Annotated in this window: 45 protein-coding genes (1 of these 45 cut by a window edge); 33 read left to right on the forward strand and 12 right to left on the reverse strand. The window is 37.5% G+C overall.

Annotated elements, in window-relative coordinates:
• Nucleotides 1–82, forward strand: partial view of an RpnC/YadD family protein gene (locus I5776_RS03380; RefSeq protein ID WP_202778971.1) — the 3' portion only. It extends 899 nt beyond the left edge of the window; the window shows 82 of its 981 coding nt (coding positions 900–981); its start codon lies beyond the left edge, outside the window; its stop codon occupies nucleotides 80–82.
• Nucleotides 83–338: 256 nt separating this feature from the next.
• On the opposite strand, the gene I5776_RS03385 is transcribed toward I5776_RS03380, so the two are convergent.
• The 3 genes from I5776_RS03385 to I5776_RS03395 all read right to left on the reverse strand — a co-directional run bounded on the left by I5776_RS03385 (nucleotide 339) and on the right by I5776_RS03395 (nucleotide 1624).
• Nucleotides 339–746: a DUF4183 domain-containing protein gene (locus tag I5776_RS03385; RefSeq protein ID WP_246483900.1), complete on the reverse strand. Its 408-nt coding sequence runs from the start codon at nucleotides 744–746 to the stop codon at nucleotides 339–341.
• Nucleotides 747–862: 116 nt separating this feature from the next.
• Nucleotides 863–1276 (reverse strand): DUF4183 domain-containing protein, encoded by a 414-nt coding sequence (locus tag I5776_RS03390; RefSeq protein WP_202778972.1) that lies wholly within the window; start codon nucleotides 1274–1276, stop codon nucleotides 863–865.
• A gap of 12 nt (nucleotides 1277–1288) precedes the next feature.
• The gene (locus I5776_RS03395; RefSeq protein ID WP_202778973.1) at nucleotides 1289–1624 is read right to left on the reverse strand and encodes a DUF4183 domain-containing protein; all 336 of its coding nucleotides are present in this window, start codon (nucleotides 1622–1624) and stop codon (nucleotides 1289–1291) included.
• A 253-nt stretch (nucleotides 1625–1877) separates the two neighbouring features.
• On the opposite strand from I5776_RS03395, the gene I5776_RS03400 reads away from it, so the two are divergent.
• The 6 genes from I5776_RS03400 (at nucleotide 1878) to I5776_RS03425 (ending at nucleotide 12336) form a co-directional block, all read left to right on the forward strand.
• Nucleotides 1878–3131 carry a WG repeat-containing protein gene (locus tag I5776_RS03400; protein ID WP_202778974.1) on the forward strand — a complete coding sequence of 418 codons (1254 nt, stop codon included), beginning with the start codon at nucleotides 1878–1880 and terminating at the stop codon, nucleotides 3129–3131.
• A 470-nt stretch (nucleotides 3132–3601) separates the two neighbouring features.
• Complete coding sequence (locus I5776_RS03405; protein ID WP_202778975.1) at nucleotides 3602–3937, forward strand: hypothetical protein; 336 nt, start codon at nucleotides 3602–3604, stop codon at nucleotides 3935–3937.
• Nucleotides 3938–4281: 344 nt separating this feature from the next.
• Nucleotides 4282–5607, forward strand: a complete 1326-nt coding sequence (locus tag I5776_RS03410; protein WP_202778976.1) for a glycoside hydrolase family 19 protein — start codon at nucleotides 4282–4284, stop codon at nucleotides 5605–5607.
• A gap of 206 nt (nucleotides 5608–5813) precedes the next feature.
• Nucleotides 5814–6326, forward strand: a complete 513-nt coding sequence (locus I5776_RS03415; RefSeq protein WP_202778977.1) for a DUF4352 domain-containing protein — start codon at nucleotides 5814–5816, stop codon at nucleotides 6324–6326.
• A 180-nt stretch (nucleotides 6327–6506) separates the two neighbouring features.
• Nucleotides 6507–7532 (forward strand): hypothetical protein, encoded by a 1026-nt coding sequence (locus I5776_RS03420; RefSeq protein ID WP_202778978.1) that lies wholly within the window; start codon nucleotides 6507–6509, stop codon nucleotides 7530–7532.
• Nucleotides 7533–8160: 628 nt separating this feature from the next.
• Nucleotides 8161–12336: a S8 family serine peptidase gene (locus I5776_RS03425; protein ID WP_202778979.1), complete on the forward strand. Its 4176-nt coding sequence runs from the start codon at nucleotides 8161–8163 to the stop codon at nucleotides 12334–12336.
• 492 nt (nucleotides 12337–12828) lie between these two features.
• On the opposite strand, the gene I5776_RS03430 is transcribed toward I5776_RS03425, so the two are convergent.
• The 4 genes from I5776_RS03430 to I5776_RS03445 form a co-directional block, all read right to left on the reverse strand.
• Complete coding sequence (locus I5776_RS03430) at nucleotides 12829–14586, reverse strand: methyl-accepting chemotaxis protein (protein WP_202778980.1); 1758 nt, start codon at nucleotides 14584–14586, stop codon at nucleotides 12829–12831.
• A 28-nt stretch (nucleotides 14587–14614) separates the two neighbouring features.
• The gene (locus tag I5776_RS03435) at nucleotides 14615–14923 is read right to left on the reverse strand and encodes a hypothetical protein (protein ID WP_202778981.1); all 309 of its coding nucleotides are present in this window, start codon (nucleotides 14921–14923) and stop codon (nucleotides 14615–14617) included.
• A 373-nt stretch (nucleotides 14924–15296) separates the two neighbouring features.
• Nucleotides 15297–17045 carry a methyl-accepting chemotaxis protein gene (locus I5776_RS03440; RefSeq protein WP_202778982.1) on the reverse strand — a complete coding sequence of 583 codons (1749 nt, stop codon included), beginning with the start codon at nucleotides 17043–17045 and terminating at the stop codon, nucleotides 15297–15299.
• Nucleotides 17046–17920: 875 nt separating this feature from the next.
• The gene (locus tag I5776_RS03445; protein ID WP_202778983.1) at nucleotides 17921–18514 is read right to left on the reverse strand and encodes a TetR/AcrR family transcriptional regulator; all 594 of its coding nucleotides are present in this window, start codon (nucleotides 18512–18514) and stop codon (nucleotides 17921–17923) included.
• Between the two features lie 264 nt (nucleotides 18515–18778).
• On the opposite strand from I5776_RS03445, the gene I5776_RS03450 reads away from it, so the two are divergent.
• Both I5776_RS03450 and I5776_RS03455 read left to right on the forward strand, forming a co-directional pair.
• Entirely contained in the window at nucleotides 18779–21748 is a 2970-nt protein-coding gene (locus tag I5776_RS03450; RefSeq protein WP_202780659.1) for a S8 family peptidase, read from the forward strand.
• Nucleotides 21749–22916: 1168 nt separating this feature from the next.
• Entirely contained in the window at nucleotides 22917–23084 is a 168-nt protein-coding gene (locus tag I5776_RS03455) for a hypothetical protein (protein ID WP_202778984.1), read from the forward strand.
• A gap of 39 nt (nucleotides 23085–23123) precedes the next feature.
• On the opposite strand, the gene I5776_RS03460 is transcribed toward I5776_RS03455, so the two are convergent.
• The 4 genes from I5776_RS03460 to I5776_RS03475 form a co-directional block, all read right to left on the reverse strand.
• Nucleotides 23124–23327, reverse strand: coding sequence for a hypothetical protein (locus tag I5776_RS03460; protein WP_202778985.1), 204 nt, complete (start codon nucleotides 23325–23327; stop codon nucleotides 23124–23126).
• A 126-nt stretch (nucleotides 23328–23453) separates the two neighbouring features.
• Nucleotides 23454–24743 (reverse strand): replicative DNA helicase, encoded by a 1290-nt coding sequence (locus tag I5776_RS03465; RefSeq protein ID WP_202778986.1) that lies wholly within the window; start codon nucleotides 24741–24743, stop codon nucleotides 23454–23456.
• A complete protein-coding gene (locus I5776_RS03470) occupies nucleotides 24736–25551 on the reverse strand; it encodes a hypothetical protein (RefSeq protein WP_202778987.1) in 816 nt (271 codons plus the stop codon). The genes I5776_RS03465 and I5776_RS03470 overlap by 8 nt, the downstream gene beginning before the upstream one ends.
• 160 nt (nucleotides 25552–25711) lie before the next feature.
• Entirely contained in the window at nucleotides 25712–26176 is a 465-nt protein-coding gene (locus I5776_RS03475) for a sigma-70 family RNA polymerase sigma factor (RefSeq protein ID WP_202778988.1), read from the reverse strand.
• 300 nt (nucleotides 26177–26476) lie between these two features.
• Between I5776_RS03475 and I5776_RS03480 the strand changes: the two genes are divergently transcribed.
• The 19 genes from I5776_RS03480 (at nucleotide 26477) to I5776_RS03565 (ending at nucleotide 50900) form a co-directional block, all read left to right on the forward strand.
• Nucleotides 26477–26977: a competence protein ComK gene (locus I5776_RS03480; protein ID WP_202778989.1), complete on the forward strand. Its 501-nt coding sequence runs from the start codon at nucleotides 26477–26479 to the stop codon at nucleotides 26975–26977.
• A 320-nt stretch (nucleotides 26978–27297) separates the two neighbouring features.
• On the forward strand, nucleotides 27298–28293 hold the full coding sequence (galE, locus tag I5776_RS03485; RefSeq protein ID WP_202778990.1) for a UDP-glucose 4-epimerase GalE: 996 nt from the start codon (nucleotides 27298–27300) through the stop codon (nucleotides 28291–28293).
• 607 nt (nucleotides 28294–28900) lie between these two features.
• On the forward strand, nucleotides 28901–29482 hold the full coding sequence (locus tag I5776_RS03490; protein WP_246483902.1) for a DUF488 domain-containing protein: 582 nt from the start codon (nucleotides 28901–28903) through the stop codon (nucleotides 29480–29482).
• 537 nt (nucleotides 29483–30019) lie between these two features.
• Nucleotides 30020–31177: a pyridoxal-phosphate-dependent aminotransferase family protein gene (locus I5776_RS03495; protein WP_202778991.1), complete on the forward strand. Its 1158-nt coding sequence runs from the start codon at nucleotides 30020–30022 to the stop codon at nucleotides 31175–31177.
• 370 nt (nucleotides 31178–31547) lie between these two features.
• Nucleotides 31548–33110 carry a glutathione ABC transporter substrate-binding protein gene (locus I5776_RS03500; protein ID WP_202778992.1) on the forward strand — a complete coding sequence of 521 codons (1563 nt, stop codon included), beginning with the start codon at nucleotides 31548–31550 and terminating at the stop codon, nucleotides 33108–33110.
• Nucleotides 33111–33192: 82 nt separating this feature from the next.
• Entirely contained in the window at nucleotides 33193–34116 is a 924-nt protein-coding gene (gene nikB / locus I5776_RS03505) for a nickel ABC transporter permease (RefSeq protein WP_202778993.1), read from the forward strand.
• Nucleotides 34117–34134: 18 nt separating this feature from the next.
• Entirely contained in the window at nucleotides 34135–35025 is an 891-nt protein-coding gene (locus tag I5776_RS03510) for an ABC transporter permease (protein ID WP_202780661.1), read from the forward strand.
• Nucleotides 35026–35040: 15 nt separating this feature from the next.
• The gene (locus I5776_RS03515) at nucleotides 35041–36033 is read left to right on the forward strand and encodes an ABC transporter ATP-binding protein (RefSeq protein WP_202778994.1); all 993 of its coding nucleotides are present in this window, start codon (nucleotides 35041–35043) and stop codon (nucleotides 36031–36033) included.
• A complete protein-coding gene (locus tag I5776_RS03520; RefSeq protein ID WP_202778995.1) occupies nucleotides 36026–36994 on the forward strand; it encodes an ABC transporter ATP-binding protein in 969 nt (322 codons plus the stop codon). The genes I5776_RS03515 and I5776_RS03520 overlap by 8 nt, the downstream gene beginning before the upstream one ends.
• Nucleotides 36995–37030: 36 nt before the next feature.
• A complete protein-coding gene (locus tag I5776_RS03525) occupies nucleotides 37031–37903 on the forward strand; it encodes a sugar phosphate isomerase/epimerase family protein (protein WP_202778996.1) in 873 nt (290 codons plus the stop codon).
• A gap of 32 nt (nucleotides 37904–37935) precedes the next feature.
• A complete protein-coding gene (locus tag I5776_RS03530) occupies nucleotides 37936–38997 on the forward strand; it encodes a Gfo/Idh/MocA family protein (RefSeq protein WP_202778997.1) in 1062 nt (353 codons plus the stop codon).
• Entirely contained in the window at nucleotides 38997–39893 is an 897-nt protein-coding gene (locus tag I5776_RS03535; RefSeq protein ID WP_202778998.1) for a sugar phosphate isomerase/epimerase family protein, read from the forward strand. Before I5776_RS03530 ends, I5776_RS03535 begins: the two co-directional genes overlap by 1 nt.
• Before the next feature lie 106 nt (nucleotides 39894–39999).
• Nucleotides 40000–41154: an ROK family transcriptional regulator gene (locus I5776_RS03540; RefSeq protein ID WP_202778999.1), complete on the forward strand. Its 1155-nt coding sequence runs from the start codon at nucleotides 40000–40002 to the stop codon at nucleotides 41152–41154.
• A 24-nt stretch (nucleotides 41155–41178) separates the two neighbouring features.
• Nucleotides 41179–42177 (forward strand): asparaginase, encoded by a 999-nt coding sequence (locus I5776_RS03545; protein ID WP_202779000.1) that lies wholly within the window; start codon nucleotides 41179–41181, stop codon nucleotides 42175–42177.
• 505 nt (nucleotides 42178–42682) lie between these two features.
• Complete coding sequence (locus I5776_RS03550; protein WP_202779001.1) at nucleotides 42683–43924, forward strand: hypothetical protein; 1242 nt, start codon at nucleotides 42683–42685, stop codon at nucleotides 43922–43924.
• 112 nt (nucleotides 43925–44036) lie between these two features.
• Entirely contained in the window at nucleotides 44037–44201 is a 165-nt protein-coding gene (locus I5776_RS03555; RefSeq protein WP_202779002.1) for a multidrug transporter, read from the forward strand.
• A gap of 62 nt (nucleotides 44202–44263) precedes the next feature.
• Nucleotides 44264–44374, forward strand: coding sequence for a DUF6980 family protein (locus I5776_RS21775; RefSeq protein ID WP_425490327.1), 111 nt, complete (start codon nucleotides 44264–44266; stop codon nucleotides 44372–44374).
• A gap of 590 nt (nucleotides 44375–44964) precedes the next feature.
• Entirely contained in the window at nucleotides 44965–46698 is a 1734-nt protein-coding gene (locus I5776_RS03560) for a phospho-sugar mutase (protein ID WP_202779003.1), read from the forward strand.
• A gap of 392 nt (nucleotides 46699–47090) precedes the next feature.
• A complete protein-coding gene (locus tag I5776_RS03565) occupies nucleotides 47091–50900 on the forward strand; it encodes an endo-alpha-N-acetylgalactosaminidase family protein (RefSeq protein ID WP_246483903.1) in 3810 nt (1269 codons plus the stop codon).
• An 82-nt stretch (nucleotides 50901–50982) separates the two neighbouring features.
• Here the strand turns inward: I5776_RS03565 and I5776_RS03570 are convergent, their stop codons facing one another.
• Nucleotides 50983–51858 (reverse strand): AraC family transcriptional regulator, encoded by an 876-nt coding sequence (locus I5776_RS03570; protein ID WP_202779004.1) that lies wholly within the window; start codon nucleotides 51856–51858, stop codon nucleotides 50983–50985.
• A gap of 222 nt (nucleotides 51859–52080) precedes the next feature.
• Here I5776_RS03570 and I5776_RS03575 point away from each other — a divergent pair, with 222 nt between their 5' ends.
• The 5 genes from I5776_RS03575 (at nucleotide 52081) to I5776_RS03595 (ending at nucleotide 57606) form a co-directional block, all read left to right on the forward strand.
• Complete coding sequence (locus tag I5776_RS03575) at nucleotides 52081–53412, forward strand: carbohydrate ABC transporter substrate-binding protein (protein ID WP_202779005.1); 1332 nt, start codon at nucleotides 52081–52083, stop codon at nucleotides 53410–53412.
• A gap of 68 nt (nucleotides 53413–53480) precedes the next feature.
• Nucleotides 53481–54371, forward strand: a complete 891-nt coding sequence (locus I5776_RS03580) for a carbohydrate ABC transporter permease (protein WP_202780663.1) — start codon at nucleotides 53481–53483, stop codon at nucleotides 54369–54371.
• Between the two features lie 14 nt (nucleotides 54372–54385).
• Nucleotides 54386–55267, forward strand: a complete 882-nt coding sequence (locus I5776_RS03585; protein WP_202779006.1) for a carbohydrate ABC transporter permease — start codon at nucleotides 54386–54388, stop codon at nucleotides 55265–55267.
• A gap of 10 nt (nucleotides 55268–55277) precedes the next feature.
• Nucleotides 55278–57449: a 1,3-beta-galactosyl-N-acetylhexosamine phosphorylase gene (gene gnpA, locus I5776_RS03590; protein WP_202779007.1), complete on the forward strand. Its 2172-nt coding sequence runs from the start codon at nucleotides 55278–55280 to the stop codon at nucleotides 57447–57449.
• On the forward strand, nucleotides 57439–57606 hold the full coding sequence (locus I5776_RS03595) for a DUF6903 family protein (RefSeq protein ID WP_202779008.1): 168 nt from the start codon (nucleotides 57439–57441) through the stop codon (nucleotides 57604–57606). The genes gnpA and I5776_RS03595 overlap by 11 nt, the downstream gene beginning before the upstream one ends.
• Nucleotides 57607–57671 lie beyond the last annotated feature (65 nt).

Genomic DNA, 57671 nt, shown 5'->3' on the forward strand with positions numbered 1-57671 from the left:
GGAAAACTTTTCAAATGAAAAAATAGCAAGGATGACAAAGCTAAGTATAGAAGATGTGACGGAACTTAGGGGAAAACTATAGTTCTTATAGTATCCACACTTCCAGAGTCAGTCCCAAGCATTTTAAATGTTTGGGACTGGCTTTTTTTTGTTTTTTAGAGTCATAACCGAAATTGATGGGAATTCCATACGTCACAATACGAAAATCGGCTTAAAAAGCCCGCCGCTATGATCCACAAACCTGCGGGGATGAGTCACAAACCGAATTCGATGCGCCACAAACCAAAAATCAGCAAAAAAATAAACCTCAACTATTGTGGAGGTAAGAAAATAACAGGTTATGACTGAATCGTTGTATTCACTGAGAGACCCGTTGTATTTGTAGTGGATGAAGCAGTAATATTTACTACCTCAATATTGACGGAAACACCAATGGTAAGAGCCGTACGAATCGTGAGGTTGTTTGCTGTAAGGGTTACGAGTCCACCTTGTTGCAAAATGCCATTCACAAATACGTTGTAAAATGTATCTGCGCCGGGAACTGGTAATCCACCAGGGGGCAAGTTAACGCCTTGGTCATTTTTAAAAGAAGTAGCTGGTACCGTTGTCACTCCACCTAAAATATTTCCAATGACAACACTAGCGAAATAACGTGAAACAATTGGTGTTACAGCTGTTTGTGTAGTGGTAGTTCCTGAAAGGGTACTTGTTGCTGATTGGTACGGCTTTATCAACCGCAATGACATTGCAAATCCCTCCCTTTGTTATGACTTCTTTTACTATATGTCCTGGCAATGAAAAAACCTGTATGTTTGTCCAAAAATGTCAAAAACGCTGCTCTTTTCGAACAGCGTGCATATCGCTAAGTGTTAACGGTTGTAGAAACAGTTAGTCCAGTTACATCCGTTGTTGACGTTGATGCTGCGGTTGTATCAACAATTTCAAGAACAACTGGCACTCCGACAAGAACGGCCGCATTAATTGTAAGGTTAGTCGTTGTAAGAGTTGAGAGTCCCTCCTGTTGAAGCACTCCATTTATAAATACATTAAAATATTCATTTGCTGAAACCGTAGGCAGGGAGGTAAGGACGGTTCCTGAATCATCGGAGAAACTAGCAGCAGGAATGGTTGTTGTACTTCCAGTTACGTTACCTGCAGCTACATTGGCTACATATCGATTTGATGTAGGAGTAACATCAGTATCGGTTGTCGTAGTAGCAGTTCCTCCAATTTCACCATTCACTTGGATAAATAACTTCACAAGATCCAATGCCAAGTTTTCACCCCCTCAATAAATAGTAATGAACTGCAAAATGATTGGAACCCCTTTTATAGGCAATTCAGATGTAAGAATCTGAAATTCCCCTTGTGAAATTTTGAAGTTTTGGATGGGCTGCAGTACAGCATTAATAAACACATTCACGAACGAAACTGTATTAGGATCAAGAATTTGACTGCCTTCCTCGGCTCCATCACGATCATAATAAACCCTCTTCTTCCCATCGGAATAAGTGTAGAAGGTTTTTATATCAGTGCTTTGAGGCAATTTCACCCGTATCGTTTCTTGATAAATAATAGGAAATTGCAAACTTGGTCCGGGTATTTTATTGTTCTTGGGTGCCATCATCCTCCCCCCATAATCGTTTCAAAATACAAATAGACACTATAGGATATTCATCTTTATTTGTATGGTTACTGGTTTGTAGATGGTATTCCTCTTCGATGTTCTCAAACCGGTACATAACCTCCCTGTGAAAAAAGATTTACAACTTTTTCACTATAAATTACTATAAATATTGTAAATTATACTAATTAAAAAGAAGCAACTATGCGTGGGAGTCGGTTTTATAATGATAGAAAAGGGAGCGTCAATTGTAATGAGTACAACTTTGAGAAATAGCTTTTTTATTTTGGCATTGCTTGGGTGTTTATTTTTTACACCGCAATTACCAACGTTGGCAGTAAATAATCAGGAAACAATCAATCTCGACTTTAGTGAGGGATTTACACCGTATGAAAAAAACGGGAAGTGGGGGTTTATGAATAATCAAGGGAAAATCGTCATAAAGCCTCAATATGATTATGTTGAAAACTTTTCAAATGGCCAAGCAGCCGTTGAGACGAATAAGAAATGGGGAACCATTAACAAAAAAGGCAAAGTAATCATTAAACCCCAATATGAAAATCTAGTAACCCTCGATGAAAAAGGTCTTTTGGCATTTAAAAAGGCGAGCAAATGGGGATTTATGAATTCTCAAGGGAAAGTTATTGTGAAACCTCAGTATGATAGTTTTCAAGGTTTCGTGGAAGGTCTTGCAGCTGTTGAAAAACATGAAAAATGGGGATACATCAACAAACAGGGGAAGGAAGTCATTAAGCCTCAATATGATAGCGTAGAGTTTTTCTCTAATGGGTTGGCCAGTGTTCAAATGAACGGGAAATATGGCTTTATTAATAAACAAGGGAAGGTAGTCATTAAGATCCAATATGGATACGCCAAGAGTTTCGTAGAGGATCTAGCGTATGTAGTAATGGGAGATAGTAATGGACTTATCAATACAAAGGGAAAAATGGTATTTACATTCCCTTACGAAAATAATTTTGATTTTTTCTCAGAAGGCATGACGACGATTGAAAAGAATGGGAAATGGGGGTTCATTAATAAGACCGGAAAAGAAGTTATCAAACCTATTTATGATGAGGCATTCAATTTTTATGAAGGGTTGGCACTTGTTAATTTGAACGGGAAATATGGCATGATCAACAAACTAGGGAAAATCATTATTAGCCCTCAGTATGACAATTATTTTTATTATAATGAAGGACGTGCGGCAGTACAAAAAAACGGCAGATGGGGTTTCATTAATAAACAAGGCAAAGTTGTAATCAATCCACAATTCGGTCAAGCGGACAATTTCGTAGAAGGTTTAGCAGCTGTTGAAAAAAATGGGAAATGGGGATTCATCAATAAACAAGGAAAAGTTATTGTCAAGCCTCAATATGACAGTGTCAGAAATTTCACCGGTGGTCTAGCCGCTGTGAATAGAAACGGCAAATGGGGATTTATTAATAGGCAAGGCAAAGTAATCATTCAAATCAAATACCGTGGAAATCTTCCATGGGTTGGATAAAAAAGGAATTTAAGTGCCAGGCACCAATGATCTCGGTCACTTCGTATAAGGGGAAATAGTCCATTAATAACGAAGTGTCCAGTGGTAGTCGGAGAAAATGCTTGCAGGTCAAAAAGGAGTAACGGCTTTATCCGCTTATTCAAAAGGGTGGGTTGTTGCTTCTTTTTTTTATTCTAAAATAACAATATATTATTTGTTGAAAAATAAAAATCGGAGCAATCACCTTCTATTAATAGGTGAAAATATGTGAAATGAAAGTTCCTTATTATGGTTGTGTTGGTAATAATTTAGACAGTGTGCGAGATTTTAAACAAGATGATATATTGATATAATTTACAAGGTTCATTTTTCACAAATTGCAGCTATTTGTTTTTTCGATTAACGAAATCGTATTCTAATAGATTATTTCGCAAGGCTATGAAAAATGACCCAATACATAAATTGATTCAAAAAAAGGGGTGAGTTTAAAAATGAAAATTTGGGTAGCGATTTTAAGTATTATTGGTGGTATTTCTGGTATTATTTCTGGTTTTCTTGTAACTGCAGGTGGAACGGTTTTCGGAGAAAGTGAGATGGCGAGTGACGGAGCATCAGTATTTTGGTTAAGTATTCTTGCTATATTTGTTGGGTTCCTTTCTTGGATTCCTAAGGCCGCTGTTAGAAAAATCTGTGGAGTCCTTCTTATTATCTTTTCTATTTACGGATTTTTTGTAAATGGCTTATTTTTTACCTTTGCATTTATCTTTTTAATCATTGCTGGTTTTATGGCATTATTTATGAAACCTAAAGAAAAAAAGTCAAAATGAAAGTAATTGAACTCATACAATTTTAACGAAATATATAAATTAGCGTGTATGAAAGCTCTATGGAGAATGAATCTCTGTAGGGCTTTTTTTCACTTGCTGCCTTCTATTCTTAGCGGGCATTGTCCACCATGATTTTCGCTCTATCTTTAAAATAGGGGGAAAAAGGAACTATATACAATATATAGATAATGTTCTATATTATTCTAGTGAAAAAGGTCTGCTCGTTCATCTCCTCGACTTTCACAGCTTTGTCCCTACTTGAATCGTAATCTATAAATCTATATTTCTTTCGGAGATAGAGTGGAGAGGACTGTACTTAGAATAGGGAGGAGAAGGTTGAAGCCATGTGGAAAAGATTAATGGCAATAGTAGTGACTGCATTTTTAATTTTTGTAAGTATGGGATCATGGGATTCCCAAGCGGCGCCGCTCGCTAAAAGCGAAACAAAACAAGTAAAACAAACCAAATTAAAGCTAACTTCTATTACGAACCTCTATGATGCTGCTGATTTTTCCAAGAAAAGAAAGGAAAGTTTAGCGCCACAAACTGTAACAGTCATCACTTCAACAGGGACTGGATGGTATAAAATTAAAACCTGGTTAGGGGAAAAGTGGATTACTCCAAAAGGAGTGAAGCTAAAACTTACCAAAACAGCTCCTTTATATAATGAAGCTGATTTTTCCAAAAAAAGAAAAGAAAGTGTCTCTCCCCAAACCGTAACGGTCATTGATGCAACAGGAACCGGCTGGTACAAAATCAAAACGTGGTTAGGAGAAAAGTGGGTTGCTCCGAACGGGGCGAAATTAAAGTTAAGTAAGACGACTACATTATACAATCAACCCGATTTTTCCAAAAAAAGAAACGAGAAACTTTCCCCGCAAACAGTTACTGTCACAGGTGCGACAGGAACAGGCTGGTATAAAATCAAGACATGGTTAGGGGAAAAATGGGTTTCACCAGATGGTGTGTCTATGAAACTAGTTTCCACTACAAATTTATACGATAAACCAGACGTAACAAAAAGGCGGAAGGAAAAGCTATCACCACAAAGTGTAACGGTCATCGATACAGCAAGTAACGGCTGGTATAAGATCAAAACATGGATAGGCGAAAAATGGATTCTTCCAAATAAACCGGCAGAAAATATTGGGAAGGCATATATAACTAGTGATCAATTAAAAAAATTAGGCTGGGTAAATATTACGACTTCCATGTTAAAAGACTTGAATAACTGCCTAAAAAGATATAATATTACCACCCCGCAAAGAATTCGGCACTTCATGAGTCAGGCAAGTCATGAATCAAGCGCGGGACGATATACAAAAGAAATCGCAAGTGGAAAAGCATACGAGGGACGAAAAGATCTAGGCAATATCTATAAAGGCGATGGGCCAAAATTCAAAGGGGCTGGTTATATCCAATTAACCGGCAGATACAACTATCAACGTTTTTCAACGGCAATCAAAGATACAAAGGTTATGAGTGGAGTAAACTACGTTTCGGTCACTTATCCGTGGACGAGTGCCGGTTTTTGGTGGAATTCCAACAATATGAACGCACTGTGTGATCGTGGTGCAACAGTAAAGGAAATCACGAGAAGAGTAAACGGTGGTTACAACGGATTAACCGATAGGGAAAGATATTATAATCTTGCTATTAAAATATTTTAATCAGATTTGGTGTTTTTTCAGAAATTTAATGCTTTTGAAAGAACACCTTTTTCTACTTATTAAAAATTATTTTTACATAATAATTATAAATAACAAAACCCCTAAAATCGGCTGGAAAACAATACCTCTTTACTTGATAAGTTATACTGGCATATTATTGAAAATGGTGATTTTATAAATACTACAACTTTTTTGGGGGTATACAAATGAAAAAAAGACTATTAGCTTCCTTAAGCATATTTGTTCTTGCTGGAAGTATTTTGGCTGGTTGCGGTGAAACACAAGTAGAAAAGGTTGATAAAAAATCAAGCGAAAAGACGGAGCAAAAAGCAAAAAATCAAATTTTTAAAGTAGGAGATACCGTGAAGGTGAACGGACTTGAAGTTACTATTACAAAGGCGTCTTTTACAAAGCCTGAACAATACTCAAAGGCTAAAAAAGGAAATGTTCTTACATTAGAACTTTCTACGAAAAATTCAGGGGATGATTCAGCATTCATCGATAATACTGAGTTTAATCTTTATGATAAAGATGGCAATCAGTTAGAAGAATATTATGGATATGATGATATCGCGATCTCTGGAGATGTCAACAAAGGGAAAAAACTAACTGGTAAGCTTTATTATGATGTACCGAAAGCAGATAGTTATGAATTAATATATAAACCAAGTTTCACCTTAGATAGCAAGGAAATTAAGTTTAAGATTGACGTAAAATAATATGATTGATTAGAAAAGTGCTAGCGTTTGTAGCACTTTTTTGCATTTTTAAATCTAGTCATACAGAACATTTCTCCTATTCTATTTACTTTTCCAAGATTATCTATTAATTTAAAAGTAAGACGAAAGTACCTAGGGAAATTGTCACGTTAAAAGAAAACAGCGGGAGAAGGTTCAAAAATGAGGAAATTTAAATCGGTAGTAATTTGTGCTCTGATCACCTTAAGTTTCATTCTGGTTCTTTCAGTAAGCGCACAAAAGTCCTATGCGACAAGTGTAACTGCAGCTCCAGAAATTCGTGTCATTAATGATACGACGGTCATGTTTCATGCACCAAAAGAGAAATATAAGGGCTATGTCTATTACCATTTTTATTATGAAAAGGATGGAGAGTACGAAACATCTAACGCCATTGGAATTTACGGTGGGGACTACGTTAACTTCGTCAATATTGAAAGAAACGGGAAGTATGCAATATCAGCAGAAGTAGAAAATGGATTGAAAAAAGAAAGCAAGAAAATCTATTTTGAAATTAAACACTCAAAAAAGAATGTAAGCCTAGAAAACGCGTTTAACACGGATCCGAATTATAAGGATGAATTGGGCGTTTCAATTGAATTTAAGAATTACTTTGAACTTGGACCGGCAACGGGAAAGAAGAGTACGATTTATCGCATGTATACGATCAATAAAGATGGCAGTCTTAAACTAAAGACAACAAAAAAAGTATCACCGGATGATTATGCCTATCTTCCTAGATATAAAGGTGTTAGAGATTATGCATTTAGTAAAGTCGTAGATGGGAAGGAAAGTAAACTTACACTTTTCATGTATGATAAAAATTTCAAGTATATAGACCGTTTTGTTTCTCCAAATCAAAATACTAATAAAATAGCTTATCCAAAGGAAAAAGTGATCAAAACAACAAGCGAGCTCAAAAAGTTTATCACTTCAACGGTATCAGGCAAAAAAAACCAATTTGTTACGATTAATAACAAAAAAATAGAAAAAGAATTATTAAAACGAAATTTCTCAGATAAATTATATGCCCAAATGTTCACCAACAAAAAAGATAGAGACAAATACAAAAAACTGATTAAGGAGGTTTATTATCGCTACAGAGTTTCCGAATCCAATAAATATAAAGGACTAAAGGAAATTCATCTATATAAAGTTGAACCGCTTTATATAGATAGAAGTTATTAGATTAACGAAGTTCTGCTGGGGGAAACCTCCGCAGAACTTTTTTATATTAAAATTTGTAATTTGGAATGGGCTATGATGCGCAAACCCAAAATATGAATTACAAACTCGCAAGTACGATCCCCAAAACCATCTCCTAACTCCATAACAAAAAAACACTGAGCCCCTTCAAAGCTCAGTGTTTCACAAGACGGAAAAGTTAGAAATAAGGTACCAACCAAAACCTTACCGTGCTTTCATTATATCGAATTATGTCGATATTTGTCGATGAGGAAAACTGCTTAAATTTCAAATCAGGACTTCTCACTTATCTATTTTTAGAAGATTGTAATAGGACACTAAATTTTAATAATAAACTGCCAGGTCTTTCCTACTGAGCCAAAGGAATTAGTACTAGATTATACCATTATAGAACATTAGTAATATTTATATAATTCATTATATTTCTATTTACTAAATAGACTAAAAGTGGTAAATTTTTATCGTATAGCATATTTCGACAGAACTATGCGAATATTTGTAGTCTATTGAAAGGAGGCTATAAGAATAGTCTTTTTAAGTAGAGAAATTGTTGATTGTTTTCTATTAAATAATCAGCAACCGACAGAAAAAATAGAACGGGGGGAAGTATGTGTATAAATTTAAGACACTAAAAAAAGTTGCACTCTTTATGATGATTTTCCTACTAGCATTCTCCAGCGCTTTTATGGGCATAAAGTCGAATGCACAAACGACTTCGAATGCTAAGTCGGATTGGAAACAATCATTAAAACAGAGTAATCGCGTTAGCCAGTTAAAAGGTGAGAAAAAATACAAAAATAGCGATAAAGTTCGCGTCATCGTTGAACTAAAAGGTCAACCCGCGATTGAATATGCAACAAAGCTAGGGGTTCGCTATAAGGATTTATCTAAATCAAAGCGAACTACTTTACAAGCAAATGTTAAAAAAGAACAAACAGATTTTACTACGCAATTAAAATCAAAGAAAATCGGTCTTAAAGTAGAGAATTCCTTCACAACTGTTGTTAACGGTGTGAGTGGACAAGTGGAATACGGCAAGATTAATGATTTGAAGAAGCTTCCAAACGTAACAAATGTTTATATTGCCAAAAAATATGATCGTCCGAAAGAAAAACCACAAATGATCTCCAGCAAAGATTTAATTGGGGCGAAAGAAACATGGAATCTTAACTATAAAGGCGACGGGATGGTTGTCGGTGTCATTGATACAGGAATCGATTCCAGCCATAAAGATATGATTCTATCAAAAGATACAAAAGCAAAATTAACTGAATCCTCAGTTAAAGGAATTATTTCAAAAGACAAGCTTCCAGGAAAATACTTCACAGTAAAAGTTCCTTACGGATACAACTACGCAGACAAAAATAATGAAATCAGAGATTTAGGTCCAGATGCATCGATGCACGGGATGCACGTTTCAGGTACAGTTGCCGCAAATGGTGACGAAAAGAATGGCGGAATTCAAGGGGTTGCACCTGAAGCACAACTACTAGCTCTTAAAGTATTCGGTAATGACCCAGCAATGCCATCCACTTTCGGAGATATTTATATTAAAGCGATTGATGATGGAATTAAGCTAGGAGCGGATGTATTGAATATGAGTTTAGGATCAACAGCATCTTTTGTTGACAAAAATGATCCTGAACAACAAGCGATTAAGCGTGCAGTTGACAATGGCGTGTTAATGTCCATTTCAGCTGGTAACTCTACAAATATTGGCGGCGGTACCGTTAGTCCGTTAGCTTCAAACCCTGATATTGGTGTAGTTGGTGCACCGAGTTTATCTAGTGAATCCATCTCAGTAGCTTCATTTGAAAATACAAAAATGCAAGTAGATGGCCTAAACTTTGATATCAGCGGTGAAAAAGGTACAGCAGCATTTTTATCAGCAAGCAGTGTACATCCAAATGATGTCGATCAAAAAACATTCGAAGTAAAAGCTGCAGGAATTGGCAAACCAGAAGAATTTGTTGGTGATTACAAAGGGAAGTATGCACTCGTTCGCCGTGGGGAACTTGACTTTGTAACAAAGGCAAAGAATGCACAAGCAGCAGGAGCAGCTGGTGTCATTGTTTACAATAACCAAACAGGTATCGTAAACATGCAATCGGATGCTGCAATTAAGATTCCTCAATTATTCATGCTTCAAGAAGATGGGGATAAATTCAAAGCTCAATTAGATGCTGGAAAAACGGTAACCATTACATTCTCAGGTGTAAAAACAGAGATCAATAATCCAAGTGCAGGTCAAATGAGTGACTTTACTTCTTGGGGAGTAACACCAAACTTAGATTTCAAACCTGAAATAACAGCACCGGGCGGGCAAATCTATTCTACTTTAAATAATAACCAATATGGTTTAATGAGTGGAACATCGATGGCAGCACCACATGTATCTGGTGGCGCAGCACTCGTATTAGAATATATGAAACAAAGCAATCTATTCAAATCTTTAACAGGTGCCCAGAAAGTAGAACAAGCAAAAACATTATTAATGAACACAGCCGTGCCGCTTGTAGATCCTAATGTTGACACATTCTATTCACCTCGTCGTGAAGGCGCTGGCTTAATGAAACTTGATGCAGCAGTGGAAACACCTGTCTATGTAACAACGAAAGATACAAAAGAACCAAAAGTAAACCTAAAAGAAATTACAAGCAACCAAATCAAATTTACATTAACATTAACAAACTTCGGCAAAGAAGATGTTACATATAATGTAGATACAAAACCATTAACAGACTTAATTATTGATGGTCAAAATGCTGAAGCAGCCCAAGTAATTAAGGATGCAAAAGTAACGGTTCCTTCTCAAGTTACCGTTCCTAAAGGGAAAACAAAAGACGTAACAGTAGCAATCGATCTTTCAGCTGCAGACAAATCCTTACTTGCATTGATGAAAAATGGCTACTTTGTAGAAGGATTTGTAACATTCACAAGTGCGAAAGACAATGTTCCTAGCTTATCCGTTCCATACATGGGCTTTAAAGGCGATTGGAATAAGCCACCAGTTCTAGACGCGATGGTTTATGATAATGCAGAATCATTCTATGGCGTATCAAGCATGATCGATAATAATGAAAATGACCTTGGAGCAGATCCATTCCAAGAGAATGTTTTCTATAAAAACAAAATTGCTATTTCACCGAATGGCGATGGAAGTACTGATACAGTTACACCTGTTTTATCATTCTTACGAAACAGTAAAATCGTAGAATACTCAATTTTAGACAAAAATAAAAAGCAAATTCGTACATTGCACAAAGAAGAGGATCAATATAAAAACTACTATGATTCAGCAGATCCAGAATCCTATTTCTCATATGATCCGGCTTACACAACATGGGATGGAAAAGCAAATAATCAACTTGTTCCGGATGGACAATATTATTACCAAATTAAAACACAAATCGATTATACTGGTAAAAAACCGCAAGTAGTACAAGTACCAGTTCTAGTTGATACAAAGGCTCCAGAAGTACATGCAGAATACAAAAATGGCGTGTTATCTTTCGGTGCGAAAGATGCTGGAAGCGGCATTAAAGCATATGAAGTCATTGTTGATGGTGAACGAGTAGGATTCTTACCTGCGAAAGATCAGTATAATGAAGAAATGCCTGGATTAGAAAAATCAGTTATTCTTGTTAAAGCATATGATTATGCAGGAAACCTAAGCATTGCTGCAACGGGCGATGACACGATTCCATATCTAGATGCAAAAACAACAAAACCAGAACCACTTGGAACATATAATTCCTATAAAGTTCCATTTGAAGGTCAGATCGAAGAGAAATCGGGTATCGATCATTTAGTGGTAACAGGCAAGGCACTAGCTGGTTCCAAACAAACAGTAAAAGTTACGTTCAATAAAGCTACAAACAAATATGAATTTAAATCAACACTTACATTTACGAAAGATGGTGCACATGAATTTAAAGTAACCGGTGTAGATTATGCAGGAAATGTAATGGAATTTTCCCGCAAAATTTTTGTCGATACAACTGCACCAACAATCAGTGTCAAAGGATTACCAGCAAACGGTAAAGTAGACGTTAACACAAAGAACGTAGTCGTAACAGCAACAATTGCCGACAATTTTGACCAACTACGCTTCCTTGTGAATGGAAATGAAGAGTACAATCATGTCTTGAAAGAACCATATGAAATGAGAAAACTCTCTAAAAATGTAAAACTTACGCTTCCATTAACGAAAAACGGTGTGAATACATTCGTACTAAAACTTACCGATTTAGCGGGTAATGTCACAACGAAAACAATAACAATTGATAAATCATTACCACTTGCACCAAAGGTAAATGCCGTCTCTGACAAAAGCACGAAAGTTACCGGCAAAGCTGCAGCTAATACATTAATCGAAGTATATAAAGGGAAAACAAAAATAGGTTCCAATACTTCTACTGCTAATGGAACATATAGTGTTTCCATTAAAAAGCAAAAAGCCGGCACGAAATTAACAGTCGTTGCAAAAGTAGGCAAAAATGCAAGTAAAGCGGCAACAGTCGTTGTTTCAGACAAAACCGCTCCAAAAGCACCAACTGTAAATAAAGTAACAAGCAGAACAACAAAAGTAACAGGTAAAGCAGAAGCGGGTTCAACCGTTACTGTCAAAGCTGGGAAAGCAAAACTAGGCTCAGCCAAAGCAGATAAAAAAGGCAAATTCAGCGTAAAAATCAAAGCACAAAAAGCAGGAAAAGTCTTATCCGTAACAGCCACTGACAAAGCTAAAAATGTTAGTCCAGCAAGAAAAGTTACTGTGAAAAAATAAGACCAAAATGGCCAGTTCTCCTATCTTAGGATAGAGGAACTGGCCATTAATTTTGGTAAAAGGACTAAGTATTTGCTGTCCTTTTGAGGCAACCAAAGAAAATCAAAATAAGCGTAAATATTCCGGTTAGACAACGGAATATAGCTCGGTTGTGGGCATATAAGCGGAGGTTTTCCGATTAAGCAAAGAAAAATTTAACATTTTCACTGTTTTGGAGTTAATAGTCGGAATTTCTCCGTCTATATAAGGTATTTTCATTGCTATTTCTTAATTAAGAGAAATTTTTCCGCTTATTTATCAAACCCGATTTAGCATCTAATGAACTTGGTTAACTTCTTCTTAAATTAACCAAGAAAAAATATATAAAATACAGAAAATCGGAAGGAGACCCAAGCGTTTGTCTGCTAATTATTTTAAACTATTGACTAAAAAAGACAGAGAGTGAAATGACTCTCTGTCTTGAGAAGGGGGACCTTCCCGCCTTCCTTGCACCTACAATTTATAATGATGGATGGTTTGGTTTAAATCTTCGCTTAGTTTGTTCAGGTTTTCCGCTAGTGTAGTTGTGGTTTGAAGGGCGTTCATTTGCTCATCTACAGATGCGGTAATTTCTTCAGCGGATGCTGCTGCCTCCTGAGAAATGGCTGATATATTTTGAATGGCAGCATTGATTTGCTCACATTGTGTAGTAATGTTTTCAATTTCTGTACTCAAATATTCAATCGCTTGAGCAGATTTTGTCACAGTTGAATTGATATTGTTAAATTCAGTTTCTGTTTTTCCAACTACTTCATTTAACTGTTGGGAATGTTGGATTGTATTAGCCATCGCCATTACCGTTGCTTCGGTATCTTTTTCAATTTCAGTGATCATATTTTGAATATGTGCAGTTGCTTGTTGCGAACCTTCAGCGAGTTTCCTTACTTCTTGTGCGACGACAGCGAAGCCTTTGCCATGTTCACCTGCACGAGCCGCTTCGATACTTGCGTTGAGTGCAAGTAAATTCGTTTGGTCAGAAATATCATTGATGGTTTTCGTAATGCCAGAGATATTTTGGATCTTATTAAATAGATTTGTAATCCCTATACTAATTTCATCAGAAGATTTTAACGAGTCATCATTTGATTTTTTTAACTGTTCGACCATTTTCATTCCGTTTGTCGCTGCTTTTTCGGACGAAACGGTAATTTCTTTTATCACATCATGGTGTTCATTTACTTTCTCAATGGAAGAAGTCAATAATTCAATGCTTCTGCTTGTTTCTTCTGTGTCGGAAGCTTGGGCAACCATCCCTTGTGTAATTTCAGTAAGGGCACGGCTTATTTCCTCACCACTGGCAGTTGTTTCCTCCGATACAGCTGATAAATTTGTAGCTGAGTCTACCAAATTCGTGCTCATATCTTGAAAATGATAAAGCATCGCTTTCAATTCACTAACCATTTTATTAAATGAAGTACTAAGTTGTCCGAGTTCATCTGATGATTCAGGAAGGGTCGCTACATTCAGGTTTCCATTCGCGATTTCTAATGAAACATTCGCAAGTGTTCCGAGCACCTTAAATTTCCTTTTCACTACGAAGTAGAAAACAAGTAGACAGATGATTGTAATCGATGCACAAATAATGATGGTCATCCATTTTAACGCATCCAAGTTGTGATAAAATTCATCGGTATACGCTCCGATTCCGATATTCCAATCCCATGGCTCGAAATAGGTCATATACGATATTTTTTCACGTGATTTCATCTCGCCTTTATTTTTCCAGTTATAGATGTAAAAATGATCTGAACTATTTTGGGCTTTAGCCGCTTTAATTAAGTTGTTTCGAACATTAACAGCTGATGGTGAAGTGTCGTTTGTTCCAATTGGTGTAATTGGATTCATCGTTACTTCACGATTCGACGTTATGGCAAAAACATATCCATTCTTTTTGTACAAAAATGGTGATTTCGTATAATCATAGATAGCATTTCCATTATCAACCTTTTGACCGTTTATAATTTCACGTGCCTTTTCTTGCGCCTCATCTAATGAAAGTTTTCCGTTTTCTACTTCTTGATTTAATGTTTCAAGGGTGGACACGGCAGTATGGACAAGATGTTGCAAATCCAATTTTCCACTTTCTATTAATTCCTTTTTCGCAAATTGATAATTTACAACCCCGATTGTAGTACTAATGACAATTGTCATCACTAATATACCTAATATTAGTTTGGTAGACATTTTATTAAATCTATTCAGGCCGTTCATTTTCATCTGTCCTCCAAAATATGTAGAATTATTCGTTTTCTGCAAAAATACCCATTAAAATATATTGTAGATAGTCGCTTACATTTGAATGTCTATTTTTGATTAAAGAAATCATATGAATCAGTTCAATTACTTCTCTTCTATGCACTTTTGTCAAAATAATTTCTATGATTTCTTCTTTTGTTAAAAATTGCTTAGTTTCATCACTAGTTTGTAAAGTTATTTGTTGAATGCATTGAAGATTTTGATAAAGCATCTTTTTTATTTGGTTTCGACTTAGTCGTATGTTGCCATAATCGATTGCATATTCTTTACTTATTTCAAAATCATACATCATCGCCTCGGTTTAGCTCCTTTCTAATTTTTTTTGACAATAAAAAAGGACTTTCCAATCTAGTCCCTTTGATTAGTAAATATCCGACCTTCGTGTTGCTAGTAGAACTTTTGGTCTATAAACATTCTATTCATCAAGTTGTCCGCAGATATTAGTAGAATATGCTTTATTGCTAGGTTTTAGCAATAATAGCAATTAACGAAATTCATTTTAACATACTATTTTTGTTAATTTAATAGTAAAATTGTCATTCGGAATAATGGGAATTTTTGATTGATACAGGGAACATTCAATATTTTGATTTATAGGAAAGGAGGGAGTATTTCGACTACTTCCTTTGGAACGCGGACCTAGTCCAACGCTTACTATATCTAATTTATAATTTATACCGGTGAATGGTTTGATTCAGTTCTTCACTTAGTTTGTTTAGATTTTCCGCAAGTGTGGTTGTCGTTTGAAGTGCGTTCATTTGTTCATCCACGGATGCGGTGATTTCTTCTGCCGATGCTGCGGCTTCTTCCGACACAGCTGATATATTTTGAATGGCAGCATTGATTTGTTCACTTTGTGAAGTAATGTTTTCAATTTCTTTGCTTACATATTCCATCGCTTTGACAGATTTTGAGACTGTTGCGTGTATATTCATGAATTCTGTTTCAGTTTTTCCTACAACCTCGCTCAACTGTTGGCTATACTGAATGGTATTGGCCATCGCCATAACCGTTGTTTCTGTATCTTTTTCAATTTCTGCAATCATGTTTTGGATATGGGCGGTTGCTTGATGCGATCCTTCAGCGAGTTTTCTCACTTCTTGGGCGACAACGGCAAAACCTTTACCATGTTCACCTGCACGCGCCGCTTCAATACTAGCATTCAATGCGAGTAAATTCGTTTGTTCAGAAATGTCATTGATTGTTTTTGTGATGCTGGATATATTTTGAATTCTATTAAATAAATTCGTAATTCCTATACTAATTTCGTCGGATGATTGTAAGGAATCCTCATTTGACTTTTTCAACAACTCGACCATCTTCATGCCGTTTGTTGCTGCATTTTCAGAGGAAAGAGTAATTTCATTCATCGCATGTTGGTGTTCATTTACCTTTTCAATTGACTTCGTTAGCATTTCAATATTGTTACTGGTATCCTCTGTATCTGATGCTTGTGCCACCATGCCTTGAGTGATTTCCGATAAAGCATTGCCGACTTCTTCGCCACTCGCGGTTGTTTCTTCGGCTATTGCCGATAAATTAGTAGCGGAATCGACTAAATTCGTACTCATCGTTTGTAAATGTTGCATCATTGTTTTTAATTCAAGGACCATTTTATTAAACGATTTACTTAATTGTCCGAGCTCGTCTGATGATTCCGGAAGTTTGGCTACATTTAGGTTTCCATTCGCGATTTCCATTGAAACATCAGATAGTGTTTTTAATAGCTTGAATTTCCTTCTTGTTGCAAAATAAAAAATAACTAAACAAATAAGAGTAATCGATACACAAATAATGATAGTCATCCATTTTAAAGAATCGAGCCCTGCATAAAAATCGTCAGCAAATGCACCGATTCCGACATTCCAATCCCATGGTTCGAAATAGGTCGCATAGGATATTTTTTCTGAAGAATGCTTTTTGCCTGCTTCTTTCCATTTGTACGTGTAAAAATGATCCTGCGTGTTTTCTGCTTTTGCTGCCTTAAGCAATCGCTTTTGCACTTTAATCGCTGCAGGGTCGGTTACTACGGAGCCAATATTCCCGCTAGGTTCTAATGTAGTTGCTATGTTTGAATCGATGGCAAATAGATATCCATTTTTTTTATAGACAAATGGCGATTTTGAATAATCATATGTATTTCCACTTTTAGGTCCATTTAGAATTTCGCGGGCTTTATCTTGAGCTTCCGCTAAGGTGAGATCCCCATTTTGTACGTCTTGATTTAAAGTTTCAAGTGTAGCCACGGCGGTGTTAACAAGATGCTGCAAGTCCAATTCACCGCTTTTGATTAATTCCTTTTTGGCAAAATTGTAATTCACGACCCCAATCGTCGTGCTGATGATAATTGTCATAACTAACAAAGCGAATAAAAGTTTTAATGATAGCTTATTAAAAACATTCTGTCTTTTCATTTCCGTTCTTCCTTCCTGAATAACTAACTTTCTTCTTTTTGTATATCGTTTTTTTATATAAAAAATGATTATCAAATGTAGCCGTCCAGACCACCTGATAACCGGTTGTTACAGTATTCTAAAACTTGATTTTCGTCCACCTTGATAGTGAGTTGTGACATTTAACCTGATTTATTGTAACACATAATAGTTGAAAAAAAATAGATAATATGTTATTGGAGAAATTAGTAATTTGTTCCATTACTATCTACAATAATTGAATTTTTGAAGAAAAGAGCGCTAGAAATCTCCCATAAGAAAGACAATCTGAAAGTATGGTAGAAAAGAACACCGAAAATCTCCCATAAAAAAGACAATCCGAAAGTATGGTAGAAAAGAGCCCCGATAATCTCCCATAAGAAAGAAAATCTGAAATTATAGTAGAAAAGAACGCCGAAAATCTCCCATAAGAAAAGAAATCTGAAATTATGGTAGAAAAGAGCGCCGATAATCTCCCATAAGAAAGAAAATCTGAAAGTATGGTAGAAAAGAGCGCCGGAAATCTCCCATAAAAAAGAAAATCCGAAAGTATGGTAGAAAAGAGCACCGAAAATCTCCCATAAGAAAAGAAATCTGAAATTATGGTAGAAAAGAGCGCCGATAATCTCCCATAAGAAAGAAAATTTGAAATTATGGTAGACAAGAGCGCCGAAAATCTCCCATAAGAAAGAAAATCCGAAAGTATGGTAGACAAGAGCGCCGAAAATCTCCCATAAGAAAGAAAATCCGAAAGTATGGTAGACAAGAGCGCCGAAAATCTCCCATAAGAAAGAAAATCCGAAAGTATGGTAGATTAATTCAAAATTCGCCCCTTCACCATCAACACAATAGTTCGTTTACTTTCGGCTAACTCCATACAAAAATAATCGAACCATTTTCGCAGCAAGGTTTTCCGGGGTTTCTTTGCCTTGGAATAATTGGTTCAGGGTAAGACGTTCAATCGCCCCTACAAGCATTTCTGCAAATAGGCTTGTATCCAAATTTGAAAGGAAGTAGCCATTTTGCACTTCTGAGTCAAGATTCATCTTAATTTGCGAAGCCAATTGGCGTTTAATATCTTCGGATTCCACTGCGAGGAAGAAGCCGATTCTTGTTAAATCCGGGTTATTTTTAAAGAATGTAAAGATGGATGCTAAGTGATCGGTAATTTGCGCCGGTACATTTTCGCTCACGATGCCGGGTTCGAGTTTGCTAACCTTTGTAAGAGAAAATAATTGATCACGGAAAGAATCGATTAACTCTTGAAAAATGGCTTCCTTGCTTTGAAAGTATAGATAAAAGGTTGGCTGGGTGACATTGGCCTGTTTGACGATGCTGCTCACCTTTGTTTCGTAAAAACCTTTATTCGCAAACTCTTCTGCAGCAATGGTCAGTAATAGTGCGCGACTTTCTTCCCCGCTTGCCCCTTTTTTTCGTCCACGTTGTCCCATTTTACATCCTCCTAATCACCACTAACTTCTTTATATAGTACTAATGGAGTTTTATCTACGTCAATACGAAATGTAGAAAAATGTCGAAATATAAAAAGGATAAATGTAATGTGACAAAATACCCCAGTACAGAAAATTTTTACAAAAATGCTCATTTTTAGATTGATATTTAAGTCAATCAGAAATATGATAGTTTTGGAGATAGTTTTACACCTGAAAATTAACTAATAGGGGGCAATTACAAACGTGAAAAAGTTTAGTAGAATGACGGCTTGGGTACTTATCATTGCGTTAATTGCGGGATTTATTATGCCGCAAAACCTTCATGCCGAAACAATTCCAGCAACATCCATTGATGATGCAGCGACGCTTGCTAGTGGACAAAGTATCGATGGGACATTGGAGCAACCGGGTGTCCAATGGTACAAAATCACTCCAACACAAAAAGACATCACAGAATTCTCCCATATAAAATTACAATTAACGAGTGATCAAATGGTAAATGTTTCTGTGTACTCTAGTAAAGAAAATGCAGAACAAAATTACACATTTGAACAGTATAACGCAAGCACGGATATGTCTCCGGATGCTGCAACAATCAACTTTCCAATCGCTTGGAAAGGTCCATATTATGTGAAAGTTGAGTATTTTGGAAACATAGACGAGGATGGCGAAATGGCATTAGCCGACAATCAAGATGAGGAACAGCCGCCTGTTGAAGGTGGGTTTGGACCTGCTAAGTTTACTTTATCTGCGAAAGATGTGAAACTACCACCATCTAAAGACCTGTCTTCGGGTATGGATTGCCCCGTTGAATTCAGTACAAGTGGAAAACTAAGCGGCGCAGATATGTTAAAAAGTATTCGCCTTTTCCGTGATGGAATCTTAGCAAAAACACAAGAAGGAAGAAACCTCTCTTCTCTATACTATAAATCTGCACCATTCATCGTTTTAAAATTAGCAATGAATAAAAGTGCGAGGGAAGAAGTATACAAAAATCTAGTAAGCTTACAAACTCTTATTTATGACTTAAATGCAGGAAACAGTTCTCACGTAATTAGTGAGAAGGAAGAAGCTGCGATTAACGCATTGTACAATCTTTCTACAGCTGCCGTTCCAGCTAAATTAAAAGCGGAAATGGAAAGCATTTCAAAGAAAGTAGATCTTTCAAATCTTAAAGGAAAAGAAGTAGCCGACGTTGCAAAAAAAGCGGGTATTCAACTTCCTACACAAGTGAAAGACAAATATATCGTTAAATTAAAGCCAGGGAAAAAATTAAGCTCTCTACAATCAAAATCACGTTCTCTATCATCTCTTGATGTAAAGAATAATAACCAATTATTCGATAACATGTATGTTATGGAACTAAATGATGATCAATTTTCTGGCATGAGCGCTCAATCGAAAACGAAAGCAATGAAAGCAACGGTTTCACAAATCGAGAAGCTTCCGGAAGTGGAGTTCGTTGAAAAAGTTCAAACATATAAAGCATTATCAGCCGATGTTCAATCACCATACCAATGGTCTCTTGCCAACACCGGAGCAAATGACGATAAGAACGATGGCAAAAAGGGTGCAGATATTGCCAATAATAAACTGCAAAATTTAGTGAAGAATCGTAGTTTAAAAGATACACTAATCGCAGTTGTGGATACAGGCGTTGACTATACACTTGCTGACCTACAAGGCCGCGTTCGCACGGATATCGGTAAGAACTTTGTTGATACAAGTGCTACACCTTTAGATGATAATGGCCATGGTACACATGTATCGGGAATTATCGCTGCATCTGCAGGGAACGGCTATTCAATCGAAGGAATTAATCAAAAGGCAAAAATTTTACCAGTAAAAGTTCTTGATGCATCTGGATCAGGCGATACGGAATCCATTGCATACGGGATTAAATACGCAGTGGATAAAGGAGCGAAGGTAATCAACCTGAGCTTAGGCGGAAAATATAGCCGTACACTCGAATACGCGTTAAAATATGCAGCAGATCACAATGTAGCAGTCGTAGCAGCTAGTGGTAATGACGGTCAATACGGGATTTCTTATCCTGCATCATCACAATATGCAATTTCTGTTGGTGCAACAAATAGCTGGGACCTTGTTTCCGACTATTCGAACTACGGCATCGGTTTAGACTTAGTAGCACCTGGAACCAATATTCCAAGTCTCTATCCTGACGGAAATGTTACGTATATGAGCGGGACATCTATGGCAGCACCACATGTAGCAGCAGTTGCGGGATTACTTTTATCAAACAATGCTAAGCTAAAGGTTAGCGATATTCGCACGATTCTTCATGACACAGCAAAAAATGTAGCATTCGAAGAAAAGGATAACCAAGGTGAAGACGGTTCGATGATTGACCTTATCGGCGGCGGTGGAATGATTGACCCGGATGATGAGATTACGCTTCCGCAAGGTGCCGATCTTGTTTCAGGATTTGGCCGCTTAAATGCATACAGTGCAGTAAGTAAAGTAGATTTACATGTGAAGCTTTCATCTATCTATGACAACCAAAACAAGGTAACAGGCACAACCGTTAAAGGGGCAAAAGTTGAAGTTAAAAAAGGTTCCGCAGTCATTGGGAAAGCAACAGCTGCATCGAATGGAACATTCAGTGTGAAAATTCCAGTTCAAAAGAGCAACCAAAAACTTGATGTCATCGTAACGGATTCAAAAAATGTTGCGCAAACGACATTCAAAGTATTTGTGAAAAAAGGAAAAGCTCCTGCCGCACCAAAGGTTAGCGCAATCAGCAATACGTCAACCTATGTAACAGGTACAGCACAACCGGAAGCCAAAATTGTTGTCAAAAATGCTGCGAAAAAGATTGTCGCTCAAGGCAAAGCAGACAGCAAAGGAAAATTCAAACTGAAAATAAAGAAACAAAAAGCAGGCATTAAACTTTATGTGACAAGCGAAGACTTAGCAAAACGCGTAAGTAAAGCAACGACACTTGTTGTAAAAGATAAAATTGCACCTGCTGCACCAAAAGTCAATAAAGTAACAACAAAATCAACAGCTGTAAAAGGAAAAGCCGAAGTCGGCTCAATCGTCACACTTAAATACAAAGGCAAAACCATAGGCACAGCCAAAACAAGCAAAAAAGGAAACTTCACCATCAAAATGAAAAAGAAACCTGCCGGCGCAACACTTTATCTCAACGCCAAAGACAAAGCCGGCAACACAAGCAAATCCGTAAAAATTAAGGTGAAAAAAGCATAAACAAATGGGGCAGTGGATTAGATCCACTGCCCTGTTTTCTTAAGGGATAAAAAAGTATCGGTGGGGACAGTGTATGCAACCCTGTCCCTTTAAAATTGGATTGTCAAGTGCGACAGTAGAACGATTCTTTTAGTCAAGATGCGTTTTGGAGCCCAAAATTGTAAAGTGGTAGAAAGGAAGGCAAGTAAACTCCGAAAAGTAAGCAGATTGAGAAAAATGGTAGAAAAGACAGTTGGTAAACTCCGAAAAGCAAGCAAATCGTGAAAAATGGTAGAAAAGAGAGTTAGTTAACTCCGAAAAGTAAGCAAATCGTGAAAAATGGTAGAAAAGAGAGCTAGTTAACTCCGAAAAGTAAGCAGATTGAGAAAAATGGTAGAAAAGAGAGCTAGTTAACTCCGAAAAGTAAGCAAATCGTGAAAAATGGTAGAAAACAGCGCAGATAAACTACCAAAATTAAGGGAATTTAACATAATGGTAGAAAAGAAAAGGATTAGAATCGTTTCCAATCCTTTTTTAAAAGGTAAGAAAGTATAAATTTTATAGAGTTAATATTCCTAATAAATAACTGCTTTGTCCAGCTCCAGCGCCTATCGACTAGAAAACTTCAGGACTTTTCCCTACGATAAGTCAACATCGATTCGCCCTGCAGGCTTATCGTGTTTCCTTTATCTCAGTCAAAGTCCTTCCAGTTTTTACGTCGATGAGCAAGGCGCTTGCGCTTTTCTTATTTGTCTAGCTCCAGCGCCTATCGACTAGAAAACTTCAGGACTTCTCCCTACGATAAGTCAACATCGATTCGCCTTACAGGCTTATCGTGTTTCCTTTATCTCAGTCAAAGTCCTTCCAGTTTTTACGTCGATGAGCAAGGCGCTTGCGCTTTTCTTATTTGTCTAGCTCCAGCGCCTATCGACTAGAAAACTTCAGGACTTCTCCCTACGATAAGTCAACATCGATTCGCCTTACAGGCTTATCGTGTTTCCTTTATCTCAGTCAAAGTCCCTCCAGTTTTTACGTCGATGAGCAAGGCGCTTGCGCTTTTCTTAATAGGATAGCAGTGCCCGTCTTTAAAAAAACAATTGCAAATCCCACAAATGGAGATTATAATCTTAGTATGTTCTTTATCGAGAACAAAACTTACATAACTATTGCAAAGGAGTTAGTTGTGAAAATGAATAAAGTTAGCACATACTATGAAACTGTTTTGCCAATCAAAGAAAAAGTAATGAGCGAAAATGTTCTTAATAAGGAAATTGAATTGAAGACGCTCGAACAATCACTGCACCGAATTGAAACGAAATTAGATGTTCTATTTAGTCTGATTAGTAAAATCAAGTAGAATACACTAGTATGTTAACTCCACTTAGTATTTGCATCCTTAGTTAATGACACGTTTGTCCGCATACTCAGATAATTGCTCAACAAAGCTTTTATCAAAACGATCCTTTAAAAAATCTTTGATTTTATTTAAGTCATCATCCCAAGATAAGATACCTTTCTCAGTAATCGATAATTCAAGAAACAAAATTAACATTTTATAGCGATATTTTAAAGCCATTTTATAAGCTTCCTCGAGGTTCATATTCATCATCCTCCAATAGAATAGTAGTTATAATAGAAACGGATGGTTTTCCCACCCACTGGCACAAGTGAAATGAACAGACCTATTGTCCCGCCGGCGATTGGTTCAAGAAATCCGACCGACAATTTAGCTTACGATTTCGCGAAAGATATTTGTTTCTTTTGCAAAGTTTAACGTAACGGTTCCTGTTGGTCCGTTTCGATTTTTTACGATGAGAAGTTCGGTCACGCCATTCTTGTTTGATTTTGGACGGTAATATTCCTCACGGTAGAGGAAGAGAATAAAATCGGCGATTTGCTCGATACTTCCCGATTCACGAATATCACTCATCGTTGGGCGTTTGTCCTGACGTTGCTCAACACCGCGATTTAGTTGTGCAATCACAACGACTGGAATATTTAAATCCTTCGCCATTTGCTTTAAATCCTGAATGATGTCGGTCACGTCTTTATGTGAATTTCCTGATGGATTCGGATGCTTCAACAATGTAAGAAAATCAATGGCCACGACATGCTTTTTCTCAGGGTTTTCCCTTATGTTACGCTTTGTGGCTGACCGAATCGTCTGAACGGTGTATTCTTCGCGAATATCAATCGATAGCGAAGTGAGTGTTCCAATTGCCTTCGTATAACGCGACCACTCCTCACGGGTAAACGTTTTGGTTGGATTCCTCAGCTTATGGAGATTCACGTTCGCTTCCATTGCAAGAAATCGGTCAATCACTTGGCCTTTACTCATTTCAACGGAGAAAAATGTAGCAAACAGCTCGTCTTTCTTGCAGCCATTAAGAAAACTATTCAAAACAAAGGCGGTTTTTCCCATGGAAGGTCGTGCGGCAACAATAATCAAATCCCCATTTTGCCATCCATCAGTCCGTTCATTCAAACAAAGAAATCCGGTATGAACCCCACTTAATCCGTGCATTGGAGTGTCTCGATGATATTTATACCGTTCATGCAAAAGCTCTTGAAATGTAGCGGATGTTTGCGTAGTTGCTGACTCTAAATTCGTTGTTGCATTGAGAAAGGTATACAAATCTTTCAGTAAATGGCGTTCCTTCGTTTTGTCTAAAAAATCATTCGCAACTTGATTCGCATACTGGATCGTATGGAAATCAAGAATATACTGCTGGTAGGAATCGAAACCGGATAAACTTGGTACACCATTCATAATTTCCGAAATATGATTCAAACCGCCAAACCGCGCCAACTCACTTACGCCAAGCTTCGCAAACGATATCACGCTAATTCTTTCACCATCAGCATGCATTTGTTTCATCAGCTGAAAAATTCGTTGATTATGTGAATCAAGAAAATGTTTCGGTTGCAATAAGCATTCTTCCATGAGACTTGGATCATGTAACAGACAGGCGAGGACGAAGCATTCATTCTCATATTGAAACGTATATTTATCCATTTACAATCAGCTCCTTTTGAGGCAAAGCACTATCCCGATTATGAAATTCTACTAACAATCTTTCTGCATACGACCATGGTTGTTGCTGAGAAACAGCTTGTTCCATCGCGTCCAAGACGAATCTCTCGCCGAGTGCATCTACCCATTTCATTAATTCTTCCATTCGATTGGGCTGCAGCCAATCGAAATGAGCTTCGTAATAAGTAATGACATTAACATATATTTGATAAACGATCTGTTTGGTTTTTATATGTTTAGGAATGGTCACGTTTTGTGCCGTGTTTTCGGCCAATTTCGACGTGTTTTGTGACAAGTCATGTTTGTCGGATGGCTTGTTTTGTGACAAACTCGGCTTATTAAGGGACGAGCTTGGCTTCATCTGTGATGACCTATTATGTGACGAGTTGGATATACTATCGGATCCTATGCCTGGTTTAAGGGTTACATGGCCGACCACGAATTTTTTCAAGTTTTTTGATGAAGATTTGTTATTGCCCACTTTTGTATCCTCCCGAATCCCATACTCCGAGCAACAAAAAGGAATGATTGTAAACATAGTTGCTTGTGTTCCGCGTTCCTTATATGTAATTAACCCCTTTTCCAGCAATAACTCCCGAGCTGAATAATACGCTGTTCTCCCTAAACCACTAAATGCTTGAATTTCTGACCTCGCAGCCGCAAACGTATTCCTCCAACCCGTTCGATTATTTATATGCATCAACGCGTGCCAAAGCGTATTCGCTGCCGAAGTCAACGGATTCGACCGCACCCAATCATAAAACGCATTCATTTCCCGAATATAATTCATCTTTCCTCAATCCCCCTATACATTCCTACATCCTCAAATTCTATATACAAACAAACATTGAAAAACGGTACTTGTGTTGCACAAAAATGTAACTAAATGTAACTTTGGTGTCAGGCACCGCCTGTGGACATTTGTCCACAAGCGGTGCCTGACACTCTTTTTACTTTATCTTCCTTTTTAGTTCTTTCATTGCTTTGTTCCGCCATTTTTTGACGGCGGAGTAGGAGACGTTTTCTTTGATGGCGATTTCGTTCATGGTGAGTCCGTAGTAGAAGGTCAGGATGACCCATTTCTTTTGTGTTGCTGTGAGTCCGTCACAGTAAGTAAGCAAGGTGGCGAACTCAAGTGGATCTTCGGGATCATCGATTTGTAATTCCCAAAACTCCTCTTTCGGGTAGGAATTCCGTTCGTCTCGTTTCCTCGCCTTTGCTAATTCGATGAGAATGCGCCCCTTAATATTCGTGTAAGCAAAACTGAGGAAAGAAGAACCTTTCTCAGAATCGAATTTCTTCCATGCCTCCCACAAGGCGATAAGTCCAATTTGATAATACTCATCGCGATCCTTATAAATACTCAATGAATTCATAATGTGATAAATCGTAGGTTCATATTGTTCAATAATCATGTGAAACTTCTCCACTTCAAAACCCTTCCGGATCAGCGCGCCTTCCAATAAATTCCCGGGTTGGTTACATCATAAGGACAATTCAATTTTCAATCGAGGAACAAAAATCTCCGTTTCACAAGCAAAATCCATCGAAAATCACCATATCTAAACAGAAAACGCCAATTCACTAGCACGAAACAATAAATATTTACATATTTACGATAAATTTAAAAATTATGAAATTATTAATAAAAATATGGAATATTTTGAAGTTATATAGTATGATAGACCTATACTAAGAATAGGAGGAATAAATGGATGAAAGTTGTAGAAAATTATATGATTTCTCACACCACGATGGCGCTTGAAACAGCTAATCACTTCGAGCTGAATACCAAAATTTATGATGTGGAAGGCATTTTTTACACAAAACAAACGATCAATCAGTTGCTTGAACAAGCATGTGGATTGTATTGCACGGACTATAGAGGCAGAATCGCTGCCGTTCGTAATGCATTTCAATACGATCGAAAAACTCCATTAGTCATCAGCCCAGATGAAATGCTTTATGCAATCCCTACTCATTCTCCTAAGACCTACCACTGCAAATGGATATTTCCAGATCACGTTAAAGATGCCAAAAAAGTATTACGTCACTTACATATATACTTTTATAACGGGCTAACACTAGAAATAGATATTTCAAAAAAAACTTTCGATACTCAAGTGGAACGCGCACGCAATAGCCTTGTCCACTTTGCTAATATAAAAAAAAACCAACTCATTTATGAAAAAAGAGGAAAATACATGAAAGAGTGAATAAATACGGAAGCAAAAAAACAGAGAGTCCACACGACTCTCTGTTTCACTTAGAAACAAACGGTTACCCTTTTTCTTTTCGGATTACTCCTTAACCTCATCTGACCAAGCACTATGGATACACCCAATGCTATTGTTCTTCTAATAATGTAAATTGATTTAAATAACAATAAATTGGTAAGATAAATAGGATTGGTGAAATCATGTTCTAGTTTCTTTTACTACATATAAGTTTATGATGTCTATCAAATAATTGATAAAAAGTATATGTAAACTAGAAGTTCACTCAACATAAAATATAAAAGGGGGAACCCATTCAAATGAACATACTAGTAACCGGCGGAGCAGGATATATAGGTTCACATACTTGTGTTGCTTTATTGGAAGCAGGACATTCAGTAATCATTGCCGATAATCTTAGCAATAGTAAGCGTGAAACGGTTGAGAAAATAAGTAGTATTGCAAATAAAGAAGTTACCTTTTGTGAAATTGATGTAACAGATGCAGAGGCAGTTGATATCATTTTTAAAAATTACAGTATCGATGGTGTGATTCATTTTGCTGGTCTTAAAGCAGTAGGGGAATCTGCAGAAAAGCCATTGGTTTATTATTATAACAATATTGTGAGTACACTTGTCCTTGCAAAAGCGTGTCAGAAATATGGTGTGCATAAATTTATTTTTAGTTCCTCTGCAACGGTATATGGGGATAACAAAGCCCCATTTGTAGAAACGATGGACTTGCTTTCGACAACGAATCCTTATGGCGAGACAAAAGCTATGAGTGAAAGAATTCTAATTGATGCGACAAAGGCAAATCCCACATTCTCTGTATCCATTCTTCGATATTTCAATCCGGTAGGAGCTCATGAGAGTGGATTAATTGGTGAAGCGCCAAATGGAATCCCTAATAACCTTATGCCCTACGTAACACAAGTTGCTAAGGGAAAATTAGAGAAACTTAGGGTATTTGGAAATGATTATCCAACGGTAGATGGTACTGGGGTCCGTGATTATATCCATGTGGCAGATCTAGCTGAAGGCCATGTAGCCGCACTTAATAATCTTAAAGACGGTGTTCATATCTATAACTTAGGGACTGGCCGAGGCACTAGTGTACTAGAGTTAGTCAAAGCTTTTGAAAAAGCCAATGATATCGAAGTACCTTTTGAAATTGTAGAACGCAGACCTGGAGACATAGCCACTTGCTACGCCGATGCCTCAAAAGCAAAGCGAGAACTAGGTTGGACAGCCAAACATGATATTGTTGATATGTGCAGAGATGCTTGGCGGTTTGAGAAAAATTATAATGAATAAAGGGAAATAGATAAGATCAATGATTGTTGTATTATTATGGAGAAAAGAAGAAGATTTACTGGGCCAACAAATCTTCTTCTTTTTTCGGTTTTGTTTTAATAACTTCATAAAGATATGCAACAGAATGATCAAAAAAAATCACAATGAAGAAAGGAGTAAGGAAGTTTTATGATGCACTTTGAGAAAGAAGAAAAAGTTCGATTAAAAGAATCATGAAATCTAACAATATCTGCAGATACTATTGTTCCCTCGTCACCCCCCCATTTATCCTTTTCCTCCTATGATTTTAAAAAGTATTTCCGTTTACATGATAAGAAATAATAAATAAAAAATGCTATTCCCGTTCCATCAGCGGGAAATCAAAAACTTTTTAAGTAAGAACATGACTCCTTACGAATAAACTTGTTTATTTTATTGCTTTAAAGGGTATTTAGGATTTTATATTAAACTTGAATAACTTTGTGAGGAAGAGATTAAAAATGTTTATTTGGAATACAGATCTTTTAATTGTAAAGCCCATTATCCTCTTCATACTAGTAATCGCGCTTAGACAATTATTTGTGACCATCACTATATTGTTGAAACAGTTATCAGGGTGGAAAACTAAATGATTTGTAGAGACGAAAACGAGAATTTTATGAAGATATTTACAATTGGACATAGCACTCATTCGAAAGAAGATTTTATAAAAATGCTGGACATTGCCAATATAGCGTTTGTGGCAGATGTTCGCTCATTACCCGGTAGCAGGAAATTCCCTCAATTTAAAAAAGAAGAAATGGAAAAATGGCTGAAAGAGGAAGAGTTCAGTTATCGACACTTCCCATTGCTTGGTGGAAGACGGGGTATTTCTTCGATGGTGGGAGAAAGTCTGAACGAGGGATGGAAGAATCGATCTTTCCATAATTATGCGGATTATACACTAACGGAAGACTTTTCAAAGGGAATGGAGAAATTGCAGACCAAAGCTACTTCTATGAATGTTGCTTATATGTGTTCAGAACGGCATCCGGCACGCTGTCACCGTCTATTAATTAGTAATTGGCTTGTGGCAAATCATTGGGAGGTTTATCATATTATCGATAACTCCAAAGGAGAAGTGGAGCTTGTCAAACACCAACTTGGAAAATGGGGGGCGATGCCAATTATTGAAAATGACGGAACCGTTGTTTATCCAGTTGTAAAATAATGGTATTTTACGATTGGTATGCAGAAGTTTGATAAGCGGAGAAATTTCCCTTAAGTAAGAAATAGCAACGAAATTACCTTATATAGACGGAGAAAATCCGCCTATTAGCTCGAGAACTGTGAAAATGAGTAAGTTTACTTTGCTTAATCGGAAAACTTCCGCCTATTTACCCCGAACTGGGCGCTATTCTGCTGCTTAACCGGAAATTATCCGCTTACTTCATTATTATCTTTGTCTGCTCAAAAAGGACATCGATTAATTATCTTCTCTACACCACCTCCACTTCTTGTGTATATCGAGTGTAAGTTGAAAAATAGGTAACGAGTTGTTCCATCGAAAATTTTTAATTAACACCTCTAATGAACTACTTCCCTTTTACCAAATTTTTATATCTGAATAGGTTACACTATGTTAGACTGATGAGGAAAATCAACCTTCGCCAAAAGAGTAAGTATGAAGTTTTCAAAATATACTGTAGCTTTGTTATTTGATATACTTGAAGGAAAATGTAAGCTCAGACCATTGGAGGGAAAATTTATGTATCCTAATATATTAAGACATCCCGGACCTACTCCTATTCCGAAAAAGGTTCAGCTAGCGATGAACCAGGATATCATAAGTCATCGGAGTGAGGAGTTTGTACAGTTATATCGTGAAACAACGAATCGTGTGAAACCTATTTTTGGAACGGAGCAACCTATTTTGTTGCTGCCGTCTGGCGGTACGGCTGCATTAGAAGCTGCTGTAGTAAACACCGTTTCTCCGGGAGAAGAGGTAGTTGTCATTACCGTTGGCGCCTTTGGTGATTATTTTGTCTCCATTTGTGAGAAATATGGCTTTCAGACTCATAAGCTTGAAAAGAATTGGGGAGAGGCATGTACTGAGGAAGACCTTATTGAGTTTCTTAAACCTTTATCGAACATTAAGGCCGTCTTTGTTACCTATAACGAAACATCAACAGGAATTTTAAATCCAATCGAAAAATTAGCGCATGTTGTTCGTACTCATACAGATGCTCTATTTATTGTTGATGGCGTTAGCTGTATTGGCGGAGCTCCTGCTGAAATGGATAAATGGGGTATTGATATTTTAGTCACAGGATCACAAAAAGCATTGATGCTCCCTCCAGGACTTGCCCTTTTAAGTGTGAGTGAAAGAGCATGGAAAGTAATAGAAAATAATAAAACACCGTCCTTCTACTTAAATTTATTAAGTTATCGCGAGTGGGCTAAAAAAGGAATGACACCTAACACTCCAGCTATAACGCTGATTTACGGACTTTCTGCCGTATGTGATTTGATTGAAGAGGAAGGCGGATTCTCGCAAACGGTAGCCAGGCATGAATTAATGAAAAACATGGTTCGTGAAGCAATGAAGGCACTTTCTATTAAGCTGTTGACAAGCGATGAATATGCTTCACCAACGATTACAGCCATCTGTAGTCCTGAAGGATTGGATCTTCCCGCATTTATTGGACACTTAAAGAAAAAGTACCACCTAGATTTTGCTGGCGGACTTGGTCATCTGCAAGGAAAGATTTTCAGATTTGGACATATGGGCTATTGTTTCCCGAGCGATATTCTTGAAGCCGTTTCTCTTATGGAAGCAGGATTACAAGATTTCAACTATACTTTCGAACCGGGGGCAGGAGTAAAAGCAGCACAAAACGTTTTTCTGTCTGATCATCGGAAGTAGAGGACCTCGAACAAGTGTGTAAACATTTCGTATTATAAAAGATAATTCTAATAGCATATACAGGCCACCCTGAATACAGGTGTGGCCTATTTGTGTGTCAATTTCGTTTAGACCTACGCTTACAGAAAAGAAATAATTTTTAGAAAATGATATTGTAAACGCTATCTTTATACGTTATAATTCTCTTAAATTAATTTCACCAGTGGATAAATTAATTTAAATATACGACAAATTTATAGTATTTTCCGTAAAAATCACCATAGTTTTTAACATGGTGTTAGAAATTAGTTACTGATTTCCTGCTTATCACGATTTATAACTGATAGGATTTGGAAATTTTTAATAAAAAAATAACAAGGGGTGGGGGTAAATGAAAAAGGCAAAGATTTGGCAAGCAGTGTTTCTGGCTTTGGTTTGTTCAATCCTGATTGTTGGTTGTTCAAGTAAAGAAAGTGGTGGAAACACAGGTAAATCTTCGAAAAGCAAGGATATGGTCATTGCGGTAAATGAAAACTTTATTTCGATGGATCCGCATAATACGGGGGATACCAATTCAAACTCTGTTCAATCAGCGATGTTGGAAGGTCTATTAGGGTTTGATAGGGATGGAAAAATTATTAATGTATTAGCGACTGATTATAGTGTTAGTGATGATGCCTTAGAGTATACGTTTAAACTTAGACAAGATGTGAAGTTCCATGACGGTACACCATTTAATGCTGAGGCGGTAAAAGTAAATATCGAAAGAATTATGAATGATGAAGGTCTTCGTTTGAATAGCCGTGGATTTAATCAAATAGCGAAGGTTGAAATCTTGGATGATTTTCAAATCAAGGTAGTATTAAAAGCACCATACAGTTCGATGTTAACTCGTTTTGTATCGGCAAAAATGATTAGTCCGAAGATGATTAAGGAAAACAGTGCCGAAATTGCAAAAAAGCCGGTTGGAACAGGTCCATTTAAGTTTGTGGAATGGGTTCAGGGAGATCACTTAACGGTTGAACGTAATGATGAGTATTGGGAAAAGGGAGACCGTGTAAAGAAAATTACGTATAAGCCTGTGCCTGAAAATGGTTCACGTGTAGCAATGCTTAAAACAGGTGAGGCTAGTGTAATTTATCCACTCCCACAACAAAATATTAATGAACTAAAAAACAATAAAGATGTTGTAATTGATAAGGTTCCGTCAACAATTGCTAGATATGTTTCTATTAATACGATGAAAAAGCCGTTTAATGATCTTCGCGTACGTCAGGCATTAAATTATGCAGTGAGTAAGGATGCTTTCATTAAGGTCGTGAATTCCGGCTTCGGTTTACCACTGGATTCCGCTATTCCAAGTAAAACGCTTTATTATTCAAAACAAGAGCTTTATAAGCAAGATATTGATAAAGCGAAGGAATTACTAAAAGAAGCGGGGTATCCGGATGGATTTAAAGCAGAGATTTGGGGAAATACCAACTCCGATACGATGAAAGGGATGCAGTTTATTCAACAACAATTAAAAGAAATTGGTGTTGATGTGGAAATTAAATCAATGGAGGAAGGAACTTTGTCGGATGAAATCTACGGTGCACAAACACCTAAAGATGCGAAAGTCCAAATGTGGTACGTGAGTTGGTCATCTTACGCATCAGATGTGACGAATGCGACAAGACCATTATTCCATAGTGATTCATTCCCTCCAGATGGAGCAAATACTGCCTATTACAAAAATGCAGATGTCGATAAATGGATGAATACGGCAGATGCGACTGGTGATGAAAATGAAAAAGCGGAGTTATATAAAAACGTTCAATCAACGATCTATAAAGATGCTCCTTGGATTTTCCTTGGTGTAGATGAAATCCTTGCCGGAAAGCGAACAAATGTTGAAGGCGTAAACATTGATCCAACTGGTGGAATCGTTGTAAAGGATGCTCACTTCAAATAAGTTGAAGATGTTTAAAAGAGGTGAAGGGGCTTAAGTGGGAGAAACTTAAGCTTCTTACCTTCTAGAAGGGGATGATTCATTCGTGCTTCGTTATATTGGAAAGAGAATTATCGAAATGATTCCAATTCTATTTATAGTGACTGTGTTAGTTTTCCTTTTTACCCATTTGATTCCAGGTGACCCAGCCCGTCTAGTAGCAGGAAAGGATGCAACATTAGAAGAGGTAAACAATGTGAGGGCACAAATGGGACTGGATCAACCAATTTGGAAGCAATATTTTACATACATGGGCAGCCTATTTCAAGGTGATTTAGGTACTTCTTTAAAAACAGGATTACCTGTGTCAGCCATGTTTATTGATCGGTTTATGCCCTCAATCTATTTAACTTTATTCAGTATGGGGTGGGCGCTTGTTATTGGCTTACTTATCGGTACCATTTCAGCTGTATTTAAAAATAAATGGCCGGATTATTTGGGCATGGTAACGGCTGTATCCGGAATTTCCTTACCCGGGTTTTGGCTAGGATTGATTCTAATTCAAATTTTTTCGGTCCAACTGGGTTGGCTGCCAACCGGCGGTTCAGAAGGCTGGAAAAGCTATGTTCTTCCATCCATTACATTAGGTGCTGGGATTATGTCCATGCTTGCCCGCTTCACACGCTCGTCCTTACTCGATACGTTAAAGGCAGATTTTATTCGTACAGGGCGTGCGAAAGGGTTAAAGGAATCAGTTATCATCCCTAAGCATGCGTTAAGAAATTCTTTAATCTCCGTTGTAACGATTGCGGGATTACAGTTTGGCTTTCTATTAGGTGGTTCAGTCGTTGTAGAAACGGTCTTTAGTTTTCCGGGAATGGGGCGTTTACTCATCGATTCCATTTCATTTAGAGATTATCCGGTAATCCAGGCAGAATTGTTATTGTTTTCCGTTGAATTTATATTAGTCAATTTAGTTGTGGATATTTTATACAGCTTACTTAATCCAAAAATCCGTTATGTATCTTAAGGGGGTGACGTCTTGGAAATTTCAAGAGTAGAAACTGAACAGCAGACCATCATTCAGAAAAATAAGTATTCAGTGGTTCGTGAATTTTGGAAGAATTTTAAGAGACAAAAGGCAGCTGTCGTAGCTAGTATCTTTATTCTCCTTTTAATCCTAATTGCGATAATTGGCCCGTCTATCGCCCCTTATGATCCTTATAAACCAGATTATAATTCTACATTATTAGGACCAAGCAAGGCCCATTTAGCTGGGACAGATGAATATGGAAGAGATATTTTTAGCCGCTTATTGATAGGTACAAGGATTTCTTTAAGTGTAAGTATTGTATCCGTGTTACTCGGGGCAGTTGGAGGGACCATACTTGGGATATTAAGCGGTTACTTCGGTGGCTGGTTAGACCGCATTATTATGAGGGGCAGTGATGTTATGTTTGCCTTTCCTGATTTATTGCTTGCCATTGCGATTGTGGCTATTTTAGGTCCCGGATTAAATAATGTGATTATTGCTGTTTCGGTTTTCAGTATTCCTTCATTTTCCAGACTGGTAAGGGGTGCCACATTAGAAGCGAAGGAAAGTGTCTTTGTTGAGGCAGCTAAATCGATGGGTGCTTCACATCGAAGAATCATGTTTAAGCATATTTTTCCTGAAACACTTAGTAGTTTAATTGTTTTCTTCACTATGCGGATTGGTACCGCCATTTTAGCAGCAGCTAGCTTAAGCTTTCTCGGTTTAGGAGCGAGCCCGGAAACACCTGATTGGGGAGCTATGTTGAGTATGGGACGTGATTACTTAGGGACATCTTCCCATGTTGTCATCATGCCTGGTATTGCCATCTTTTTAACCGTCCTTGCATTCAATATCATTGGAGATGGATTAAGAGATGTATTGGATCCTAAAACAAAGAATGAGTAAGGGAGGTTGACGAGGATGAAGGAAAAATTACTACATGTTACTGGGCTTCAAACGGAATTCACGAAAGATAAACAAAAGGTGAGAATTCTACACGGTGTGAACTTCCATATTTATAAGGGAGAGGTTCTAGGTCTTGTTGGAGAATCCGGATGCGGAAAGAGTTTAACCTCCCTATCCATTATGAGGTTATTTAAAGGGACGAGTGGTGAAATCACGGACGGCCATATTGAATTTGATGGCAAGGATATTACTAGTTTGTCAGAAAGTGAGATGCGTAAAATTCGAGGGAAACAAATGGCGATGATTTTCCAAGAGCCGATGACCTCGTTAAACCCGGTTATGAGAATAGGAGAACAATTACTGGAATCTGTTCGCCTGCATTTAGGGTTAAAAGATAAACAAGCGAAAGAACATGTAATCGCCATTTTAAATAAGGTAGGAATCCCACGTGCGGCTGAAATCATGAACGAATTTCCTCATCAATTGTCAGGTGGAATGAGGCAAAGAATCATGATTGCAATCGCCATGGCTTGTCATCCGAAATTATTGATTGCCGATGAACCGACAACTGCACTTGATGTGACCATTCAAGCGCAAATATTAAATCTCATGCAACAACTTCAACAGCAGGAGGATATGTCCATCTTATTAATCACCCATGATTTAGGTGTTGTAGCTGAGATGTGTGATCGTGTAGTAGTTATGTACGCAGGACGAGTGGTGGAAGAAGCAGATGTATTTGATTTATTTGAAAGTCCAAAACACCCATATACCCAAGGATTAATTGGATCGGTGCCAAAAATTGGGGCACGGCGCGATAAACTTGATTCCATTAAAGGAAATGTGCCGGATCCAAGTAATATGCCGAAAGGATGCAAGTTTGCACCAAGATGTAAAAATGTCATGCCTATTTGTTTAGAAAAAGAGCCAACCATAACCCAACTGGAAAATAACAGAATGTGCAGTTGTTGGCTTTATGAGCAGGAAAGGGGCGAGGTTCATGCCTAGTACTCTTTTAAAAGTGGAGAAATTGAAAAAATCCTTTGATATTCCAGGTAACATGTTTGAAAAAAAGAAAACCTTGAAGGCGGTCAATGATGTTTCTTTTGCCATCACCGAAGGGAAAACGTTTAGCCTTGTCGGGGAGAGTGGATGTGGAAAATCAACAACAGGTCGACTCATTTCGCGATTATTACAACCCAATCAAGGTGAAATTTGGATTGACGGGGAAGAGATTTCGAAAAAGAAAGAATCCCAGTTAAAAACAATGAGGCAGAAGGTCCAAATGATCTTTCAAGACCCATATGCTTCGTTAAACCCTCGCATGAAGGTTCGGGATATTATTGCAGAACCTCTTGTCATTCATACGAAGTTATCTAAGAAAGAGCAACAAAAACTAGTTTCCGAGATGTTAGAAGTGGTGGGGTTGAATGAATATCATGCCGACCGTTATGCCCATGAGTTCAGCGGCGGTCAACGTCAGCGTATTGGAATTGCCCGTGCCCTGATTATGAAACCACGACTCATTATTGCCGATGAGCCAGTTTCGGCATTGGATGTCTCCATCCAATCACAAATATTAAATCTATTAAAAGATTTACAAAGTGAATATAATCTCACCTATTTATTTATATCCCATGACCTAAGTGTAGTTGAACATATAAGCGACTATATCGGTGTGATGTATTTAGGGACGATTGTGGAATCCGGACCAAAAGAGAACATATTCTCAAATCCGCAGCATCCTTACACGAAGGCATTGTTATCATCCGTGCCGATACCGGATCCGAAGTTAAGAAGGGAACGGATTATTCTTAAAGGTGATTTGCCAAGTCCGGTGAATCCCCCTAAAGGGTGTCGTTTCCATACACGTTGCCCTGTTGTTACGGAAATGTGTAAAACGATTGAACCTGTTATGAAGAAAGGTCTAACAGACGATCATTTTGTTTCTTGTCATTTAATTAAGTAATAGGAAAAAACAAACATTGAAGAGGGGTTGAAAGAGATGAAGGTAGGATTAAGCACATATAGTTTAGTAAGAGAGTTAAGAGAAGGAACAATGAATGTTTTAGATGTCATTCAGTGGATTTCTGATAATGGCGGAGAACATATGGAAATCGTTCCTTATGGTTTTACTGTTGTAGATAATGTTGAATTGGCTGATCAAATTAAAGAAAAAGCGCAATCAGTTGGGATTGAATTATCGGCGTACTCAATGCCGGCAAATTTCGTCCAAGATACAGAGGAAGCGTTTCAAGAAGAGGTTGAACGAATTAAACAGCATGTGGATATTGTTAACCGATTAGGAATTAAAATTTTACGCCACGATGTGACGGCATTTACCTTACCTCCAGAATCGATGACGATTCATTATTTTGATAAACATTTTTCCCAATTAGTTAAAGGAAGTCAGTTAATTGCAGACTACGCAGCGCAATATGGCATTACAACGACGATCGAAAACCATGGCTTCAATGTTCAAACAAGTGATCGTGTCCAACGAGTTATTCATGCAGTCAATCGGGATAATTTTAAAACAACTTTAGATGTTGGAAATTTCTTATGTATTGATGAAGATCCACTTGTAGGAGTGAAAAAGAATCTTCCATACGCGCAAACAGTTCATTTTAAAGATTTTTATGTTCGTCCTTATTATGAAAATCCAGGTGGCGGAGACTGGTTTATTACTGTAAATGGGAACTACTTACGCGGTGCCATTGTTGGACATGGGGATATCAATATCCGCGAAGTTATCAAGCTTGTCAAACAGTCCGGCTATGATGGGTATCTTACGGTGGAATTTGAAGGGATGGAAGATTGTAAGGTCGGTTCAAAGATTGGTATGGATAATGTGAGAAGACTTTGGAATGAAAATTAAGAACCTAATTTAACAAAAGGGGGATTCGTTTAATGGCTAAATTACGTGTTTGTGTGATTGGAACAGGGACTATATCGGATATGCATTTTCAATCATACGCCAAACATCCAGATGTCATTCTATATGGAGTGTTTGATTATGTACGGGAGCGGGCGGAGGAAAAAGCGCAAGCATATGGGATACCGCATGTATACGAAGAGTTACATGAGATATTTGCCGATCCACAGGTGGATGCTGTTAGTATTTGTACATGGAATAATAGCCACGCTGAACTTGCCATTGCGGCACTTGAAGGTGGGAAGCATGTTCTTGTTGAAAAACCGTTATCCTTAAATCTTGAAGAGGCCATCGAAGTCCAAAAAGCAGCACAAAAAAATAACCGCCTCCTGCAGGTAGGATTTGTCAGGAGATTCGCGACGAACACAAAAGTATTAAAATCCTTCATCGATGATGGTAAATTAGGTGACATTTATTATGCGAAGGCGTCCTGTATTCGCCGTATCGGAAATCCGGGAGGCTGGTTTGCGGATAAGGAAAGATCCGGAGGAGGTCCGCTAATCGATCTTGGCGTCCATGTCATCGATATTTGCTGGTATTTAATGGGGCGGCCAAAGGTAAAGTCAATTTCGGGTCATACTTATCACCAACTTGGTAACAGGGCTAATGTAAAGAATCTAAAATTCTACAAAGCAGCCGATTATGATAAAGGAAAGAACACCGTAGAGGATTTGGCTAATGCGCTTGTTACCTTCGAAAATGGTGCCTCCCTTTTCGTCGATGTTTCTTATACTTTGCATACAAAAAAGGACGATATTCATGTGAAGCTATTTGGCACAAAAGGTGGAGCTGAATTAGAGCCTGAATTGGTGATGATTAGTGAAGAAAATGATACGATCATCAATATTCATCCACAAATCGATCATTTATCATTTGATTTTGAGAATGCGTTTCAAAATGAAATTGATTCTTTCGTTCAATGTTGCTTGACCGGTGCAGAATCCATTGCTCCTGTTGAAGATGGTGTCGAAATGATGAAAATTTTAACAGGAATTTACGAGGCGGCAAGTAAAAAGTGTGAGGTGGTATTTTCCTAATGCCAAATTCTGTGCTGATTTCTAATAAAACGGGGATTATTGTAGATAGTCTACGCTTGCCACTTTTTGAGGGATTAAGTAAAGCGAAAGAAATGGGCGCTGACGGTGTTCAAATCTATGCCGTTGATGGTGAAATGGCCCCGGAAAATATGCTTCCTGCTGATCGCAAAAAATTAAAAAACTATCTTGAATCATTAGATTTAGAAATTGCTGCATTATGCGGAGATCTTGGTGGACATGGATTTCAAGATGCACAAATGAATCCTGAAAAGATTGGAAAGTCTAAAAGGATTTTAGATCTAGCAGTCGAATTAGGAACGAATATTGTTACGACCCATATTGGAATGATTCCCGAAGCAGAAGATAGCCAAATTTACGAGACGATGCAGAAGGCTTGTGAAGAATTGGGCGTTTACGCAAAAAGCTTAGGAGCATTTTTTGCTATTGAAACAGGCCCTGAACCATCTAAACGGTTAAAAACATTTTTAGATAGCTTAAGCACCAATGGCGTTTCGGTGAACTTCGATCCTGCGAATATGGTCATGGTGACAGGGGATGATCCGATAGAGGGAGTCAAATGTTTAGCAGATTACATTGTCCACACCCATGTAAAAGATGGGATTCAATTAAAACCGGTGAATCCTCGTGATGTTTATGGGTATCTTGGCTATGGCGGTGGAGTTGACCATGAGAAGATTGCTGAGATGGTTGCTTCAGGTCAATATTTTCGAGAAGTGCCATTAGGCCAGGGAAGTGTTGATTTTCCTAAATACTTTGCTGCCTTAAAAGAAATCGACTATCAAGGATACTTAACAATTGAAAGAGAAGTACATCATAACCCTATCAAGGATATTTCAGCTGCGATTGAATTTATTAAACGTTTTAAATCCAAATAGAAGTCGAAAACAATCCTAAAAGAGGGGTATGATGCATCTCTTTTAGGATATTTATTTTATAATAGATCTTAGAACGATATGAGAAATGATAGAGAAGGTGCCGTTAATGGAAAAGCAGGACCAAATTTTAATGAAACAGCAGAATAAATCATTAGTCCTTGAACTGATTAAAAGTCAATCACCCATTTCAAGATCGGAACTCGCTAAGATCACTAAGATGAGTCCAACTTCTATTAGTAGAATTGTTAACGAGCTATGTCAGCAAGGATTTGTAAAAGAAACAGAATTGGTTACATCGGGGGTTGGAAGAAAGGCCACACTTCTTGAAGTTTGTGGTGATGTCCTTTATACGATTGGAATTGAATTAGATAAATCTGTAATAAAAATTGGACTGGTAAATTTTATAGGGGAAATCGTCTGCTTAGAAACGCATAACCGAAATCCAGAGGAAGATTATCAGGACATGTTGGAAAATATTTTCCGATACATTAAACAGATCATCAATGAAAATACCATCGCCATGGAAAAAGTCATTGGTGTTGCTGTAGGTCTTCCAGGATCGATTGATCATAAAAATGGAATTGTAAGGCTTTCAGATCAGTTGTGTTTGGAAAATGTTCCATTCGCACAAGATTTAAAGAGAATTACGTCCCTGGAAGTGATTATTGATAATGAATTAAAAATGAAAGCGGTTGCTGAAAATACGTTAGGAAAAGCGAAAGACTCACAAAATTCAATACTAGTTGGGATTGGTTCCGGAATCGGTGCCGCCATTATTCTTAATGGTGAGGTTTATCGTGGAAAAGCGAATAATGCAGGAGAAATTGGCCATACAGTAGTGAATCCGAATGGGAATGTTTGCAAATGCGGGAAAATTGGCTGTTTAGCTACTTATATTTCAGAAGGTGCCATTCTTGCTGATTGTCAAAAGGTAAAAAACGTTTCATCATTTGATGATTGTATTCTGGCATTTAAAAACAAAGAGTCTTGGGCAATCAATATTTTAGATCGAACTCTCACCCATATTGCCCTTGTTATCAGTGATATGGCATGTTTTTATAACCCGGAAGTCATCATATTAAGTGGAGATTTCATCGATAAAATTCCGGAAGTCAATCACTACATAGAAGAAAAATGTCAAAGATATATGTGGGAGCCAATAAAGGATACGTTGCGAATCGAATACTCTCTTTTAGGCGAACAAGGGGTAGTTCTTGGTGGGGCCATTCAAGCACAACATATCTTAATGAATTTAATTTAGTTACAGGAAAGAGGAGAACTTACTATGGGGTATGAAATATTAATAGAAGAAACACGAGCGGGGTTGGTAGAAAATGTTCACTTCGGTATTATTTGTGGTTTGAATGAGGAGAAAGAAAAGATCTATCAAATAGGGGACCCGGAACAAGAAGTATTTTTTCGATCTGCTGCTAAACCGATTCAAGCCTTACCGATTTTTTTATCAACGATTATTGAAAAATACAATCTAACGGAGGAAGAAGCTGCTTTGTTTGCTGCCTCACACCGGGGAGAAGAAAATCATATTTCCGCTCTTAAATCGATGCTTAACAAACTACCAGTCGAAGAAACGGATTTATATTGTCCCCCTTCGTACCCGTTAAATAGGGAGCCGCGGGAAAAAATGATTCGATTAGGCGAACAGAAAAGAAGACTTTATCATAATTGCTCCGGCAAACATATGGGATTTGTAGCTGTTTGCAAAGAAATGGGCTATCCTGTAGCTAATTACTGGGAACCAAATCATCCGCTTCAACAACATATTGCTCAGATTTTATCCACACTATCTGAAGTTCCTATTTCCAAAATCAAGATTGGAATTGATGGCTGTGGTGTTCCTGTATTTGCGATTCCATTAAGCTCAATGGCGCTTACTTATTTAAAATTAGCCTGTCCAGATTTAATAGAGGATTCAAAGCTAAGAAATGCTGTACAAAAATTGACAAACACTATGAATCACCAGTATAACATGATTGCTTCGGAGCACTTTATTTGTTCCGTCCTATTACAAGATCCTAATATCGTCGCCAAAGGCGGAGCACAAGGGGTTTATTGCTTCGGATTAAAAAATGAACGAATCGCATTTGCTTTAAAGGTGATCAATGGTTCGGAAGATGTGTGGCCAAACATCGTCGCATCCATTCTTGATCAAATAGATTACAAGAATAAGGAAACCATTCAAAAACTAAGACGATTAAAACCCTCACTTGTCAAAAATGATTCAGGCATTGAAGTCGGCGCTATTAAAGAGAGATTTGCTTTATAAAAGGATGTGCTCTTATTAAGTAGTTCAAACGTTCCAGTAGAGATTCCTATCAAATAGTATGCTAGTTAGTAGACCAAATCCATTTTGTGATTTGGTCTTTCATTTTTACCTATATATTTTTAGCAAGCTATTAAGTAGGTAATTGATGTTGTTCTTGGGTAATCAAAGATAATCATAATAAGCGGATATTTTCCGGTTAGACAGCTGAATCGGGCTTGTTTCGGGGTGAATAAGCGGAGGTTTTCCGATTAAGTAAAGAAAAATTAAGTGTTTTCATGATTTTTGAGTTAATAGTCGGAATTCTTCCGTCTATTTCAGGTATTTTCAGTGCAATATTTTAATTAAGGGAAATTTCTCCGCTTATCAAACTCAATTTAATGTCCGATGAACTTGAACAGCTTTTTTTGAGCTAGAAAGCAATTTTGATAAGGAAAAAGGAATAGTTAGACAATTTAACGAAGTAAAATAAACTAAGAAGGATAATGAAGGAATGGAGAGGTGTGTAATGAAAGTTTTCAAATTTGTAAGTGGATTAGCATTGGTTGCCCTGTTAGTAAGTGGTTTTGGTGTGGTTCCTACCCAGGAAACAACCGTACATGCATCAAGTTACACAAAATCTGTTAGTACAATGAAAGCAAAATATGCAAAGCAGATCAAAGAACTTCGCAAAATTATATCCTCTAATACTTCTTCGATTAACGGAACGAAAAAAGAATTAAATGGATTCAAAGAATTAGGGAAAACGAAGTTTGATCGTGAATTATCTTCATTAGAAGCGAGAGTAATAAAGGAAGGTAAAACAAATGCTTCGTTAACTAGTAAAGTAAATAAGTTTGAAAAAGAAGTGAAGGCACAGAAAAATACTAGAAAAGATTCGGCATTAGGCAAAACATCTGCATCTTTAAAGAAGCAATTAGTTGCATTAAAAACGGAGATTGGCAAAACAAAAACAGAGGTAACAAGTACAGGGAAAAAGAAGAAGGCGGAACTAGAATTAACTATGGCAAAGCTTTTTATAACGAATGTGACAGATGAGCAGTTAGATGGGATTTATAACAATAAGGTTACGATACAAAAAATGAGAGGCCAAATTAAAGAACTATTGACAACTACCCCAAGTCAATATGATGCGGAGCTAAAGAAAATTGATAATCAGTTAGTGTCACTTAATACTCGTTACGACGATGTGAAAAAGCAAACACTCTCGATTAAAACTAAGGTAAAAAATGCAAAATCAACGACTACGATAGCAAAATTGTATCATCATGATATTCAAGTTATAGAGGCGAAGTTAGAAAAGCTATTGTCCGATTTAATCGAAGGTTGCAGTGAACATTTAAGTGCAGTTGCGGATCAAGTAAATGAAGTAGCAAAAGAACGTCAATTTAAACATTACATGAACAATTATGATGAAATGAACACCTTGAAGGAAAAGTTACAATTTGTTTCAACCGTGGATGAAAATGATGCGGATGATTTAAGAAAGTTGCTGCATGAAAAAGGGGTATCGTTTAGTGAACTTGATCGCGTAGCATGGGGCTATTTTTATAAATTACAAGACTATCGAACAAAAAATTATAAAGTAGTAGAAGATGCCTATAATAAGTTACAAAAGTTCTCTTCCCAAGAAGACGACCAAGCATTTTCGACACAACTTACTCTGGTAAATGGATTAATCGATACATTTATCAGTAACCGATCCGTGTATGCGAAAGCGGAAAAAGAAAAGATTTTGGCGAGCTATTAGGAGACGCTTCACTTTCTACCTTGAATAAATAAGTTAAATAAATTTAACACTATTGTCACATTTTAGCGTTTATAATAAAAATAAAGTTTATTTAACTTAAGGAGGTAATTAAATGGAAAATACAAAAAATACTCCATCAGTTCCTCATTCGAATGAAAACAAAAAAGGTGATTATGGTACAGATACTAGTGAAGTGCACTCGGCTATAAAAGAGACAATCATTAAGAATAGAGAAATGATAAGAAAAAATCGTGAATTATTAGAAAAAGACCATTGAGCCATGGGGACGGTTCTCTTGCTTACTTGCAACGAGAGAATCGTCCTTTTGTTTTGCTCCCCATGTCAAAAAGAGATTTATGGTTTGATACTCTCGAAAAATTAGGGTATGACGCCCCTTATGAACAGGACATTCCCGAAGAATTCAATTCTGAAAAATGGTACAACAAATAAGCCTCCAGTTTGGGGCTTTTTGTTTTGGATTTAACTTATGAAGGGGTAACTGCAAGAATTAAGATGGATCCAAGTGAGGGAAGTGACAGGATTTATTGCTAAGTAGAAGGGATAGTGGACCGAGTCTTCTATCCCTTTATAAATTAAATCGATGAACATACAATAAAAACGTATTTCTAAAGCTGCGTATGCACCACAAAACTAAAAGTATGATGCACAAATAAGAGTCTATGAGTCACAAACCGAAATCTATGATCCACAAAAGTGAAAAAGGTGAATTCTCAAGCTGCGTATGCGTCACAAACTGGAAAGTATGATGCACAAAGAGGAAACGATGAGTCACAAATTAAAATCTATGATCCACAAAAAGAAAACCGGTGAATTCAAAAACTGCGTATGCACCACAAAACCAAAAGTATGATCCACAAAAAAGAAACGATAAGTCACAAACCAAATCCTATGATCCACAAAAAGATCAATTTCTAAAGCGAGTAATAGTCTGTGATTATGAGAAGGTAAGTCCTAATAATCTATGGTATGATGAAAAATAAAACGGCTTATATCATGCCAAATCTTTGGAGGGACGACTATTGAATTGGCTATCAGCACTAGAAAAATGGACAAGTTATAAAGATTTAAACATTGAGCTAAAAGAACAATTGAACCAGTTGGCAGGAAACGACAAAGAACTAGAGGATCGATTCTACAAAAATCTAGAGTTCGGAACCGGTGGAATGCGTGGGGAACTTGGTGTCGGAACGAACCGCATGAATATTTACACGGTGCGCAAAGCTTCCGAAGGATTGGCGCGATATATCGAAGGGCAAGGCGACTTGGCGAAGCAACGTGGAGTGGTCATCGCATATGATAGCCGCCATCAATCACCCGAGTTTGCCTTAGAAGTAGCGAAGACGGTTGGTCAACATGGGATCAAAGCCTATTTATTTAGCGAGTTGCGCCCGACTCCAGTGCTCTCATTTGCAGTACGCTACTTGTATGCATTTGCAGGGATTGTCATCACCGCTAGTCATAATCCGTCTGAATACAATGGTTTAAAAGTATATGGTTCAGATGGTGGGCAGCTGCCGCCTAAAATGGCTGACGAGTTAGTTCGGTACGTCAATAAAGTAGAGAATGAATTAACGATTGAGGCAGCAGATGAGCAAGTGCTTGAGGAGAAGGATCTTCTTACTTACATCGGAGATAAGGTCGATCGCGCTTATTTAGCTTCACTCCAGACGATTCAGCAAGATCCAAGCCTTGTACAATCGGTCGCCGACTCATTGAAAATCGTGTATACCCCTTTGCATGGAACCGGGAATATTCTTGTGCGTAAAGGACTTGAATCTTTTGGTTTCCGAAATGTGACCGTGGTGAAGGAACAGGAGTTGCCGGATCCTAATTTTTCAACTGTGGACTCTCCGAATCCAGAGGAACATGAGGCATTTAAATGGGCCATACAATACGGAAAGAAAATCGATGCGGATCTTTTATTAGGAACCGATCCCGACACCGATCGATTAGGGGTGGCGGTGAAAAATCGAGATGGTGAGTATGAAGTACTAACGGGAAATCAAATGGGTGCCTTAATGCTTCATTATTTATTGACGAAAATGAAGGAAAACCGAACACTTCCTGCCAACGGAATCGTGATTAAAACGATTGTGACTTCTGAAATAGGTCGTGTCATTGCAAATTCCTTTGACATCCCTACTATAGACACCTTAACCGGCTTTAAATTTATTGGCGAAAAGATTAAAGAATTTGAACAAACGGGTGAGCATACCTTCCTTTTTGGTTATGAAGAAAGTTATGGTTATTTAATCGGGGACTTTGTTCGGGATAAAGACGCCGTTCAATCCGCTGTATTTGCTGCAGAAGTGGCGGCGTATTATAAATCACAAGGGAAATCAATGTACGATGGACTGTTAGAGATTTTCGAGAAATACGGATACTACAACGAATCTTTGCATTCCTTAACCTTGAAAGGAAAAGAAGGAACGGAAAAAATTGCTGACATGCTGCGAACACTTCGACAACATCCTCCAACGGAAATCGCGGGATTGAGTGTTTCCATTGTCGAAGATTATCTATCCGGCACACGGACGCTTATACAAACAAATAAAAAAGAAACAATAAACTTACCGTCATCCAATGTATTGAAGTTTTACCTTGAAGATGGTTCATGGTTCTGTGCCCGGCCATCAGGAACTGAGCCGAAGGTGAAGTTTTACTTTGGTGTAAAGGCGGGTTCTTTGAAAAAAAGTGAAGAATTAAATACGAAGCTGCAAGAAGAAGTGATGGGACTTGTGCGGAGTATGTAAATGTCTGCTAAGACGAAAGTACCAATAGAATAAAAAATGGACTAGGAAGTTAGTTTCCCGGTCCATTTTTTTAATCCTTTAACCTGTCAATTTTGTCCTATTCGAACATAATGCCTATTTTCTTCCCTCAGTACATTTTACCTAATTTTCAGAAAAAACAATATCCATAAAAAACACAACAATATCCTTGTTGTGTAAGCGTTTTTATTTAAGTAGCCTAAAGTTAATGTAAAAGTGGTATTTGCTGTAGAAGCCGGGTTTAATCCAAACTTTTTAATCATTCGATTAGTATCAAACAAACTCCTCAGATTATTAAAATGTTTATGTAAGATTCTCATTTCTATAGCTGTATCCTTTTATATTAATATCTTTGGTTCATAGGAGGAGATAAAGTGGGGAAGCAGCATTTCAAAAAATCCTTTAGTACAATTGTTGTACTTATGGTGATTTTGATCACGTGTATGGGGAATTTTGTTCCACCATTGCATGCAGTGGCGAAAACGGGGGTAAATCATCTAAGTACAAGTAATGAGGACTCTGTAGACATTTTAGATGACAAACTGGAAGAAGGTGATTTTACCATTATCTCTGGGGATGGAAAAATTACCTATAATGAAGATGGTTCTGCAACCTTCCGTGTAACTTCTAGTCAAAAAAATCGCATCGTTTACAATGGAATGGAAAAAATTAAGAATGGCAGCTTTGAAGCGGACATTACACCTGACACCGATAACATGAACCGCTTTGGTTTAATTTATCGTGTTCAAAATTCATCGGCTTACACATACGTAGGAACAGGTGATCAGAACAACCAATATTTTGGAGAAGTTTTTGGACCTTCAAATAGTTGGACATCGATGACATCCAGTGTTCCGCTAATAGCGAATCAAACCTACCACTTACGTCTGAAATTCCTTGATGATTCAGCAACCCTTTACATTGATGGTGAAAAGGTGAATACATGGACATTAGCAGGCGGTGTAGATCAACCTGGTTTCGTTGGATTCGAAAAAAGCCGTGGTGCAGCAAATGTTACCATTTCTAATATCAAAATTAACGAATATGAGCCACCAAAAGCTCCTGACACTCCGCCGATTGAAGATACACTCAGCTCAAAATATATGGATGTCACAATTGATCAAGTATTCCCGCGCGTTGTGAAATATAATGTTGGTGATAAGGAAATGAATGGACAAGAATCTCCTGTTTACGGGTTAAAAGTTAATGGCACACTTTATTATCCCGAAGTTACTTTTAAGAAGGTAAGTAAAAGTAAAGCGGAGTATACATTAAAAGTAGTGGATGCGGACGAAAAACTTGATGCAATATTTAACGTTTCATTGAAGGTCGATCATAATAAAGTAATCTATCAATTTGATAAAATCACGAACAAGGACAGCGCAACCATTGAATCGGTTGAGTTTGCTGACATGAACTTTATCTCCGTGAATTCTAATCAAAAAAACGCAACTGCTAAATTAGCTAAACTTAGCAGCGATGTCACAATATCAGGTGATCTGGATGTAAGAGTTGATTCATCTATGGGAAATATCGGATCGAAAGGCTCCTATTATGCCGGATTTTTGTCAAATGATCAATTGAGTGCCGGCATTTGGTCCAGTTCAGAAGTTAATGGCTATGGGAACCTAATTGCCAGTCGATTTGAAAATGAAAATGGTGCAAAGACAATGGGTCTTGGTTCTAATGCACTTTACTATCACAAGCCATTTATGCCGAAGCCGCAATCAACGAAACCAACGATAAAAATAGCCATTGCCGAGGATTTGAACGATGACCATGAAATCAATTGGCAGGATGGTGCCATTGCTTATCGTGAGATCATGCAAAAAATTAAAGGTTCGGAAGATGTAAATAATAATGTAGGCACACGAATTGCTATGAATTTTGGCTCACAAGCACAGCAGCCATTCTTAAAAACATTAGATAATGTAAAAAAGGTAGCTCTGGCAACAGATGGGCTAGGTCAGGCAGTTTTGTTAAAGGGCTATGGGAGTGAAGGTCATGACAGCGCCCATCCTGATTACGGCAATGTTGGTGAACGGATGGGAGGCGCTGAAGATTTAAACAAGCTGATTAATGAAGGTCATAAGTACAATACCGAATTTGGTGTTCATATAAACGCTCAAGAAACGTACCCTGAAGCTGCAGCATTTAATGAAGATTTTATTGACGGACCAAATTCGAAAGGTTGGGGCTGGCTAGACCAATCTTATACTATCAATAAATTAAAGGATTTGTATTCCGGCACTCGTGCCAAAAGGCTGGATGAATTAAAGGCCGCTGCACCGGCACTTGACTTCATTTATTTAGATGTCTGGTATCAAGATCAATGGGAATCGGATCGAATTGCCGAACAGCTGATGGACCGCGGCTGGAGAGTATCAACGGAAACTGGTACATCTGTAGCCAATTACTCAACATGGCAGCACTGGGCTACTGATAAAAATTACGGGGGACCGGCCAGCAAAGGAATCAACTCGGATGTACTTCGTTTTATTAGTAATCATCAAAAGGATTCTTGGGTATTGAATTGGCCGGAGGCAGGCGGAACAGCTGATCATCCTCTACTTGGGGGATATGAACTGGCTGGTTTTGAAGGATGGCAATCGGATAAGAACTTTGATAACTTCATCCGAATGACATTTGATACGAATGTTCCTACTAAATTTTTGCAAAAGTATTATGTAACGAAATGGACAACAGTTGATGGAGATAAGCAAAAAACAAACTTGGAAAAAGAAATTAAATTAACTGATCCTAGTAACGGAGATGTTGTCGTTGTCACGAGAAAAGATAACTCTAGGGAACGTGTGATTACACTTAATGGAAATATTGTCCTTGATGAACATTCTTATCTAATCCCTTGGGCTAAACAAGACTTTAAAACAAAAACGCCTGATTCCAAAAAATTATATCATTGGAATTTGAAAGGCGGTACGACCACTTGGACACTTCCGGATGAATACAAAGGTGCATCAAGTGTCAATGTATACAAATTAACCGATCAAGGTAGAACGGATGAAAAGAAAGTAAAAGTGGTAAATAATCAAATTACGCTGACAGCTGAGGCAGCAACTCCATATATCGTTGTACCAAAAAAAGCGAAGGGATTGCAAATCGATAATTGGAGCGAGGGTGCTCATGTTTATGACACAGGATTTAATTCAGGAACAGTAACAGATAAACATACATTAATCGCCGGGGATAAAAAATCTGTAAATGTCAAACAAACCAATCAAACAGGAAGTGCACGTAACTTAAGCAGCGGTGACTATTTCTTAAATATCGATAATCCGTCAAAAACTACATCCATGATCCGCACGATTACAGACTTAAAACCTGGGAAAGAGTATGTGGCAGAAGTTTATGTTGAAAACAATAGTGATGCGAAGGCATCCATAGAAGTCGTTACCGGGAAAAAGCATACGAAAAGTTACACCCTTCGTAGCTTGCAAAAGAACTATGTCAAAGCGGATTCACATGCTTCAAATGATGGAAGCAATAGTAAAATGCAAAGAATGAAAGTAAATTTTAAGGCTACATCAAAAACAGCCCAATTATTACTTAGCCGGGACCCTGGTAGCGGAAATACAAAATTTGATGATATTCGGATCGTTCAGAAGTCATTGTCTAATGATGTTTCTACAAATGTATTTGAACAAGACTTTGAATCTGTTGTCCAAGGGATTTACCCATTTGTTATCGGGAATACAGAAGGTGTAGAGGATAACAGAATCCATCTATCTGAACTGCATGCTCCATATACACAAAAAGGATGGGCAGGCAAAAAATTAGTCGATGATGTACTAGGAGGAAAATGGTCCGTTAAAGTGAATACCGGAAACAAAGGTTTAGTTTATCGTACCATTCCCCAAAACTATCACTTTGAATCAGGAGTAACTTATAAAGTATCATTCGATTATCAAACGACAGCAAATGCGTATCGCTTCATCTCGGGGGATCAAGAAATTGATGTTCGAGACATTGCAAATGCGAAGGGATTAGGTGTGAATGACCTGCTTCAATCATCAACGAATACAAAAAGGGCAGAATTTACGATAACAGGGTCTGAAAATGGCCAAACTTATATTGGAATCTTTAGTGATGGAACAAGCTTGGACGGCGATACGGGCGCGGGGACATTTATGTTAGACAACCTGCGCATTGAAAGAGTGAACTAAGCTTACAGAAGGTGGGATAAGAACGTGGCCCTTTTTCCCGTCTTCTAAAGAAGACCGCCGGGACGAGAAAAATTCGTCCCGGTTATTTTTTTAAGGATTTGCTTCTTGCTTTTTTTGTTTTATTCGTTTTTGAGTTTTTGATATTTCTATAATGTGAAGGAGATACATTTGTTACACGTTTAAACGATTGAGCAAAGAAAGATTGCGAAGAAAACCCTGTTATTGCCGCAATATTCGAGATGGGATAGTTAGTCGTTTCCAGCAATATTTTACTTTCTCTAATCCGTGTCTGAATTAAGTACTCAATAGGAGAAACACCAACTAATTTCTTGAATGAATGGGCCAAATAGTATTTATTTATATGTCCAGCTTCAGCTAAAGTATCTAGATTAATGTTTTCACGAAAATGGAGCTTAATATAGTTTTTAATAAAAGCAATATCTTTGTTAATCTTTTGCGTAGAGGTTTTTTCTAAGTTGAACGCTTTTTTTCTCATCATTTTAAGCAATAGTATTTCTAGAATGTTTTGGACAATCAGTTCATAATCTTCTTTCTGGTTTTGGACTTCTTCAATTAATTGTTGGAGGTAAAAAAGATAAACATTCTGCTCCAGTTTAAAATTATAAAAGGTGACCTGGGAACCCGAATCATTTGGGTCAAAGAAGGAGAGACCTTGGATACCTAGTGCGATGTATTCAAGCGGGTCTCCATCGGCGGATTTTTCAGTGTGCTCTATATTCGGATTGATGACGATTAAATCATGTTCTGTAACGGGTACTTCTTGGTTTGAAAATATAAAAGTACCTTTTCCCTTTGTTATGTATAAAATTTCGGTGAAGTGATGGGTATGATTGGTGCTATGCCAATCCTTATCATATTTTGATTTGGTTACATAAAGAATTTTTACTGGAAGATGACCTCGATTAGACTGCGGTATTTCAACGATCTCATTTGACAAATAATCCCCTCCTTGTTGATTTTGGGAACATAGACCGTTCCTTTCCGCTACAGGAGCCTGCTTTTTCGCTAGAGTATCTGAGGTAATTGCACTTTTTTAATATTATAGAATTTTTATTCAATTTTTACAATGGAAAGCAAGATACATAAAAAACAGAGCAATATGTTTGTTGTGTAAGCGTTTTTCCAATCGTATACTTTAGGTATAAAGGGGGATTGAAGGATGAAGAAGACGTTAATGATGGCTGGAATGATCACTTTACTATCATTTGGCTTAATCGCTTGTCAGAACGGTGGAGACAAGAAGGTTAACTCGAATGGCGACAAAAAACAGACTTTACAAGTAGCTGCATTAGAATCAGCGTATGGGAAAGATATGTGGACAAAAGTAGCTAAGGCGTATGAAGAAGCAAATCCTAATGTGAAGGTAGAGTTGACGGTTGATAAGAACTTGGAAGAGGTAATCAGCCCGAACATGAAAGCTGGAAACTATCCGGATGTCGTTTTATTAGCAACTGGGAGGAAATTAGCACTGACTGAAACGCTGATCAAGGATAAAGCATTAGTAGATATTACAGATGTTTTTGATAAAAAAGTATATGGTGAAGATGTCAAAGTGAAGGATAAATTAATTCCAGGGTTTACTGATACACTTGCAACCAATCCCTACAACGATAATAAGACATACTTAGCCCCAATGTTCTATAGCCCTACTGGATTATTCTTTAATAAAGCATTGTTAGAAGAAAAGGGCTGGAAAGTACCGAAGACTTGGGATGAGATGTGGGCTTTGGGAGATAAAGCGAAAGCGGAAGGAATTTCCCTATTCACATATCCGACTACTGGTTACTTTGATGCATTCGTCTATTCTTTACTCTTAGAAGTGGGCGGACCGGAGTTTTATAATCGTGCGATGAGATATGAAGATGGTATTTGGGAAACTCCTGAAGCAACTAAGGTATTTGAAATTGTTGGAAAATTGGCGAAGTACACTGATCCAACAACAGTTGCGAATGGAAACGATAAAAACTATCAAAAAAATCAACAATTAGTTTTAGATGATAAAGCGCTCTTTATGCCTAATGGCACTTGGGTTGTAGGGGAAATGAAAGATGCTCCTAGAGCGAAAAAATTTGAATGGGGCATGACTGCTCTACCTGCAATTGAAGATGGCGGTGACCGCTATGCTTTTACTTTCTTTGAGCAAATGTGGGTACCATCGCAATCAAAAAATCAAGATGCTGCCAAGGATTTCTTAACATTTGTTTATTCTGATAAAGCTGCGGACATTTTCGCTGAATCAGGCGCAATTCAACCAATTGAAGGTATTTCTAGTAAACTCTCAGGAGACAATCAATTATTTTATAGTATTTATGATAATGGAGCAAAAGCAGGAATGGGCGGATTTGCTGCAACCGATCCTGTTGAAGGTGTCAGTATGGCTGATTCATTATTTGGAAGTATTGATAGTGTTGTTTCTGGTGACAAAACAGTTAAAGATTGGCAGAAGGCCGTTGAAAAGGCAAGTGACCAATTACGTCCTGCTTTAAAATAATAGTTTCACAAAGTAATAACGGTGAGCGCGATTCTCACCGTTATCTTTCATTAATAGAGGTGATGGCAGTGAATAAAACAACGGAGAAAAGGATTTTTATTTTTGTTTGTTTAGCACCCGCACTTATCTTGTTAGCGATATTCATGATTGTGCCTACAATAGAGGTATTTAGAATGTCCTTGTATAAATGGGGTGGGTTTTCAAATAATCAAGTATTCGTAGGTTTGGAGAATTTCAAAAAGTTATGGAATGATATGAATTTTATTCGCTCTCTCCAAAACAGTATTTTATTAATCGTGATTGTAACCATCGTTACGATGGTGATGTCTATTTTATTTGCCACATTATTAACGAGAGAAAAAATAAAAGGTAATGGCTTTTTTCGGATTATTTTCTATATCCCTAATATCCTATCAATTGTCGTTATTGCAGGTATCTTTTCGGCAGTATATGACCCATCAACGGGATTACTAAACAATCTATTCGCTGTCTTTAAATTTGAAGGTCTTCAAAAGATGTGGCTGGGGAATCAACAAATTGCGATATACAGTATAGGGGGAGCGCTCATTTGGCAATCCATTGGTTATTATATGGTCATGTATATGACGAGTATCTCCAGTATTCCGGAAAGTTTCTATGAAGCTTCTGCATTGGAAGGCGCGGGAAGGATTAGACAATTTTTTAGTATTACTTTGCCATTGATATGGAATAACATCCGGACGACGTTAACATTTTTTATTATCAGTACGATTAATTTAAGTTTTTTGCTCGTGCAAGCAATGACTGGCGGCGGTCCTGATGGATCTACTGAAGTATTTTTAAGCTACATGTATAAGCAAGCATACACCAATTCTTCTTATGGTTACGGTATGGCAATTGGGGTAGTTATCTTCTTATTCTCATTCGCACTATCGGCGATTATTAGTCGCGTCACCAAACGGGAAGTGCTGGAGTATTAAGGAGGTTCACGTTGATGAAAAAACAAAAAGGAATGAATGCAGAGAAAATTTACCGTTTATTTATCTATGTTGCCCTGATCACATTAGCCATTTCTATTATTATTCCTGTAGCATGGGTTTTCTTAGCTTCCATTAAACAGAATTCTGAGTTTTATGGTAGTCCGTGGACTATGCCGAAAGGATTTTACATTCAAAATTTCATCGATGCGTTTGAAAAAGCAAACATGGGCATGTATATGCTGAATTCGGTTATGGTTACGGCACTGGCACTTTTAATTTTACTGATTGTTGCTTTGCCGGCAGCATATGTTTTAGCAAGATACACGTTTAGAGGGAGTAAATTTTTTAACACATTGTTTAAAGCTGGGTTATTTATTAATGTGAACTACATTGTCGTTCCAATCTTTCTTCTTTTATTGAACGGGGATAACTTTTTACGTGGGCAATTTGGAGAAGGCTTTTTATTGGATAATCTATTTGTTTTAGCAGTCGTTTATGCAGCAACGGCATTGCCCTTTACCATCTATTTATTATCTAGTTATTTTCAATCGCTGCCTGCAACCTATGAGGAAGCGGCACTTGTGGATGGTGCCGGATATTTCATTACGATGATCAAAATTATGATTCCAATGGCTCGACCAAGCATCATCGCAATCATCCTATTCAATTTCCTTTCATTTTGGAATGAATACATTATTGCTTTGACTTTGATTCCGGGACCGAATAAAACGTTGCCTGTCGGGCTTATGAACTTAATGGCTGCACAAAAATCTGCCGCAAATTATGGCCAATTGTATGCAGGAATGGTTCTTGTCATGTTGCCAACTTTAATTTTGTACATATTGGTTCAAAAGAAACTAACGCAAGGGATGACTCTTGGCGGATTGAAGGACTAGGAGGATGAACATGGAAAAGAAAAAAGGACGCGTTACCCTACCAAGTGAGGAAAATTTCCTCACTGAAACAAAAGAATTGATGGAGAGATGGGGAGCGGATGCCATCCGAGACAGTGATGGCACGAAATTGGATGACAGCATTAAGCAATTAGATGCAAAAATTTATACGACTTATTTTGTTGCCCGCGGCCATAATGAATTTGCGCAAAAACATATGGAAGAATGCCAACAATTATATTTGATGAGCATGTTCAACACGGCGGTAACGGAAACTCTTGAAATAGATTTTATGAAGGGCTATTTTACGGAACAATTGAAGCCTGATTATGTGCATGATCCTAAGAAATACTGGGAAGTCATTGATCGGACAACTGGAAAAGTGGTTGATATTCATCAGTGGGAAGTAAATGAAGATAAGAATAGTATCTTAATTACCGATGCAATTCCTTGGCATGAATATACTGTGTCGTTCTTAGTTTATGCGATTTGGGACCCTACACAAATGTACAATCATATTACTAATAATTGGGGAGATAAAGCACATGATATTCCATTTGATGTAAGGCAGCCACATTCCAATGAGTATATGAAATCCTATTTAACACAATGGCTGCAAGAGAATCCGGATACTGATGTGGTTCGTTTCACAACATTATTCTACCATTTTACATTAGTATTCAATCATTTAGGCAAAGAGAAATTTGTTGATTGGTTTGGTTATGGAGCAAGCGTTTCTGTAGCTGCAATGGACGCTTTTGAACAAGAAAAAGGCTATCGTTTAAGACCGGAAGATATCGTGGATCAAGGATATTACAATACATCTTTCAGAATACCGACTAAAGCATTTATTGATTATATGGATTTTATCCAAAAATTTGTGGCTGAAGAAGCTAAGAAACTTGTGGGTATTGTTCATGAGAGCGGCAAAGAAGCGATGATGTTTCTAGGTGATAACTGGATTGGTACGGAGCCATATGGTAAGTATTTTGAAAATATTGGCTTTGATGCAGTTGTCGGTAGTGTTGGTGGCGGTGCAACATTACGGATGATAGCAGATATTCCACATGTTCGTTACACGGAAGGAAGGTTTTTGCCTTATTTCTTCCCTGATACGTTTTATGAAGGGAATAATCCTGTGATCGAAGCGAATGAAAACTGGCTTACGGCAAGAAGAGCCATCTTACGAAATCCTGTCGATCGAATCGGCTATGGTGGTTATTTGAGTCTCGCTTATAAATTCCCTGAATTTGTTGCTTATATTGAAAAGGTGACAGATGAATTCCGGAATATTTACGACACGATTAAAGGAATTAAACCTTATACGGGAATTAAAGTGGCTATTTTGAATTCATGGGGAAAAGTAAGAACTTGGCAAACCCATATGGTTGCACACGCCTTATGGTATAAACAAATCTATTCTTATTTAGGTGTATTGGAATCGTTAAGTGGTGCGGCTGTTGATGTTACGTTCATAAGCTTTGACGATGTAATCAGGGACGGTGTACCAAAGGATGTCGATGTAATTATCAATGCGGGTGACGCCGGGACGGCTTTTTCCGGCGGGGAGAAATGGGCTGACGAAAAGCTCATCACGACAATCAGAGCTTGGATTTATAATGGCGGCGGCTTTATTGGAATTGGTGAACCAACAGCTTATCATCATCAAGGCCATTATTTTCAATTAGCTGAGGCACTTGGCGTAGACAAGGAACTAGGGTTTAGTTTGTCGACAGATAAATATTTTACAACTGCTTTAGAAAAGCATTTTATTTCTACTGACAGTACTTCATTCGATTTTGGAGAAGGAATGAAAAATATTTATTCATTATCGGAGGATACCGAAATCATTGAGTATTCGAATGGTGAAATACATCTGTCCAGTCATGATTTTGGAAAGGGAAGAGGCGTTTATATCGCTGGTCTGCCTTATAGCGAAGAAAACACTCGTTTGTTGATGCGAGCATTATTTTACGCAGCACATAAAGAGGGTGAATTTCTTAAATGGCATGCTAGCAACGTATATTGTGAAGTACATGCGTATCCACTGATTCAAAAAATGGCAATTGTAAATAATTCGCTGAATGAACAAACCACACTTGTCTACGACGGCCAAGGAAACAGCCAAAAGGTAACATTGGCACCTAGTGAAATACAATGGAGGGATTTTTCAAATGAATCATAGGATTCTTGTTATTTTAAAGGTAGTTGCCTTTATTATTTGTATAGCCTTACTATTCATTGGTAAAAACACAGTTGGTAAACTCCATTTAGGTATAATGCTAATCGGATTAGCTGGTCTCCTTGGCTTGCTTTATGATTACAATCGAAAATATAGTTAGAACCTTTTGATCAATTCCTAGCATGCAGCGAGTTGGCAATGAAACAAAACCAACACCTGGTTTTT

This window comes from Heyndrickxia vini, assembly GCF_016772275.1.
GTDB classification, from domain to species: Bacteria; Bacillota; Bacilli; order Bacillales; family Bacillaceae_C; genus Heyndrickxia; species Heyndrickxia vini.

Coding starts and splice junctions, on each gene's coding strand:
- I5776_RS03450 (WP_202780659.1), top strand. CDS start 18,779: ATGACGGCTTGGGTACTTATCATTGCGTTAATTGCGGGATTTATTATG.
- I5776_RS03395 (WP_202778973.1), bottom strand. CDS start 1,624: ATGGCACCCAAGAACAATAAAATACCCGGACCAAGTTTGCAATTTCCT.
- I5776_RS03455 (WP_202778984.1), top strand. CDS start 22,917: ATGAATAAAGTTAGCACATACTATGAAACTGTTTTGCCAATCAAAGAA.
- I5776_RS03400 (WP_202778974.1), top strand. CDS start 1,878: ATGAGTACAACTTTGAGAAATAGCTTTTTTATTTTGGCATTGCTTGGG.
- I5776_RS03530 (WP_202778997.1), top strand. CDS start 37,936: ATGGCTAAATTACGTGTTTGTGTGATTGGAACAGGGACTATATCGGAT.
- I5776_RS03435 (WP_202778981.1), bottom strand. CDS start 14,923: ATGATGTATGATTTTGAAATAAGTAAAGAATATGCAATCGATTATGGC.
- I5776_RS03555 (WP_202779002.1), top strand. CDS start 44,037: ATGGAAAATACAAAAAATACTCCATCAGTTCCTCATTCGAATGAAAAC.
- I5776_RS03420 (WP_202778978.1), top strand. CDS start 6,507: ATGAGGAAATTTAAATCGGTAGTAATTTGTGCTCTGATCACCTTAAGT.
- I5776_RS03575 (WP_202779005.1), top strand. CDS start 52,081: ATGAAGAAGACGTTAATGATGGCTGGAATGATCACTTTACTATCATTT.
- I5776_RS03410 (WP_202778976.1), top strand. CDS start 4,282: ATGTGGAAAAGATTAATGGCAATAGTAGTGACTGCATTTTTAATTTTT.
- I5776_RS03515 (WP_202778994.1), top strand. CDS start 35,041: ATGAAGGAAAAATTACTACATGTTACTGGGCTTCAAACGGAATTCACG.
- I5776_RS03490 (WP_246483902.1), top strand. CDS start 28,901: ATGATTTGTAGAGACGAAAACGAGAATTTTATGAAGATATTTACAATT.
- I5776_RS03500 (WP_202778992.1), top strand. CDS start 31,548: ATGAAAAAGGCAAAGATTTGGCAAGCAGTGTTTCTGGCTTTGGTTTGT.
- I5776_RS03460 (WP_202778985.1), bottom strand. CDS start 23,327: ATGAACCTCGAGGAAGCTTATAAAATGGCTTTAAAATATCGCTATAAA.
- I5776_RS03440 (WP_202778982.1), bottom strand. CDS start 17,045: ATGAAAAGACAGAATGTTTTTAATAAGCTATCATTAAAACTTTTATTC.
- I5776_RS03595 (WP_202779008.1), top strand. CDS start 57,439: ATGAATCATAGGATTCTTGTTATTTTAAAGGTAGTTGCCTTTATTATT.
- I5776_RS03470 (WP_202778987.1), bottom strand. CDS start 25,551: ATGAATTATATTCGGGAAATGAATGCGTTTTATGATTGGGTGCGGTCG.
- I5776_RS03480 (WP_202778989.1), top strand. CDS start 26,477: ATGAAAGTTGTAGAAAATTATATGATTTCTCACACCACGATGGCGCTT.
- galE (WP_202778990.1), top strand. CDS start 27,298: ATGAACATACTAGTAACCGGCGGAGCAGGATATATAGGTTCACATACT.
- I5776_RS03405 (WP_202778975.1), top strand. CDS start 3,602: ATGAAAATTTGGGTAGCGATTTTAAGTATTATTGGTGGTATTTCTGGT.
- I5776_RS03465 (WP_202778986.1), bottom strand. CDS start 24,743: ATGGATAAATATACGTTTCAATATGAGAATGAATGCTTCGTCCTCGCC.
- I5776_RS03535 (WP_202778998.1), top strand. CDS start 38,997: ATGCCAAATTCTGTGCTGATTTCTAATAAAACGGGGATTATTGTAGAT.
- I5776_RS03545 (WP_202779000.1), top strand. CDS start 41,179: ATGGGGTATGAAATATTAATAGAAGAAACACGAGCGGGGTTGGTAGAA.
- I5776_RS03385 (WP_246483900.1), bottom strand. CDS start 746: ATGTCATTGCGGTTGATAAAGCCGTACCAATCAGCAACAAGTACCCTT.
- I5776_RS03585 (WP_202779006.1), top strand. CDS start 54,386: ATGAAAAAACAAAAAGGAATGAATGCAGAGAAAATTTACCGTTTATTT.
- I5776_RS03495 (WP_202778991.1), top strand. CDS start 30,020: ATGTATCCTAATATATTAAGACATCCCGGACCTACTCCTATTCCGAAA.
- I5776_RS03550 (WP_202779001.1), top strand. CDS start 42,683: ATGAAAGTTTTCAAATTTGTAAGTGGATTAGCATTGGTTGCCCTGTTA.
- I5776_RS03475 (WP_202778988.1), bottom strand. CDS start 26,176: ATGATTATTGAACAATATGAACCTACGATTTATCACATTATGAATTCA.
- I5776_RS03445 (WP_202778983.1), bottom strand. CDS start 18,514: ATGGGACAACGTGGACGAAAAAAAGGGGCAAGCGGGGAAGAAAGTCGC.
- I5776_RS03430 (WP_202778980.1), bottom strand. CDS start 14,586: ATGAACGGCCTGAATAGATTTAATAAAATGTCTACCAAACTAATATTA.
- I5776_RS03525 (WP_202778996.1), top strand. CDS start 37,031: ATGAAGGTAGGATTAAGCACATATAGTTTAGTAAGAGAGTTAAGAGAA.
- gnpA (WP_202779007.1), top strand. CDS start 55,278: ATGGAAAAGAAAAAAGGACGCGTTACCCTACCAAGTGAGGAAAATTTC.
- I5776_RS03540 (WP_202778999.1), top strand. CDS start 40,000: ATGGAAAAGCAGGACCAAATTTTAATGAAACAGCAGAATAAATCATTA.
- I5776_RS03415 (WP_202778977.1), top strand. CDS start 5,814: ATGAAAAAAAGACTATTAGCTTCCTTAAGCATATTTGTTCTTGCTGGA.
- I5776_RS21775 (WP_425490327.1), top strand. CDS start 44,264: ATGTCAAAAAGAGATTTATGGTTTGATACTCTCGAAAAATTAGGGTAT.
- I5776_RS03520 (WP_202778995.1), top strand. CDS start 36,026: ATGCCTAGTACTCTTTTAAAAGTGGAGAAATTGAAAAAATCCTTTGAT.